Origin of the sequence: Cellulosimicrobium cellulans (assembly GCF_016921195.1) — a bacterium.
Taxonomy (GTDB): domain Bacteria; phylum Actinomycetota; class Actinomycetes; order Actinomycetales; family Cellulomonadaceae; genus Cellulosimicrobium; species Cellulosimicrobium cellulans_F.
On the sequence record NZ_JAFGYF010000002.1, the window covers coordinates 114,179 to 170,509 of the forward strand.

Sequence of the window (56,331 nt, forward strand, 5' to 3'; positions counted from 1 at the left end):
ACGGCCTCTCCGGGCGACACCTGACGTTCGTGCTCGACCAGCGCTTCCCGCGCGTCCTCGCCGCCCTGCTCGCCGGCGCCGCGCTCGCGCTCGCCGGGACGATCGTGCAGGCCGTGTGCCGCAACCCGCTCGCGGAACCCAGCCTGCTCGGCGTGACGTCGGGTGCCGGGCTCGGGGCCGTGACGATGATCCTCCTCGTCCCCGGCGTCGGGATCTGGCCCATGTCCGCCGCGGCGGCGCTCGGGGCGTTCGCCGTCTTCGGCCTCGTCTACGGTCTCTCCTACCGCGGCGGGCTCAGCTCGGACCGGCTCGTGCTCATCGGCATCGGCGCCCAGGCCGGCGTGATGGCGCTCATCACGCTCCTCGTGGTCGTCGTCGCGCCGTGGGACGTGAACCTCGCGCTCACGTGGCTCTCCGGCTCCACGTACGGGCGCACGCTCGAGCAGCTCGTCCCCGTCGCGCTCGCGCTGCTCGTGCTCACACCCTTCACCGCCGTCCACCGCCGCGACCTCGACGTGCTGGCGCTCGACGACGACACCCCGCGCGTCCTCGGCGTCGCGCTCGACCGCACGCGCCTGCTGCTGCTCGCGGCCGCCGCGCTGCTCACGGCCGCCGCCGTGTGCGCCATCGGGGCGCTCGCGTTCGTGGGGCTCGTGGCGCCGCACGCCGCGCGGGCGCTGGTCGGTGCGCGGCACGGCCGGGTCGTCCCCGTCGCGATGCTGCTCGGCGCGCTCCTGGTGTCCGTCGCGGACACGTTCGGCCGCGTCGTCATCGCGCCGGAGCAGATCCCCGCGGGTCTCGGCACGGCCCTCCTGGGCGCGCCGTACTTCGTCTACCTGCTGTGGCGCAGCCGCGGCCGGGGAGCGTGACGCGTCTCACGGTGCCGGAGCCGGGTCCGCGTCCTGGACGGGTTGACCCCGGCGAGGGTGCGTAGGTTAGCCTCACCTGTGTGAGCCAGACCGTCGTCGCACCCCGCACCCGAGCCCGTCGCCCCGTCGCCCGGGCGACCGCGCCGTGGCGCTTCTTCGACGTCGAGGTGGCGCGCGTCGAGCAGGTCTCGCCGAGCTTCCGCCGGTTCACGTTCACCGGCCCCGAGCTCGACCTCTTCGGGGACCCGGGCCTCGACGTGCGGATCAAGTTCGTGCTCCCCGCGCCCGACGGCGGCTACGAGCACCTCGTGCGCGACGCCGACGCCTGGTACGCCGCGTGGCGCGACCAGCCCGAGGAGCGCCGGAACCCGCTGCGCACCTACACGACCGTCGCGGTGCGCCCCGAGGCGCGCGAGGTCGACGTGGACGTCGTGCTGCACGGCGACGCCGGTCCCGCCTCGCGCTGGGCGCTCGCCGCCGAGGTCGGCACGCCGCTCGTCCTGCTCGGCCCGGACGCGACGTTCGACGGCGCCGCCGGCGGCATCGAGTTCCGTCCGCCGACCCGCCCGCACGCGCTCCTGCTCGCGGGCGACGAGACGGCGCTGCCTGCGATCGCCGCGATCTGCGAGGACCTGCCCGCCGACGCGTGGGGCGAGGTCTACGTCGAGGTGCCGCACGTGGGCGACGCGCGCGACCTCGTCACGCCGCCCGGGGTGCGCGTGACCTTCCTGGCCCGCGACGACGTCCCCGGCGGGGCGCACGACGCCCACGGCGCGCGTCTGGTGCCCGCCGTCAAGGAGGCGGCCGAGCGCATCCTCGGAGCGGGTGTCCTCGGGACCGACCCGCCCGCCCAGTGCCGCACCGCCGAGGACCTCGAGGACATCGACGTCGACGCGTCGATCCTCTGGGAGGTCCCCGGGCTGCTCGAGGAGGACACCGTCCTCTACGCGTGGCTCGCGGGCGAGGCGAGCGCGATCAAGACGCTGCGCCGCCACCTCGTCGCCGACCTCGGCGTCGACCGCCGCGCCGTCGCGTTCATGGGCTACTGGCGCGAGGGTCGCGCCGAGAGCTGACGCGTCCACGCGATTCCGCCGAGACGCGAGAAGCGGCCCCGCACCGTCCTCGGTGCGGGGCCTGCTCTTCTGCCGGTGCGAAGGGAAAAGGGAGGCCGACGGCCTCCCTCCCTTTCCAAGGTATAGCGCACGGGGGGTCTTGCGGCAAGGCCCCCTCCGGGGCGCAGAATCTCCGCTCGTGCGTGGGTCGTCGTGGCCCGCGCCGTCCCCGCTGGACCTCGGACCGGAGCTGATGACGTTGCCCGACGCCCCCGTGACCGCCGACCCGACCACCGACCCGACCGCTGATGCGGATCCGTGGCCCGCGCCGTTCTTCGCCCTGCCCGCCCGGCTGGCCGCGAAGGCCGACCCGGGGCTCGTCGATGCCGACGAGCGGCACTTCGCCGCCATCGCGGCGAGCCTCGAGCGCTCCGTCGCAGACCTCGCGCGGCGCCTCGACGCGGCGCGCCGGGCGCCGGGCGGGAGCGGGACCGAGGCGCTCGAGCGCGACCAGGAGATCCACCGGCTCAGCGGGCGGCTGCGGCTGCTCCAGCGCTACGGCGTCGACCTGTGCCTGGGCCGCATGACGTTCGCCGACGGGTCCGACCCCGTGTACGTCGGACGCGTGGGCCTCACGGACACGGCCGAGGAGCGGCTGCTCGTCGACTGGCGCTCGCCCGTCGCGGAGCCGTACTTCGCCGCGACCCCCGCGCACCCGCTCGGTCTCGCGGCGCGGCGCCGGTACCGGTGGACGCGCGGTCGCGTCACGGACTACTGGGACGAGGAGCTCGTGCCCGACGGCGCCGGGTCGAGCGCGGCGCTCGACGACCAGTCGGCGTTCGTCGCGAGCCTCGGCGCGAGCAGGTCCCCGCGGATGCGCGACGTGCTCGGCACGATCCAGGCCGACCAGGACGCGATCGTCCGGGCGGGCTCGCGTGGCGCGCTCGTCGTGGACGGCGGCCCCGGGACGGGCAAGACCGTCGTGGCGCTGCACCGCGCCGCCTACCTGCTCTACGCCGACCCGCACGTGGGTGGCGGGCACGGGGGAGTGCTCGTCGTCGGGCCCAGCCGTCCCTACCTCGCGTACGTGGCCGACGTGCTGCCCGGTCTCGGCGAGGAGGGCGTGCAGACGTGCACGCTGCGCGACCTCGTCCCCGAGGGCGCGACGGCGCGCGAGGAGGCCGACCCCGAGGTGGCCCGGCTCAAGGCGTCCGTCGAGCTCGTCGCCGCGATCGAACCGGCCGTGCGGTTCTCCGAGCGCCCGCCCACCGAGGGCATGGAGGTCGAGACGCCGTGGGTGGACGTCTGGCTCTCCACCGCCGACTGGGCGGAGGCGTTCGAGTCCGTGGACCCGGGCACCCCGCACAACGAGGCGCGCGACGAGGTGTGGGGCGCGCTCGTGGAGATCCTGGTGGACAAGGCGTGCGGGGGAGCCGCGGAGGACGCCGTGGACCTCGACGCCGACGACGTGCGCCGTGCCCTGCGGAGCCACCGCGCGCTCGGCGCCGCGTTCGACCGCGCGTGGCCCCTCGTCGAGCCGACCGACCTCGTGGCCGACCTGTGGTCCGTGCCCGCCTACCTGCGCCTGTGCGCGCCGTCGCTCACGCCCGAGCAGGTGCGCATGCTCCAGCGCGAGGATGCGCACGCCTGGACGACGGCGGACCTGCCGCTGCTCGACGCCGCGCGCCGTCGCCTCGGCGACCCGGAGGCGTCGCGCCGGCGCCGGCGCAACGAGGCCGCCGCGGCGTCGGAGCGAGCCCGCATGGACGACGTCGTCGACCACCTCGTCGCGACCGACGACAGCGAGCTCGGGGTCATGCAGATGCTGCGGGGGCAGGACCTGCGCGACGCGCTCGTCGACGACGGTGCGCTCGTCGTCGCGACGCCCGACCGCCTCGCGGGGCCGTTCGCGCACGTCGTCGTGGACGAGGCGCAGGAGCTCACCGACGCCGAGTGGCAGATGGTGCTGAGCCGCTGCCCCTCGCGCAGCGTCACGGTCGTCGGGGACCGGGCCCAGGCGCGTCACGGGTTCGCGGAGGGCTGGCGCGAGCGGCTCGCGCGCGTGGGCTTCGACCGGGTCGCGGAGGCGTCGCTGAGCGTCAACTACCGCACGCCGCGGGAGATCATGGCCGAGGCGGAGCCCGTCGTCCGCGCCGCGCTCCCGGACGCGAACGTCCCGACGTCGGTGCGCAGCACGGGCGTGCCCGTCGCCCGCGGGGCGGTCGCGGACCTCGACAAGATCCTCGACGCGTGGCTCGCCGAGCACGCGGACGGCACGGCGTGCGTGATCGGCGCCGCCGGGCCGTCCGAGGCGTCCGGCGGAGGACCGGACGGCGGGGTCGGCGACGAGGGCGAGAGGACCACGCGGGTGCGGTGGCTCACGCCCGAGACGGCGAAGGGCCTCGAGTTCGACCTCGTCGTGCTCGTCGAGCCGCACGCGTTCGGCGACGGCGTCCAGGGGGCCGTGGACCGCTACGTCGCGATGACGCGCGCGACGCAGCGGCTCGTCGTGCTCGAGGGCTGAGCGCAGGCCCGGTCAGGCGACGGGGACCGCGAGGTCCTCGACGACCTCGACGCCGGGCAGGCGGCCCAGCAGGTCGCCGGGGAGCAGCAGCTTCGATCGCCGCACCCCGCTGCCGATCAGCGCGAGCGCGCCGTCGGTCACGACGCGCGCGTCCACGAGCACCCGCCACGCCTCAGGCAGGCCGACGGGCGTGATGCCGCCGTACTCCATGCCGGACTCGGCCGTCGCGCGGTCGGTCGGCAGGAACGACGCCTTGCGCACGTCGAGCAGCTTGCGGACGCGCGTGTTGACGTCGGCGCGCGTGTGCGCGCGCACCACGGCGGCGGCGATCCGCTCGTCGCCGGCCCGCGCGCCGCCCACGACGACGCAGTTGGCCGACGCCTCGACGGGCAGGTCGAACGCGGCGTTGAGCGTCGCGGTGTCCGCGAGGTCGGGGTCGATCTCCGTCACGGCGACGAGCGCCGCGACGTCCGGGTCGGCCTCGGCCCAGCGGCGCAGCGCGTCGGCGGTCACGGGGGCGACGAGATCGAGGTGGTCGAGCGCCGGCTCCCAGGTGAGCGAGCCGAGCGTGGGCAGGGTCGTGCGGGCGTCCATGGGTCCTTCGGCGGTCGGTGGGTGCGGTCGGTGAGTGCGCGAGCGGCGTTCGTGTCAGTCCGCGACGCGGTACGTGACCGTGAGCGTCGCACGGGCCAGCGTACGGAACAAGGCGTTGAAGGCGACGGCGGTCGGTGTCGCGTCCGGGCCGAGGCCGGCGGCGTCGGCGAGGGAGTCGACGTCGAGCGCGTGCACGGCGAACACGTAGCGGTGCGCGCGGTCCCCGGCGGGCGGCGCGGCGCCCGTGTAGCCGGGCGCGCCGCCGTCGTGCCGGACCTGGAACGCGCCGGCGGGCAGCCCGGAGCCGTCCGCCGCCCCGGCGCCGGCCGGCAGGGACGTCACGGACGAGGGGACGTCGGCGACGGTCCAGTGCCAGAACCCCGCGGGCGTCGGGGCGTCGGGGTCGAAGCAGCTCACGACGAACGAGCGCGTGCCCTCCGGGAAGCCTGACCATGCGAGGGCCGGGGAGCGGTCCTCGCCCTCGGCGGCGAACGCTCGGGGGAGCGGCTCGCCGTCGGAGAGGTCGCTGCTCGTGAGCGTGAAGGACGGCACGGCGGGCAGGAGGGAGTAGGGGTCGGGAGCCGGAGGTCGGGAGTCGAGGTTCACGTCGGCCATGGGCCTATCGTGCCGAACCGGTCGCACCGTGGCACGTCCGCCGGTTCAGGTTCAGGTGGAGGTCGAAGGTCAGGACGAACCTTCGAGGAGAGGTCGAGGGTTCATCGGGGCATCCGGGACGAAGCCGACGGCTCTCACCTGCGGAGTTGACACCCCGCGACCGTGGTCGAACACTGGAAGTGTTCGAACGTCTGTTCGAACAGCGGTGGGTGCAGAACGACGCCCACGACAGCCGACGCGCGGCGCGCGTCCCGTCCAGCAGCATCCCCGGGAGGCGAGATGACCCTTCTCGCCGACCCCGCCGAGCGGGCGGGCGCGGCCGGCCCGGCGACGGGCGCCGCCGCCGACAAGGCCGAGCGAGCCCGCGCGGTCCTGCGCCGTGCGGAGGAGCGTACGGGCGTCCGCCGACACCGCGCGGTCGTCGCCCCTGCGGTCCCGGCAGCGCCGACCGCCGTCCCGCGCGCCGGCGCCGTCCCGCTCACCGACGTCCTCCCCACCGACGTCCCGCTCGTCGACGTCTCCTCGCCGGCGATCGCCCGGCCGACCTCTGTCGCGCCGGCCGAGCGCCCGGCGCGCGCCCGCGGCCGCCACGGCGCGGTGCGGGACACGAGCCCGGACGCGATCCCGGACGAGCGGGCGTGGCCGGTGCACGACGCGCTCGCGCCGCTCCTCCCGCTCGGTGCCCTGCAGCGCGGCACCGTGCTCGCGGTGCGCGGCTCGACGAGCCTCCTGCTCGCGCTCGTCGCGCGGCCGTCGCGGGCCGGGGCGTGGACCGCCGCCGTCGGGTTCCCCGCGGTCGGGCTGCTCGCGGCCGCCGACGTCGGCGCGGACCTCGACCGCGTCGTCCTCGTCCCGCGACCGGGACCGGACGCGGCGCTCGCGATCTCGGCGCTCGTCGACGGCCTGGACGTCGTGGTCGTGGGGCCCGACGCCGCCCTCACCGACACCGACCGCAGGCGCCTCGCCGCCCGGGCGCGCGAGCGCGGCGCCCTGCTCGTCGCCGCGGGGGAGTGGCCGGGCGCGCACGTCGCGCTCACGGTGACGGGCGGCGGCTGGTCCGGCGCGGACCGCGGGGCGGGCTGGCTGCGCCGCCGCACCCTCGCCGTCGAGCGCGCGGGCCGCGGGGGCGCCGCGCGCCCCGTGCGGGTCGAGGTCGAGCTCCCGCTCGCCCACGAGGACTGGCCGGCGTTCCTCACCGAGCCCGCGCAGGTGAGCGCGGGGGACGTGCAGTCCGTCGGCTCCCGCGACGACGAATACCCCGCGCTCGGCGAGCAGGGTGGTCCCGGGCTGAGGCTCGTCGGATGAGCACGAGCCCGACCCGCACGGCGGCCCTGTGGGTGCCGGACTGGCCGGTGCTCGCGGCGATGGCGGTGCGCGACGTCCCCGCGCACGTCCCCGCAGCGACGCACGACGGCCGCCGCGTCGTCGCCGTCTCCGCGACCGCGCGCGCCCAGGGCGTGCGCCGGGGCATGCGCCGCCGCCGGGCCCGCGAGTGCTGCCCGGAGCTCGAGCTGCTCGACGTCGACGACGCGCGCGACGCCCGCGAGTTCGAGCCCGTCGCGCTCGCGGCCGAGACCGTCGTCGCGGGGCTGGAGATCACCCGGCCTGGCCTGCTGCTCCTGCCCGCCACCGGGGCGAGCCGGTACCACGGGTCCGACGCCGCGCTCGCGGAGGCGCTCGTCGCGCGCGTCGCCGAGCGCACCGGCCACGAGAGCCAGGTGGGTGTCGCCGACGGCATCCTCGCCGCCGTGCTCGCCGCGCGGGACGCCGCCGTCGTCCCGCCCGGCCGCTCCGCCGCGTTCCTCGCGCCCCGGCCGGCGCGCGACCTCGTGCACGTCACCGCCCGCCCGGACGCCGCCGTCGCGGTCGACGAGCTCGTGGACCTCCTGGGCCGGCTCGGCGTGCGCACCCTCGGGGCGCTCGCGGCCCTGCCGCCCGCGACCGTCGAGGGACGCTTCGGCGACCTCGGCGCGTGGGCGCACCGGCTCGCGCGCGGCGAGGACCTGCGCCCGCCCGCGCGGCGCCGCGTCGAGCCCGACGTCGCGGTGAGCGCCGAGCTCGACCCGCCCGCCGAGCGCGTCGACGTCGCGACCTTCGCCGCGCGCCGGCTCTCCGAGGACCTGCACGACCAGCTCGTCGCGCGCTCGCTCGTCGCCGGGCGCCTGCGCATCACGGCGCGGACCGTCGAGGGCGACGACCTCGAGCGCACCTGGCGGCTCGACGGGCCGGGCGCGATGAGCCCGGCGCGCCTCACGGACAAGGTCCGGTGGCAGCTCGAGGGCTGGCTCACCACGACCAGCGTCCGCGCCGCCCGCGCGGCCCGGACCGCGCGCGGTGGCAGGCGGGGTGGCGAGCGCGGCGGCTCGCCCGGCGGGGCCGACGTCGTGCCGGACGCCGCACCCCTGGCCCGCCTGTCCCTCACGGCCGAGGAGGTCGTCCCCGCGGGGGCGGAGCAGCCGCGCCTGTGGGGCGCGTCGAGCGGCGAGGACGCGCGCGCCCACCGCGCGCTCGGGCGCGTGCAGGGCATCCTCGGCGGCGACGCCGTCCTGCGCGTCGAGGTCCAGGGCGGCCGCGACGCGACCGACCGTGTGCACCTCGTGCCGTTCGGGGAGGACGTCGCGCGCCCGCGCGACCCGGCCCTGCCGTGGCCCGGCGCGCTCCCGAGCCCCGCTCCCGCGGTCGTGCCCGTCGAGCCGCAGGACGTGGTCGTGCTCGACGACGCCGGGCGGCCGGTCGTCGTCGACGCGCGCCTCGCGATGAGCGGCGAGCCCGCGACCGTGCGGTGGCCGGCCCCCGCGCCGGAGGAGGGTCCGCGCCGCGCGGCGGCACCCCGGGGCGAGGCGGCGCTGCCCGGGCCGGGGTCCGCGCGCGCCGTCGTGGACTGGGCCGGGCCGTGGCCGCTCGCCGAGCGCTGGTGGACGCCCGCGCCCCGGCGCCGCGTGCACGTCCAGGTCCTGCTCGACGACGGTCGCGGCCTGCTCCTCGCGAGCGCGAGCGGGCGGTGGACCGTGGAGGGCCTGTATGACTGACCGGACCACCGGCCCGCGCTACGCCGAGCTGCACGCGCACTCCGCGTTCAGCTTCCTCGACGGCGCGTCCCACCCCGAGGAGCTCGCCGCCGAGGGCGCGCGGCTCGGGCTGTCGGCGCTCGCGATCACCGACCACGACGGCCTGTACGGCGTCGTGCGCTTCGCCGAGGCCGCGCGCAAGGTCGGGCTCCCCACGGTCTTCGGTGCCGAGCTGCACCTGCCCGCGCCGACCGGGACCGGCGCGCCCGTGCTCGACCCGCCCACCGGCGTGCCCGACCCACGCTCGACCCACCTGCTCGTGCTCGCGCGCGGCACGCAGGGCTACCGCAACCTGTCGCGCGCGATCGCGACCGCGCACCTCGCGACGGGCACCAAGGGCGCCGCCGACTACCGCCTCGAGCAGCTCGCGGCGGAGGCCGCCGGGCAGTGGCTCGTCCTCACCGGGTGCCGCAAGGGAGCGGTGCGGCGCGCGCTCGTCACGTCCGGGCGCGCCGCGGCCCGCCGCGAGCTCGACCGGCTCGTCGCCCTCTTCGGCGCCGACAACGTGGCCGTCGAGATCACCACGACCGACGACCCGCGCGACGCCGACCTGCACGCGGCGCTCGCCGACCTCGCCGCCGACGCCCGGCTGCCGCTCGTCGCGACGACCGCCGCGCACTACGCGCACCCGCGCGACGCCGACCTCGCGGGGGCGCTCGCGGCCGTGCGCGCGCGCTCGTCGCTCGACGACCTCGACGGCTGGCTGCCCGGCGCCCCGACGGCCCACCTGCGCTCCGCGGCGGAGATGCTCGCGCGCCACCCCCGGCACCCGCAGGCCGTCGCGACCGCGGCCGCGCTGGGGGACGAGTGCGCGTTCGACCTGCACCTCGTCGCACCCGACCTGCCGCCCTACCCGGTACCGGACGGGCACACCGAGGCGACCTGGCTGCGCGAGCTCGTGCGGCGCGGCGGCGAGGACCGGTACGGGCCGCGCGGCCAGGAGAAGATCACGGGCGCGTGGGCGCAGATCGACCACGAGCTGCGCGTCATCGAGGACCTGCACTTCCCGGGGTACTTCCTCGTGGTCTACGACCTCGTCGAGTTCTGCCGGGTGAACGGCATCCTCGCGCAGGGCCGCGGGTCGGCCGCGAACTCCGCGGTCTGCTACGCGCTCGGCATCACGGCCGTCGACGCGGTGAAGCACGGCCTGCTGTTCGAGCGCTTCCTCGCGCCCGAGCGCGACGGCCCGCCGGACATCGACATCGACATCGAGTCCGCGCGGCGCGAGGAGGTCATCCAGCACGTCTACGAGAAGTTCGGCCGCACGCACGCCGCGCAGGTCGCGAACGTCATCTCCTACCGGCCCAAGTCTGCGGTGCGGGATGCGGCCCGGGCGCTCGGGTACGACGTCGGGCAGGCCGACGCGTGGAGCAAGTCCATCGAGCGGTGGGGGTCGCTGCGCGGCCCCGACCCGTCGTCGCCCGCGGCCGACCGCAAGGCCAAGGAGGTCGCCATCGCGACGAAGACCGCCGAGAAGGACGCCGAGAAGGCTCGCCTGTGGGGGTCGCGCGACGTGGGTTCGGCGGGGAGGGGGGTGGGATCGTCGCGCACCGGCACGTCCCGCGCCGCCGCCTCTCGCGACGAACGTCCGCACACCGGGCATCGTGGCGACTGGTCGCCCGACCTGAGCGGCCGGAGCGCGTGGCGACCGCGCGTCGTCGACCCGCTCGCGGTGGACGAGGGCGAGGTCCTGCGCGCGGACGACACGCACGACGTCGTGCCCGCGCACCGGCCGCCGTCGGCCGCGCAGGAGGGGGAGATCCCCGAGGCGGTGCTCGACCTCGCCGACCGGATGTTCCGGCTCCCGCGGCACCTGGGCATCCACTCGGGCGGCATGGTCATGTGCGACCGCCCCGTCATCGAGGTGTGCCCCGTCGAGTGGGCGCGCATGGAGGGCCGCACCGTCCTGCAGTGGGACAAGGAGGACTGCGCGGACGCCGGGCTCGTGAAGTTCGACCTCCTCGGCCTCGGGATGCTCACGGCGCTGCGCATCGGGTTCGACCTCGTGGAACGGCACGAGGGCGGCCCGCGCCTCGCGCTGCACACGCTGCCCGAGGACGACCCGGCGGTGTACGACCTGCTGTGCGCGGCCGACACCGTCGGCGTGTTCCAGGTCGAGTCGCGCGCCCAGATGGCGACGCTGCCCCGGCTGCAGCCGCGGAACTTCTACGACATCGTCATCGAGGTCGCGCTCATCCGTCCCGGGCCGATCCAGGGTGGTTCCGTGCACCCGTACATCAACCGCGCGCGGGGGCGGGAGGAGGTGACGTTCCTCCACCCGCTGCTCAAGAAGTCGCTCGGCAAGACGAAGGGCGTGCCGCTGTTCCAGGAGCAGCTCATGCAGATGGCGATCGACGTCGCGGGCTTCTCCCCGAAGGAGTCCGACCAGCTCCGGCGCGCGATGGGGTCCAAGCGGTCCGTCGAGCGCATGGAGGAGCTGCGCGGGCGGCTCATGGACGGGATGCGCAAGAAGGGCGTCACCGACCCGGCCGTGCGCGAGGAGATCTACGACAAGCTCAAGGCGTTCGCGGACTTCGGGTTCCCCGAGTCGCACGCGTACTCGTTCGCGTTCCTCGTCTACGCGAGCTCGTGGCTCAAGGTGCACCACCCCGCCGCGTTCTACGCGGGGCTGCTCGCGGCGCAGCCCATGGGGTTCTACTCGCCCCAGTCTCTCGTGGCGGACGCGCGCCGCCACGGCGTCACCGTGCTGCGCCCCGACGTCAACGCGTCCGACGTCGAGGCGACGGTCGAGCGGCTGCCCGCCGACCATGCGGGTACCGACCGTCCCGGCGGCCGGACGGGCGACAGCCGCATGCTCGGCGGGGAGGTGCGGATCGACACCGCGTTCGGGCCGGAGCCCGACCTCGGGCTCGCGGTGCGGCTCGGGCTCGCGAGCGTGCGCGGGCTCGGCAAGGACGCGGCCGAGCGCGTCGTCGCGGCGCGCGGGACGCCGGGGGAGGGCCGGCCCTTCAGCGACCTGCGCGACCTCGTGCGGCGCGTCGACCTCACGACGGCCCAGCTCGAGGGGCTCGCGACCGCCGGGGCGACGGACTGCCTCGGCGTGACGCGGCGCGAGGCGCTGTGGGCGGCGGGCGCGCTCGCGCAGGAGGGCCCGGGGACGCTGCCGGGCGTGAGCGTCGGCGTCGAGGCCCCGGCGCTGCCCGGCATGACCGACGTCGAGACCGCCGTCGCCGACGTGTGGGCCACGGGCGTGTCCGCCGACTCCTACCCGACGCAGTACGTGCGTGACGGCCTGACGGCGGCCGGGGTGCTCACCGTCGTCGGAGCGGTCGAGGTGTCGCGCGAGATCGAGCGGGTCGACGAGGCGGAGCGCGCGGCGGGCGAGGTGCCGGGGACGCGCCCGCACCCGTCGTCGCGCGTCGCGGTGGGCGGCGTCGTCACGCACCGCCAGCGCCCCGGGACGGCCGGGGGCGTGACGTTCCTGTCGCTCGAGGACGAGACGGGGATCCTCAACGTCGTGTGCTCGCCCGGGCTGTGGCAGCGGTTCCGGAAGGTCGCGCGCGGGTCCGCGGCGCTCGTCGTGCGCGGGCGGCTGGAGCGGGCCGACGGCGCCACGAACCTCGTCGCGGAGCACCTCGCGCCGCTCTCGCTCCAGGTCGCGACGACGTCGCGCGACTTCCACTGACGGGTTCGTCGCCGTCCGGTGGGCGCGCGTGGTAGGAACGGAGCGGTCAGGGCCCGGCGTGCGACGGCGGGTCGTCCGCACCGGCTCACCGACGAGAGGACCCGCGATGCCACCCCGCCTCACCGCCCGCACGATGTTCTGGACCGGCGTCGGCCTCACCGTGGGGAGCGCCCTCGTCCAGAACGTCGGTCTCGCGAACCTCACCTACTCCTTCGTCGGCACGTGGTTCGTGGGCCTGCTCCTCACCGTGCTGCAGGTCGCGTTCACCGGCGGCGTCGTGCTCGCCGCCGGGTCGTTCGTCGTCCGGGCGCTGCAGCCCGACGACGGCGCCCCGCACAAGGAGGCGGCGTCGACGCCGTGGGAGGACCGCGACAACCGGCTGTCCTGACCCCCGCCCCGGACGCGCCCGAGCAGTCCCGTGCCAGCAGCCCCGCGCCGGCAGGTCGACGGCGTGGGGCTACGGAGCGATGGGCGCGACGACGCAGACCTCGAACGTGTCGCGCGCGCGGCGCAGCAGGTACCGGACCTCCTGCGCCTCCTGCTCGTTCGCGTACTCGTCGCGGTAGCTCCAGCGCACGCGCGCCCACACGAGCGCGTCGCCGACCTCCTCGACGTCCTCGAGGTGGGCGACGACACCGACGAGGCCACGTTCGCGGAACCCGCGTGCGGTCTCGATGGTCGACTCGCGCACGTCCTCCGGGTCGGCGAGGAGCACCGACCCGGTCGACCCGACCACGAGCGCCGGGAACGCGTAGCTCTCGCCGATCGTGTCGAGGTCGCCCGTGGAGAGGGCGACCCCGTAGGTCGTGAGGAACGTCTGGACGTCGTCGGCGTCGAAGGACGCGGTGGAGGGATCCATGGTCCCGTTCTACCGCGTCGGTCCGGCGTCGGCGCGGCCGGGCGCCTCGGCCGCGCGCGTCAGGCGGGCAGGGCCGCGGTGACCTGCTCGAGGAGCGCGAGGTCGGCGAGGACCGTCGCTTGCTCGGCGTGGATCCGGTCGGCGTCGTCGGCCGCGGCCGGGCGCGCCGTCGTGCCCGCAGGGGTGCCGGACGCCGGCGTGAGGACCGCGAGCGCGTGCTCGACCACCGGGGCGAGGTAGTCGGCGCCGAGCACGACCTCGGAGCGCTCGGCGCCGCGCGGCGTGCGCACCGCGACCGTGAACCCCGCGGTCGGGTGGGCGACCGGGTCGAGGAAGCGCAGCCGGACGGGGACGTCGTCCAGCCGGGTGGTCGCCACGATCCCGTCCGTCGAGCTCGTCACGACGGGCGGCGCCCACCCCACGCCGCGAGGACCGCCCACCACGGCGCGCGCCGCCTCCACGACGTGGATGCCGAGGAAGAACAGCCCGTCGCGCTCGTCGGCCGGGTCGGCGGGTCCCGACACCTCCACGACCGGCCCGGCCGACGTCGTCGCCGCGCCGGCCGTGCCGGCGGCGAGGACGGCGCGGGCGGCCGCGACCTCGGGAGCGAACCGCAGCGCGGACGCCGTCGTCACGGCGGCGCCGTGGGCGCGGGCCACGTCGAGCGTGGCCCGCGCGTCGGCGACCGACGCCGCGAACGGCTTGTCGACGAGCACCGGGACGCCCGCGCGCAGGAGCGTGCGGGCCGCGGCGCCGTGGAGCCGGCCCGCGCGGTGGGCGACGAACGCCGCGTCGACCCGGCCGACGACGTCGGGCACGGTGACCAGATCCTCGGCGAGGGCGAGCCCGCCCGCCGCGGCGAGCTCCGCGCGCCGGGCCGGCTCGCCGTCGACGAGCGCGACGACGCGCACGCCCGGCCAGCGCCGCTCGACCTCGACGAGCCGGAGGTAGTGGTCGGCGTGGGACGAGTCGAGGCCGACGAGGGCGAGGCGCAGCACGCGGCGATCGTCCCACGCCGCGCGCTGCGTCCTCCGGTCGTCGTACCGTCACCACGCCTCGGCGAGCAGCAGCGCGAAGAGCTCGTCGGCGTCGGTCTCGAGCCCGCGTGCGGCGAACCACGCGGACATCGTGCGGCAGTCGCGCAGCAGGAGCTCGGTGCCGAACGGGTTCGCCACGAGGTCGACGACCTGCGGCAGGTCGATGATGACGAGCCGGTCGCCGTCCGCGAGGACGTTGTACGGCGACAGGTCGCCGTGCGCGTAGCCGAGCCGCGCGAGCACGGCCATGCCGTCGCGGAGCTGGTCCCACCACGACGCGAGCAGGTCCGGGTCGGGGCGGGTGCGCGCGAGGCGAGGCGCGGCCTCGTGCGCGACGCCGTCCGACGTGCCGACGAACTCCATGAGGATCTCGTTGCCGTCGATCTGCACCGGGTAGGGCACGGGAGCCCCCGCGGACCACAGCTCGCCGAGGGCGGCGAACTCCGCCGCTGCCCACTGCCCGGCCGCGACCTGGCGGCCGTAGCGGGACTTGCGGTCGAGCGCGCGCCGGTCGCGCGTGCGGCGCACGCGGCGGTCCTCGGTGTAGACCGTGTCGCGCCGGAACGCGCGGTGGTCGAGGTCCCGGTAACGCTTGGCGGCGAGCAGCGTGCGCTGGGCGGCGTCGTCGGGGACGGCGCGCTCGACGAGGAACACGTCCGCTTCCTTGCCGGTCTTGAGCACGCCGAGCTCGGTGTCGACGGCCGCGTCGGCGGTGACGACCCAGTCGGGGCGCGGCTCGGGTCCGCGCTGCCCCTTCTCGACGGCGGACCACGTGGACCAGCGCTGGTCGTCGCCGAGCGCGGCGTCGAGGACGCCCGCGGTCGGACCGGCGTCGTCGAGGTCGTCGCGGCGCCGCAGGCGGCGGGGCGGGGGAGTACGGGGGTCTCCCGCGAACGTCGGCGGGAGGTACGGGTCGGGGTACAGCAGGTCGTGCTCGGGCACGGGTGGGCTCCTTCGGGCGGGGAGCGCACGGCGCCGGCGCTGCCGCCTCGCGGGCGGCGGCGGGCGCGGACCGTCTCGGACGGTCGTCGACCGGCCTAGCGGCGGTCGGTGCTCCCGGGGGTGGTGGACACGCGAGCGTGGGTCGTCCAGCTCATGGCGTTCCTCCTTCCTCCGGTGCCCGACGGCGCGGGCGACGTCCTGCGACCGTCCCACCCGGGCGCGGGACGGGGCAAGGGAATTACCGCGCTCGTGATCGTGCTCGCGATCGCGCGCGGTGACCGCGGCCGTGGCCGCTCAGGCGACGCCCGACGCCAGCGCCTGGATCGCCGACGCGACGCGCTCGTACGTCCCCTGGGTGTCGTAGCCCATCTGGTCGAGCGCCGACCACACGAACCCGACGGTCGCGTAGAGGCCGACGGCCGTCGCGAGGATCCACTCGCGCACGGACCCGGTGTCGCCGAGCAGGGGGAGGGCGAAGCTGCCGCTGGGGCGCCACACGTCGTCGACGACGAGGGACCTTCGCACCCACCGCGGGGAGCGGAGCTTCACCGGCCACAGCAGCGGCGCGCCGTTGGTCGTGAGCACGTCGCCCAGGATGTGCACGGTCACGCCGATCCCGACGGCGACCGGGAGCCAGTTCCACTCCTCGGGCGAGAAGAGCGCGACGAGGGCCGCGACGGTCAGCGACGTGACCCAGGGCATGAGCTTGCCGCGCCGCGTGAGCTTGAGCGCCTTGAGCGCGAGGGCGACGAGCAGGACCGCGAGGAGGCCTCCGCCCACGTAGACCGTGCCGAAGCTCTCCGTCTCGACCGTGACCAGGCCCACGAGCCACGCGAGCGCCGTGAACACCGCGATGCCGAGGAACGAGTGCGTGCCCTGGCGGTGGCCGCCGGAGATCGTCTCGACCGCGTCGGACACCCACTCGCTCACGGGCGGCAGCGAGTGCGCGAACGTCCCGTTGTGGTGGTCGGCGTCGGGGAGGAGCGCGGCCCCGGCGCACACGACCGCACCCGTCATGACGCCGACCGACGACACGGGGTGCCACCCGAGCGCGAACGGGGCGGTGGACGTCACCGCGACCCAGGCGGCGGCTCCGGTCGCGGCGTGGTGGGCGCCCATCATGGCGGCGGGTCTCCTGTCGTCGGCCCGGCCGCGTGGTGCGTCGGCGTCGGGAGGTGTGTCCGGAACGTCCGGAACCCTACCGGGTGCCGCCGACAGCCCCGGTCGTTCGTCGTCCGGAGCGCCGAGGGTCGGCGCGCCAGAAAGAAAAGTGTGCCAGGCACCGCTGGCCTCCGGCCGACCCGCCGGCCGAGCCCCCACGGGCGAGAGGTGGTGGCCTGCGTCCTGTGCGAAGGCTTCGCGCGGGGGCCGGCGATCCCACCGGGCGCGGAGGGCCGAGCTCGACTCCGGGCAAGAAAGGGCCGCCGGCCGGCGGCCCTCCGGGCGGCGTGCGGGACCTCGGTCGGAGAATTTCTGACTAATGCGGGAAATAGGGTTGTGTCGATCGGGAAAGGCGCGTAGGGTCTTCCTCGGTCGACGACATTCCGGTGCGTGGGCCACCCGACGCGACCGAGAGGAGCAGTACCGTGCGCGAACCCGTCCAGCAGGACCGGCGACGTCCCGTGCTGCCCTGCGAGCAGCCGCGCGTCGTGCTGCCCGTGGCGTATCTCAGCGTGTCCTCGTTCCTCGCCGGCGACTCCGGCGGTCCTGTCGTCTGACCACAGCGTCGCACGACAGGCCGTCCCGGGACATCACCGGGGCGGCCTTTTTCTTGTGCGTGAATGCGTCCGAGCAGGGTGCATTTCTCGTGCCGCCATTCTGCTCCATAGCCGTCGGCGCGCATTTGTCGTGCGCCTGCGGTGAAAAGCACTGCCGTCGTCGTCCAACGGACACGACGCCGCTCTACGGAAGCGGAGACGGGGGTTCGACTCCCTCCGAGGGCACCTGGACGCCTCGCGTCCCGTCTGCTCGACGTTAAGGAGCACCAGCGCGCGTAGCTCAGCGGACAGAGCGCCGGCTTCCGGAGCCGGGCGTCGGGGGTTCGAGTCCTCCCGCGCGCACCTCGCCGCCCCGCCGGGGCGGCGTCATGATCGTCAGGACGACCCGAGGAGGTCAGCATCGTGAGCACCGAGGCCCACGCGTTCCCCGTCCCGCTGTCGGGCGCGAAGGCACTCACCCTCATGTGGGCGCACGAGCACGCCGTCGAGCCCGCCGCGCTGCAGCAGCTGCGCAACATCGCCGCGCTGCCGTGGGTCGAGGGCGTGCGCGTCATGCCGGACGTCCACCTGGGCAAGGGCGCGACCGTCGGCTCGGTCATCGCGATGCGCGACGCCGTGTCGCCCAACGCGGTAGGCGTGGACATCGGCTGCGGCATGATCGGCGTCCGCACGTCCCTCACCGCGGAGGACCTGCCCGACGACCTCGGGCCGGTCCGCGCGCGCATCGAGGCCGCCGTCCCCGTCGGGTTCCACGCGCACGGCGAGCCGGTCGATCCGCACCGGTTGCGCTCGATCTCCGGGCGCGGTCCGGCCGAGGTCGCTCGCGGCGCGGACGCGTTCTGGTCGCGGTTCTCCGGCCTGCACGGCCGTGTCTCGGACATCGAGGGCCGTGCGCGCCGCCAGCTAGGGACGCTTGGCTCGGGCAATCATTTTGTTGAGTTGTGTCTGGATCAGTTCGGTTCCGTCTGGCTCCAGCTGCACTCGGGGTCGCGGAACATCGGCAAGACGCTGGCCGAGCAGCACGTCGCCGTCGCGAAGCGCCTCGAGCACAACCAGGGGCTCGTCGACCGCGAGCTCGCGGTGTTCCTCGGCGGCACGCCGGAGATGGACGCGTACCTCGCCGACCTGTGGTGGGCGCAGGAGTACGCGGCGCGGTCGCGTGCGGTCATGATGACGCTCGTCGTCGACGCCGTGCGTGCGTCGTTCCCGGGTCGGGAGATCGCGTTCGACGAGGCCGTGAACGTCCACCACAACTACGTCGCGGTCGAGCACGTCGACGGCCAGGAGCTCGTCGTGACCCGCAAGGGCGCGATCCGGGCGGGGAAGGGCGATCTCGGGCTCATCCCCGGGTCGATGGGCACCGGCTCGTACATCGTGCGCGGGCTCGGGAACCCGGAGTCCTACTGGTCGGCGTCGCACGGTGCGGGGCGTCGCATGTCCCGCACCAAGGCGAAGAAGACCTTCACGCTCGACGACCTCGCCGCCCAGACGGCGGGCGTCGAGTGCCGCAAGGACGTCGGGGTGCTGGACGAGATCCCGGGCGCGTACAAGGACCTCGACGAGGTCATCCGCGCGCAGTCCGACCTCGTCGAGGTCGTCGCGCGGCTCACGACGCTCCTCTGCGTCAAGGGCTGAAGCACAGGGCGCGACCTGCTCGGCGGGGAGCCGGGGCGGGCCTCGGGCCGGGCATGGATCGTCAGGGGTGGTCGCGGGGGAGGCGGACCGTGAACGTCGTGCCCGTGGGCCCGGGTTCGTCCGCGGTCGCGGACGTCACGGTGATCGTGCCGCCGTGGGCGGTCACGATGGCGTCGGCGATGGCGAGGCCGAGGCCGGTGGAGCCGCCGGTGCGGTTGCGCGCGTCGTCGCCGCGCGTGAAGCGGCGGAAGAGCGTCGGGCGCAAGGTCGCCGGGATGCCGGGGCCGTCGTCGGCGACGGAGAGCACGACGTCGTCGCCGCCGGTCGCGAGCCGTACCTCGACGTGGGTGCCGGGCGGGGTGTGCGTGCGGGCGTTCGCGAGGAGGTTCGCGAGCACCTGCCGCAGGCTCGCCTCGTCGCCGGTGACCTCGAGGTCGACGTCGTCGTCCGGCGCGTCGTCGAACCCGTCGGGCGGGTCGGCCGCGAGGTCGAGGTCGAGGTCCTCGCCGGGCAGGTCGAGCGCCCAGTCGTGGTCGGGGCCGGCGGCGTGGGCGTCCATGACGGCATCGACGGCGAGCGCCGCGAGGTCGACGGGCGCGCGGTCGAGCGGGCGGCCCGCGTCGAGCCGGGCGAGGAGCAGGAGGTCCTCGACGAGCCCGGTCATGCGCACGGCCTCGGACTCGATGCGGTCGAGCGAGCGCGCGGTGGCGGTCGGGACGTCGTCGGGGGAGCGGCGCACGAGCTCGGCGTAGCCGCGGATGGAGGCGAGCGGGGTGCGCAGCTCGTGGCTGGCGTCGGCGACGAACCGCCGCACCTGGGTCTCGGAGTCGTGCCGCGCCTGGAGCGAGGTCTCGACGTTCTCGAGCATGCGGTTGAGCGCGGCCCCCACCTGCCCGACCTCGGTGCGCTCGTCGGTGAGGTCAGGGGGGACGCGCGGGATGGCGTCGATCTCGCCCTGTGCGAGCTCGAGCTCGGAGACGCGGCTCGCGGCGGCGGCGACTCCGTCGAGCGGTCGCAGCGAGCGCCGCACGAGCCACGTGCCGAGGAGCACGGCGGCGAGCAGGCCCGCGGCGCCGAGCCCGACCTCGATGAGCACGTACTTCTCGACGGTCGCGTCGACCGGCTCGGTGCTCGAGGCGACGACGACGGGCTGGTCGTCGTCCGTGGTCCGGTGCACGGCGCGGAAGGACCCGAGCTCCGGCAGGTCGACGTCGTGCGCCTCGCCGTCGGCGGGCACGTCCTCGAGCGCGGCGACCTGCGCGGCGTCGAGCGTGACGCGCTCCAGCGTGGGGCTGACGTACTGGGCGAGCACGATCTCCCCGCCGTCGTAGCGCAGGACGGCGCTGCCGGGGCCGGTGCCTGCGGGGAAGCGGGACGGGTCGTCGGGCGGCCCGCCGGGGTCGGGCGCGGCGCCGCTGCCGTCGGGCGGCTGCTGCGCCGGGGCGTCCGGGCCGTCCCCGAAGCCACGGGCGAGCCGCTCGCTCGCCTGCTCGAGCCCGCGGTCGACCTGCTCGACGAGCTGGGTGCGCAGCGCGAGCGCGGACGCGGCGGCGAGCCCGACGGTGACGAGCAGCACGACGCCGGCGAGCACGAGCACGAGGCGGCGGCGCAGCGCCGTCGGGCGTCGCGCGAGCGCGTCAGGCACCGGCGCCGTCCGCCCCGGCGGCGGGCTTGAGCACGTACCCGACGCCTCGCAGCGTGTGGATCATGGGCTCGTGGCCCTTGTCGATCTTGCGGCGCAGGTAGGAGATGTAGAGCTCGACGATGTTGGCCTGCCCGCCGAAGTCGTAGTTCCACACGCGGTCGAGGATCTGGGCCTTGGACAGCACGCGGCGCGGGTTGCGCATGAGGTAGCGCAGCAGCTCGAACTCCGTCGCCGTCAGACGGACCTCCTCGCCCGCGCGCCGTACCTCGTGCGCGTCCTCGTCGAGCTCGAGGTCGCCGACCACGAGCACGGCGTCCTCGCGCTGCGCGGTCGCGCCGCCGCGGCGCAGCAGGCCCCGCAGCCGCGCCACGACCTCCTCGAGGCTGAAGGGCTTGGTCACGTAGTCGTCGCCGCCGGCGGTGAGCCCGGCGACGCGGTCCTCGACGGCGTCGCGCGCGGTGAGGAAGAGCACCGGGACGTCGGTGTCGCGCTCGCGCAGGCGGCGCAGCACGGTCAGGCCGTCCATGTCGGGGAGCATGACGTCGAGCACGACGACGTCGGGCCCGGTCTCCCGCGCGGTGCGGATCGCGCTGCGTCCGTCGAGCGCGGTGGAGACGTCCCAGCCCTCGTAGCGCAGCGCGGAGGTGAGCAGCTCGGCGAGGTTGGGCTCGTCGTCGACCACGAGGACGCGCACGGGGGAGCCGTCCGGGCGCGTGAGGCGCGGCTGGTCGGGGCGGCCGACGGGGGCGGTGGCTGCGGTCATGGCTCCAGCGTCCCGCGGCTCGCGGGGGCGTGCCTGTGGTGACCCTGTGCGGGCGCTGTGTCCCGGTGGCCGCTGTGGCGCGGCCGAGGGGTCCGGGTGAGATCGCCGCGCGGATGTCATGGAATCCTTGACTTTTGAACGGTCGCCGTCAAAACTCGCAGCATCGGCAGCAGCCGACGTCCACGCACGCAGGAGTGCGCGCGCCGCCGGGATGCCGAGGGTGCCCGGGGACCGACCGGGATCCGAACGCCCGGCTCGCGCTCTCGACGACGAGGGAGAAGCACGCATGGATTTGTTCAGCGGAACGACGATCAGACGGGCGGTGGCGGCCGCGGTCGCGCTGCCGCTCGCGGGCGGGGCGACGCTCGTGGCCGCCGGCCCGGCCGCAGCCGACGAGGAGGGCTACAAGATCCTCGTGGTCGGCGAGACGCTCGGGTTCCGGCACTCGCACATCGACGACACCACGCGCGCGCTCATCGCGCTCGGTGCCGACAACGGCTTCACGGTCGACGTGTGGGACCCGCCGAACGACTCCGCGGGCTGGTGGGGGGCCGGCTCGCCGGGCCAGCCCGACCTGAGCCTGGACTCGTCGCCGTTCACGAGCGCCGAGGACCTGGCCCAGTACGCGACCATCGTCTTCGCGTCGCCGGTCGACAACACGAACTCCCTCAACCCCGCGACCCCGCGCCTGCTCGACGACGCCGAGCTCGCGGCGTTCCAGGGCTACATCCGCGGCGGCGGCGGGTTCGTCGGCCTGCACGCGGCGACGGACACGATGCACACCGTCCCCTGGTACAGCGAGCTCACCGGTGGTGGCGCGCGGTTCGTCAGCCACCCGCAGCAGCAGACGGCGACGATGCGCGTCGAGAGCCCCGCCCACCCCTCGACCGCGCACCTGCCGGCCGTCTGGGAGCGGTTCGACGAGTGGTACAACTACACGACCAACCCGCGCGAGGACGTGCACGTCCTCATCACGCTCGACGAGTCGACGTACAACCCCGGCAACAACGCCATGGGCGAGGACCACCCGATCGCGTGGTGCCAGAACTTCGAGGGCGGCCGCTCGTGGTACGAGGGCGCCGGGCACACCGACGCCTCGTGGACCGACCCGCTCTTCCTCGAGCACGTGCTCAAGGGCGTCGAGTGGACGGCGGGCGTCGTCGAGGGCGGCGGCAACTGCGTCACCTTCGGCGAGGTCGACGAGGTCGTGGCGGGCCTGAACACCTCCGCGGTGGGCGACGGCGTCATCGCGGGCGCGATCTCGTCGCTGCTCGGCAGCGCGCGCAGCGCGGCCGACGCGGACGACCCGGCGACCGCGGTCCAGGTCCTGGGCGGCGCACGGTCGCTCGTCGACCACCTGTCCGCGGCCGCGGGCGACCGTGAGCTGCTCGCGTCGAAGATCGACGACCTCGTCGTCTGGCAGAGCGCGCTCGTGGACGAGGGCCCCGCGATCGACCTCGCCGCAGAGGCCGAGCTGCGGACGATGGGCGGCAAGCAGTACGTCGCGGTGCGCGTGCTCAACGAGGACGACACCCCCGTCGACATCACCCTGGCGACTCCGTACGGCAGCAAGGAGTTCGCCGACGTGGCGCCCGGCAAGAACGCCTACCAGTCGTTCGCGACCCGGCTCGTCGAGGCTCCGTCCGGCGAGGTGACCGTCACGGCCACGACCGAGCGCGACGGCGAGACGGTGACCGAGGAGCTCGTGCTCGCCTACGCGGGCACGGACTGACCCGTCGTCCGACACCCCCGACGGCGCCCGTCGCACCCCGCGTGCGGCGGGCGCCGTCGCGCACCCGTACGGTCGCGGTGCGGCGAGCAGGCGGCGCTGCCGCCGTCAGGCGGTGAGCATCGCCACCGGGTTGTCGTGCGTGAGGCGGGCGAGCACGTCGCGCGGCACGCCGCGGGCGGCGAGCATCTCCGTGAACACCGTCGGGACGTAGGCGAACCCGTTGCCCCCGTGCTGCACCCACATCTGCTTGAGGAACACGTCGTGGCTGAGCAGCACCTGGCCCGCGTGACCGCCCTCGACGAGGCGCTGCACCGCCGTGGCGGTCGTGTGCGGGTCGGGGGACACGCCCTCCTTCGGGAAGGTGATGTCCATGCCGACCATGTCGAACTCGAGCCAGACGCCGCGCTCGGCCACGGACCGCTGGTAGTCCGGGTCGTCCGCGGACGGGTCCATGTGGCACAGCACGACCTTCTCGGGCCGCACGCCCACCTCGTCGAGCACGAGGTCGAGCACCTCGTGCGCGCGCCGCTGCCACCCGGGCAGGTGCACCTGGAGCGCGACGTGCGGGTGCTCGCGCTGCGCGAGGGCCGCCGCGCGCAGCGATGCGGCCTCGCCGGCGGTGAACGACGGCGAGACGCCGATCTCGCCGATGATGCCGGGGCGCACGCCGGTCCCGCCGATCCCGTCGGCGAGCTCCGCGACGATCGCGGACGCCTGGGCGTCCACGGCCGCGGCCGCGATGCGGTCGCCCTCGAACTTCTCCAGGTACGCGCCGCAGCCCGCGACCACGTGCAGCCCGGTGCGGCGCGCGACCTCCGCGAGGCGCTCGGGGTTGCGCCCGATCGCGGCGCTCGACGTCGCGTCGACGATCGTGCGGCCGCCCAGCGCGGCGAAGCTCTCGAGCTCCGCCGCGACCGCGGCGACCGGCTTGTCGGCGATGTTGTCCGCGCAGCAGTACGGGTCCTGGCGCAGCGCCCACGCGAGCGACGCGGACACCGGGGCCTCGACGACCGCCTCGGAGAAGCGGTAGCTCGGCGGGTCGAGCACCCCGGACAAGTCGTTGAACAGGTGCTCGTGCGGGAGCGTGAGGCCGAGGTCCGCGGCCGCGGCGCGGCCGGTGACGGTCTGGACGTGGCCGGCGGGCGTGACGCTCATCGCCGGCTCGCCTCGCCCGCCTCGCCGCCCGCGACCGCCGCGGCCACGGCGTCCTCGTGCGCGCCGTCGCCCGGCTCGTCGGGGTGGGCCGCCTTGCCCGACGGGATCATGCCGATCCCGGCGGCGACGAGCGCGATGACGGTACCGATCACGGTCGCGACGTGGACGGTGTGCCCGAGCGCCGGGATCGCGGCGTCCAGGACGAGCGAGCCGACGAGCTGGCCCGCGACGGACGCGAGGCCGAGCAGCAGCAGCCCGAGGCCGCGCACGAGGAGCGCCATGAGCGCGATGGAGAGCAGGCCGAGCGGGCCGCCCAGGTACATCCACCACTCGCTCGGGAGCTGGAAGTCGACGCCGCCCGTCGCCGCGCGCACGAGGTAGGCGACCAGCAGCGCGGTGAAGCCCACGAGGAAGTTCCACCCGATCGAGACGAGCATCGAGCCGGTGACGTCGGCGACGGCCGCGTTCCCGGCGGGCTGCCAGCCCGCGAGCAGGCCGCCCACGAACGGCATGATCGCCAGGACGATCGTGTGCGGCACGGAGAAGCTCGGCGAGATGACCACGACGGTCGCCGCGATGGCGAGCGCGGCGCCCAGGAGCCGGGTCGCGGTGAGCGGCTGCTTGACCGACGCCGTGACGCCGAGGCGGTCGCAGACGACGCCCGAGATGACGAGGCCGGAGATGAGCGAGATCTGGAACGTGGCGACGCCCAGGACGCCGACGGTGACGCCCTCGGAGAGGACGATGACGGCGCCGCACAGGCCCGCGAGGTAGTTCCACCACGGGATGGTGCGCGAGCGGATGAGGCCGGGGATCGCGAGCGCCTCGCGTCGGGTCGCGGGGCGCGCGAACACGACGACGAACATGAGGACCAGGCCGGTCCCGAACGAGATGAGCGCGGCGGCGTGGCCGTCGCCGATCGTCTTGCCGAGCTGGCCGTTGACGGCCGCCTGCATGGGGCCGAGGGCCCCCGCGAGGACGGTCGCGACGACGAGCAGGGCGGTCGCGGTGTCCTTGACCCTGCTGCGGCGGGCTGACGAGTTCAGAGCACCTCCCTGAGTGCCGGACGGGGAACCGGTGGTCGCCGGCGTGGTGTGCTTCATTGCGTGACCGTGCCTTCCTCCGACGGTACGTCGGACTTAGCTGTGGAGCGGAATCCTGGTGCCCTCGAGGGCCAGGTCGGTGGCGCGCGGCAGGGAGTCGACGGCGCCGTGGCGGGTGGTGGTGGAGGCGGCGACGCGCGCCGCCCAGCGGGCGGACTCGACGAGGTCGCCGCCGTGGAGGAGGCCGTCCGCGAGCGCCGCGCAGAACGAGTCGCCGGCGGCGGTCGTGTCGACGGCGTCGACGCGCACTGCCGGGACGGTGACCGGTGCGCGGCCCGCGGGGACGACGAGCGCGCCGTCGGCCCCGAGGGTGACGACGACGTCCCCGGGGTGGTCGAGCGCGCGCACCATGGCGAGCACGGCGTCGGTGCCGACGGGCTCGTCGTCCGCGCCGACGAGGGTCGCGAGCTCGAACCGGTTGGGCACGAGCACGCGGAACGCGGAGCGCACGTCGGCGGGCAGCGGGACGGCGGGCGCCGGGTTGAGCACGGTGGTGCCCGTCGCGGTGGCCGCGACGGCGCGCAGGGCACCGAGCGGCGTCTCGCACTGGCACAGCACGGCCGCGGCGTCGCGGACGAGGTCGGCGCGCTGGGTGACGAACGCCTCGTCCACGACGGCGTTCGCGCCGGGCTCGATGACGATGGTCGACTCGGGCTGCTCCCACAGCACGACGGCGACTCCCGTGGGGCGGTCCGCCGTCGCGAGGCCGTCGAGGACGAGGCCCTCGACGGCGAGGCGACGGCGGATCGCGCGGCCGTCGTCGTCGTCCCCGACGGCGCCGACCATGGCGACGCGCCGACCGAGCCGGGCGGCGGCGACGGCCTGGTTGGCGCCCTTGCCGCCGGGGGAGCGGACGAGGCCCGTCGCGGAGACGGTCTCGCCCGAGCGGGGCAGGCGGTCGACGGTCAGCCTGAGGTCCATGTTCAGGCTGCCGACGACCACCACCTCGGGCGTCATCAGCCCGCGAGCCAGGTGACGGCCTGGCCGAACAGCGGGCCGTAGCCGGCCCAGTCCATGAACTCGCGCGGGGCCCAGTGGGGGGAGATGTCGGAGGCGAACGCGAGCGTGCGCCCCCGGCCCTCGGTGCGGACGGCGACGAGCGGGCGGCCCTCGATGGTGGCGAGGACGGTCGCGTCGGCCTTGGCGGTGAGGCGCTGGTAGCCGAGGAGGATCGGCCACTCGCGGTCGAGACCCGCGGTGACGGGGTGCTCGACGTCGGTCAGGGTGCCGCCGATGCCCTCGGGGGTCTCCTCGCGGTCGTCGTACGGGAGGATGTCGACGGGCAGGACGGCCTCGACGGCGGTGCCGTGGTAGTTCGCCTTGGCCTGGAAGCCCTGGAAGCTGAGGTAGCCGCCGGCCATCATCAGGCCGCCGCCGCGGCGGACCCACTCGGCGAGGAGCTTGAGCCGGTTCGGGAACGGGCGCCCCTGGGAGAACACGACCGGCGGCAGCAGGAGCGAGTTGGCGCCGATGTCCGACAGGATCACGACGTCGTAGGCGTCGAGCTCGTCGAGCGTCGAGGGGAAGTCCTCGGCGACGAGGTGCGAGGGCAGGTGCGTGACCTCGTGGCCCTCGGCGGCCAGCGCCTCGAGCAGGCGCGCGCACCCGATCTCGAGCTGGGCGTGGGGGAACGCGTCGTACCCCTTGTAGTCGGTGGTCGCGTTGATCCACGACTCCCCGGCGAGCAGAACCCGGCTCATCCCGGCCTCCTTGCGATCAGGTCGCGCGGCGACGTCCTCGACGACGTTGCGCAACGTTGTGTAGCGTTGCGCAAGACCGTAGGGGGCGGGCGGCGCGGCTGTCAACACCGTGCACCTCCGCGCGCGGCCCGACGCTCCCGGTAGAGTGCAGGGGATCTGGGGGACCGCCCCGAGGAAGGGGAGCCATGACGCTCACGCGTGTTGCGCAACGTGCCGGCGTGTCGGCCTCGACGGCGTCGCGCTACCTGCGCGGGCAGCTCAACGTGCAGCCGGAGACGGCGGCGCGGATCGACGCCGCCGTGCGCGAGGTCGGGTACGTCGTCCCCGCCCCGGGCCCGGCCCCGCGCGAGGACGAGCGCCGCACCGGGGTGGTCGCGCTCGTCGTCCCCGACTTCGTCAACCCGTTCTTCACCGCCCTCGCCGAGGAGGTCGCGCGCCTCGCGGGCGACCGCCGGGTCCCGCTCGTCGTCGCGCTGTCGACGCGGCACGGCGACGCCGAGTCCGGCCTGGGCCAGCTCCTCGCGAGCGACGGCTCGCTCGGCGGCGTCGTCTACGTGGGCATGTCACGCACCGACGACCGCCTCGCGCGCGCTGTCGCGGACGGCCTGCCCGTCGTCGTCATCGACGAGGAGGTCGACCTCGACCTGCCCGTCGAGACGATCACCGTGGACAACTACGGCGGCGCCTACCAGGCCACGAGCTACCTCGTGCAGCAGGGGCACCGCCGCATCGCGCACGTCGCCGGGCCCGCCGAGCTCTCGACGACGCAGGACCGCCTGCGGGGCTACGTCGACGCGATGCACGACGCCGGTCTCGACGTCGACCCGGACCTGGTGCGCCACGGGCCGTACACCGAGCAGTTCGGCGCCTCGACGTTCCCCTACCTCACGCGGCCCGGGAACGCGCCGACGGCCGTGTTCGTCGGCAGCGACATCGTCGCCGTCGGGATGCTGGGCGCGGCCGAGCTGCACGGCATCTCCATCCCCGACGACCTCTCGGTGGTGGGCTGCGACGGCATCCGCGTCGGCCAGTGGCTGCGCCCCAAGCTCACGACGCTCGAGCAGCCCGTCGCGGCGCTCGCGCTCGCCGCCATGGACGCGATCGAGCGGTCCATGACCGGCGACCGCCGTGCCGGCGCGCCCGCCCGCACGGTCCTTCCCCTGCATCTCGTCGTGCGGGGCTCGGTCGCGCGGGTCGCGACGGCCTGACCCCCGGGCCGGGCGCTGCGGCCGCCGGCGGTCAGTCCTCGCGCGCGGGTCGTGCGCCGCGCGCCCGGCCCGTCCAGCGCATGACGCCGTAGAGGACCGCGCCGACCGCGAGCAGGATCCCCGCACGCAGCCACGTGACCGCGTCCTGCTGCGTGAGCAGCAGGACGCACGACGCGACGCCGAGCACCGGCACGACCGTCGCGACGCGGAAGTGCGGTGCGTCGACCGGGTCGCGCCGCAGCACGAGGACCGCGACGTTCGTCGAGGCGAACACGAGCAGCAGGAGCAGCACGACCGTCTCGGCGAGCCCCGCCACGTCCCCCGTGAAGACGAGCCCCATCGCGACCGCCGTTGTCACGACGATCGCGACCCACGGCGTGCGGCGGCGCGGGAGCACGCGCCCGAGCGTGGCCGGCAGCAGGCCCTGCTCGGCCATGCCGTACGCGAGCCGGCTCGCCATGATCATCGTGAGCAGCGCCCCGTTCGCGACGGCGATCAGCGCGACGAGGGAGAAGACCCACGCGGGCACCGACCCCTCCGCGTCGACGACCTCGAGCAGGGGACCGGTCGAGCCGGCGAGCGTCTCGGGGTCGACGACCGCGACCGCGGCGACGCCCACCGCGACGTACACGACCCCGGCCGTGACGAGCGCGCCGAAGAGCGCGCGCGGGTAGGTGCGGCGCACGTCGCGCACCTCCTCCGCGAGGTTCGCCGAGGTCTCGAACCCCACGAACGAGTAGTACGCGAGGATCGCCGCCGCGAGGACGGCGAGCGCCGGCGTCGTGCCCTCCGCGAACTGCGTGACGCGGCCCGGCGACCCCTCGCCGCGCCCCAGCACGACGGCGGCGAGCACGACGACGAGCACGAGGCCGGACAGCTCGATCGCGGTCATCGCGACGTTGGCGCGCAGCGACTCCTTGATGCCGCGCGCGTTGAGCGCCGCCACGACGGCGAGGAACAGCACGGCCACGAGCCGGTCGGGCGCGTCGACGAACGTCGCGAAGTAGTCGCCGGCGAAGGCCAGCGAGAGCCCGGCGGCGCTCGTCACGCCCGCGGCGAGCATCGAGAAGCCCACGAGGAACGACACGAGCGGGCTGCGGAACGCCCGGTCGGCGAACACCGCGGCGCCCCCGGCCCGCGGATACTTCGTCACGAGCTCGGCGTACGAGCCGGCGGTGAGGAGGGCCAGGCCGAGGGCGACGAGGAGCGGCAGCCAGACGGCGCCGCCCACCTCGCCCGCCATCTCGCCGACGAGCGCGTAGACGCCCGCGCCGAGCACGTCGCCGAGGATGAAGAGGTACAGCAGCCGTCCGCCGACCGAGCGGGACAGCTTGGTGTCCGGGTCGGCGGCCTGCTGCTGGGGTGCGGTCGGTGCGCTCATCGGGTCACCGTGCCACGGCCGGGGTTTGCTCGCGGCCCGAGCGAGGCGCCTCTCGCGGCGGCGCCGGAGCACGTGCGAGCCGCGTGGGCCCGTGTGAGCGTGAAGGTCCCGGGTCCAGCAGCGAGCCCGTCCGCACGAGCGCGACCGGCCGGGACCAGGCGTCCCGAGCCACGGTCGCGCACCGTCGCGAGGAGACGAGCCATGGGTGACAGCTCGGAGACGAGGACCACGACCGACCACGACGAGATCCGCTCGTGGGTCGAGGAGAACGGCGGGACGCCGGCGAGCGTGCGCGGCACGGAGAGCGGCGGGGACGAGGCCGGCGTGCTCCGGATCGACTTCCCCGGCGGCGCGGGCGAGGACGAGCTCGAGCACGTCTCGTGGGAGACGTGGTTCGAGAAGTTCGACGCCGAGGGCCTCGCGTTCCTCTACCAGGCGCAGCGCGCGGGAGGGGGCGGCAGCACCTTCTTCAAGGTGGTGCGCCGATGAGCGCCCCGGCGGCGCGCCGCCCGGTGCGGCGCGCGGTCGTGCTGGGCGGCGCCGGGTTCGTGGGCAGCCACGTGTGCGAGGGGCTCGTGGCCCAGGGCACCGAGGTCGTGTGCGTAGACGACCTGTCGACCGGCGACGTCCGCAACCTCGACGCCCTGAGCGACGAGCCCCGGTTCCGGTTCGTCGAGGCCGACGTCAGCGCGGGGGTCGACGTCCCGGACGCCGACCGGGTCGACCTCGTGCTGCACCTCGCGTCGCCGGCCTCGCCCGTGGACTACCTGCGGCTCCCGCTCGAGACCCTCCTCGTCGGCTCCGCGGGGACGCGCCACGCGCTCGAGCTCGCCCAGCGGGCCGGGGCCAGGTTCGTCCTCGCCTCGACGTCGGAGGTCTACGGGGACCCGGAGGTGCACCCCCAGCGCGAGGACTACTGGGGGAACGTCAACCCGATCGGGCCGCGCAGCGTCTACGACGAGTCCAAGCGGTTCGCCGAGGCGACGACGGCCGCCTACCGACGGTCCCGTGGCGTGGACGCGGGCATCGTGCGGATCTTCAACACCTACGGGCCGCGCATGCGCGGCCACGACGGGCGCATGGTCCCCACGTTCGTGCGCCAGGCGCTCGCGGGCGAGCCGCTCACCGTGGCCGGGGACGGGTCCCAGACGCGCTCGGTCTGCTACGTGGACGACCTCGTCGAGGGCATGCTCGCGTTCGCGCGCTCCGGTCACCCGGGCCCGGTGAACCTGGGTGACCCGACCGAGCTCACGGTGGCCCGCGTGGCCGAGGACGTGCTCGCCGCGACGGGGAGCGACGCGGGTGTCGTCCACGTCGACCTGCCCGAGGACGACCCCCGCCGCCGCCGCCCCGACACGACGCTCGCGGAGCGCGTCCTGGGCTGGCGCGCGCGGACACCGTGGCCCGAGGGCCTGGCCCGCACGGTCGCGTGGTTCCGCGAGGAGGCGGGGCGCGGCGCGGTGGTCCCCGCGGGAGCGGTCGGGACCCCGGCGATCGCCGGCGAGGGAGGGACGGGCGCATGAGGCTCTCGGTGCACGGGTGCGGCTACCTCGGGGCCGTGCACGCCGCGGCCATGGCGCGGCTCGGTCACGACGTCGTCGGCATCGACGTCGACCGAGCCCGGGTCGCCGCGCTCGCCGACGGTCGAGCCCCGTTCTTCGAGCCGGGGCTCGCGGCGCTCCTGGCCGACCCCGACGGCCCGGGCTCCCTCACGTTCTCGACCGACGCCGCACGCGCCGCCGACGCCGACGTGCACTTCCTGTGCGTCGGGACGCCCCAGTCGGCCGGGAGCGGGGTGGCCGATCTGCAGCAGCTCGACGCGGCGCTCGGCGCGCTGCGACCGCACCTGCGGCCGGGTGCGGTCGTGGTCGGCAAGTCGACCGTGCCCGTCGGCACGGCGGAGCGGCTCGCGCGTGACCTGCCCGCCGGCGTCGGGCTCGCGTGGAACCCGGAGTTCCTGCGCGAGGGCCACGCGGTCGCCGACACGCTGCACCCCGACCGGCTGGTCTACGGCGTGCCCGAGGACGGCGGCGCCCTCGTGGAGCGCCTCGACGCGGTCTACGCGCCGCTCCTGGACGACGGCGTGCCGCGCCTCGTGACCGACCTCGCCACGGCGGAGCTGGCCAAGGTCGCGGCGAACGCGTTCCTGGCGACGAAGATCTCGTTCGCGAACGCGGTGGCGGAGGTGTGCGAGGCCGCGGGCGGCGACGCGGTCGCGCTCGTCGGCACGATGGCGCTCGACCGCCGCATCGGCGGCGAGTACCTGGGCGTGGGGCTGGGGTTCGGGGGCGGGTGCCTGCCCAAGGACATCCGTGCGTTCGCGGCCCGGGCGCGCGAGCTCGGGGTGGGACCGGCGGTGTCGTTCCTCGACGAGGTCGACGCGATCAACGACCGTTGCCGCGACCGTGCCGTGGAGCTCGCGCGCACGGCGTGCGGGGGCTCGCTCGCGGGCCGCCGCGTCGCGGTCCTCGGCGCGGCGTTCAAGCCGGACAGCGACGACGTGCGCAGCTCGCCCGCGCTCGCGCTGGCCCGGGCGCTCGCCGCCGAGGGCGCGCAGGTCGTGGTCACGGACCCGCAGGCCCTGGCGCTCGCGCAGGCGGTCGCGCCCGAGCTCGGGTACGCGGCCGACGCGCGCGAGGCGGCCGCGGGCGCCGACGTCGTCGTCCTCGCCACCGAGTGGGACGAGTACCGCGCGCTCGACCCGGACGACCTCGCCGACGCGGTGCGCGCGCCCCGGCTGGTCGACGCGCGCAACGCCGTCGACGGCGACCGGTGGCGCGCGGCCGGGTGGGACGTGCGCGCGCTCGGCGTGGCCGCCGTCCGTGCGGGCCGACCTCAGTCGAGCAGCCCCACGGCGTAGCCGACGAAGAACAGGGCCACGAGGACCGCGACCGCCCCGACGACACCGACCCACAGCCACGGCACCGCGCGGTGCGGGCCGTGCTCCTCGTGGCCCTGCGGCGCGCTCACCTGGTCCTCGGCGGGCGGCGTCTCGCCGGGCTGCACGTCGCCGCTCGCCGAGAAGTCGGCGGCCGGTGAGCGGTGCGAGGCGTCCAGCGGGTCGGGGTCGGGGGAGTCGGGGCCGGTCATGGTGCGGTCCTTCCGTCGGTCGGGTCGGTGGGGTCGGCGCGCCGGGCGCGTGTCACGGGCGGCGCCAGTCGTCCGAGGTGAGGTGCGAGCCGGCCATCGGTCCCATCCGGAGCATGCCGCCGTCGACCGGCCAGGACGGGGGTCAGCAGCCCCAGGCCGCCCTTCGCGGCGCAGTACGGGGCGGCGCCGACGCGCGGCGCGTGCTCGTGCACGCTCGTGACGTTGACCACGCGACCGCCGCGTCCCCCGACGATCACGTGCCGTGCCGCGGCCTGCGTCAGGACGAACGGGCCGTCGAGGTCCGTCGTCAGCACCTCGCGCCACGTGGCCAGGTCGAGGTCGAGGAACGGCGTCGAGGTGCCCGTCCCGGCGACGTTGACGAGCGCGTCGACCCGGCCGAGCTCGGCCGCGAGGGCGTCCACCGCGGGGACGAGCGCGTCGAGGTCGGGGACCTCCACGCGACGGGTCACCGCCGTCGCGCCCGCGTCCCGGACCTGCCGCGCGGTCTCCTGCACCTCGTCCTCGTCGGCGTACCAGCACAGGCCGAGGTCGAACCCGTCGGCCGCGAGCGCGACGGCGGTGGCCCGTCCGATGCCGGACTCGGAGCCCGTGACGAGCGCCACGGGGCGCTCGTGCGCTCCCTCGGCAGCGGGGGCCGCGGGCCGGGCGGTGCGCGGGTCGAGATCGGGAGACGTCATGACCCGACCCTCCGGACCCCGCCGCCCGCACGCATCTCGGCGGCGCCCTCCGGTGCCGCGAGGAGGGACCGCGCGGCCTCGACGACCTCGTCGACCGTGATCCGGGCGAGCGCCGGGTCGAGGTCGGCGGCGTGCGGGTCGCCGCGGTGCGCACCGGGCTGGGGCTCCGTGCCGCCGTGCCAGAGCACCGCGTGGCGCTCGGGGTCCACGGCGGGCCCCCACGTCGCCGGCGGGGTCGGCCCGAACAGGACGACGGACGGGGTGCCGTACGCCGTGGCGAGGTGGGCGACGCCCGTGTCGCCGCACACCACGAGCCGCGCGGTCGCGACGACGTCGGCGAGCGCGGGCAGGTCGAGCGTGCCCGCGGTGTCGGTCAGGCTGCCGGTCCCGTCCGGCGCCCCCGCGAGGCCGCCGAGCGAGGCGTCCGCGTCCGCGACGACGCGCGCGCACAGGTCGCGCTCGTCCGCGCTTCCCGTGACGACGACGTCGTGCCCCGCGGCGGCGAGTTCGCGCGCGACGGCGGCGAACCGGTCCGCCGGCCAGCGGCGCGAGCCCGACGCCGCGCCGGGGTGCACGACGACGTGCCGCCCGCGCGACGCGGGCGGGTCGAGACGCAGGTCCTCGCGCGAGCACGCGCCGCCCGCGGCCGTCACGAGCCGGCACCAGCGGTCGACCTCGTGCTCGTCCGGGTCCCAGTCCGGCCCGGCGACGCCCGCCTCGCGCGACGCGAACGCGACGAGGTGCTCGGGCGCGGTGTCGAGGAGCACGCGGTGGCTCTCCGGCCCGCTGCCGTGCAGGTTCACGGCGACGTGCCCGGACGGCGGGGCGCCGGTCACCGTCTCGGACTCCTCGACCCACGCGAGGGGTTCGAGGCCCCGCGCGGGCACCACGCCGTCGACCAGCCCGAGGTCGCGGAGCCAGCCGCCCACCTCCTCGGGAGCGGCGAGCAGGACGCGGCGCCCGGGCCACGCGCGACGCACGCCGCGCAGGGCGGGGACCGCCGTGAGCGCGTCCCCCAGACCGAGCGCGCGCAGCACGAGGACCGTGCCCTCGTCCTGGTCGGCGAGCCCCGGCAGGTCGGGCGTCGGCTCGGTCGCGCCCGCCGTCACGGCCACGACGTCTCGCCGGACGCCATGACGAGCATCTCGCGGATCTCGCAGCCCACGGGCTGGCGCAGCGCGGTGACGACGGCGGCGGCGGTCGCGCGCGGGTCGTTGAGGTCGGCGTCGGGGCCGGGCTTGTACTGCTCCGTGCGGCCGTCGAAGAACGCTGTGCGCATCCCGCCGGGCACGAGGCACGTCACGCCGACGCGTCCGGCGAGCTCGGCGGCGAGCGCCTGGGAGAACCCCCGCACGGCGAACTTGGACGCGCAGTAGGCGGTCGCGTCCGAGACGCCCTTGAGGCCGAGCGTGGACGCGACCGTGACGACCGTGCCGCGGCGCTCCTCGAGGAAGGGCAGCGCGGCGCGCACGACGGCGACCGTGCCGAACAGGTTGACGCGCACGACGCGCTCCCACGTCTCGACGTCGATCTCGTCGAGCCGCCCGCACGCGTCGGTGCCGGCGGCGGTGACGACCGCGTCGGGCGGGCCCACCTCCAGCGCGAGGCGCTCGACGGCCGCGGCCGCGGCGGCCGAGTCGGACAGGTCGACGACGGCGTGCGGGACGGCGCCCGCGGGCGCGACCCGGTCGAGGACGACCGGCTTGCCGCCCGCCGCGGTCACGGCGTCGACGAGCGCGGCGCCGAGGCCGCTCGCGCCGCCCGTGACGTAGACGGTGCCGAGCTCGCGCGGGACCGGGGCCTGGTCGGGCTGCTGGGTGGACGAGGTGGTCGAGGTCATGCGGTGGTCTCCTCCGTCAGGGTCGGGAGCCCGGGCGCGAACCGCCCGGAGCGTTCGAGGATCGAGGTCGTGGAGCGACCGTCGACGTAGGGCAGGACGACGACCCGGCCGCCGTGGCGCCGGACCACCTCCGCCTCGGGCAAGGTCTCCTCGGTGTAGTCGCCGCCCTTCGCCCACACGTCCGGCCGCAGGCGGTCGAGCGCGGCACGGGGGTCGTCCTCGTCGAACACGACGACGGCCGACACGCAGTCGAGCGCGGCGAGGACGCGCGCGCGGTCGGCCTGCCCGACGACGGGCCGCTCGGGGCCCTTGAGCCGGCGGACCGACGCGTCGCCGTTGAGGAGGACCACGAGGTGGTCGCCGAGGCGCGCCGCGGCCTCGAGCGTCGCGACGTGACCGGCGTGGAGGATGTCGAAGCACCCGCCGGTGGCGACCACGGTGCCCCCGCGTGCGCGCAGGCGTGCCGCCACGTCCTCGGGGGTCGCGTCCGTGCCGGCGGGCGCGGCGGCCTGTCCCGGCGCCGTCCGCCGAGTCCCGGACGCGTGCCCGGTCGCCGCGTCCGCGCGTCGGCGGTAGCCCTCGGCGCCGCCGGTGGCGACCCACTCCGACGCCGACCCGACCGCGGCGACGACCGCCTCGAGGAGCTCGGCACCCCGGGCGAGCGCGACCGCCGCGGTCGAGGCGAACCGGTCGCCCGCGCCGCACGGGTCGCCGTGCGCCGCGGGCGCGGGCGCGTACGCGGGCTCGCCGTCGGCGCGCGCGACGAACGCCCCTTGCTCGCCCGCGGTGACGCACACCGCGCCCACGCCCCACGCCGCGGCGAGCGACCGGGCGAGGCCCCCCGGGTCGTCGGCGCGCACGTCGAGCCCGAGCGCCTCCGCGGCGTCGAGCGCCTCGGCGAGGTTGGGCGTCACGAGCGCGGTCCCGGGCACGGGCGGCCCGCCGCGCGGGTGCGGGTCCCACACGACCGTCCGGTCGCGGGCCGCGTGCTCGAGCGCGTCGCGCACCGGGCCGGCGTGCGTCGTCCCGGCACCGTAGTCCGAGACGAGGACCACGTCGGCGCCCGCGAGCGCCGCGCGGACGGCGCGCTCGGGCACGTCGTCCGGGCGCGCCGGACCGCCGTCGTCGACGCGCACGACGGTCTGCCCGCCCGAGCGCACGCGCGTCTTGCGCCGCGTCGTGCCCACCTGGGGCAGCGCGACGACGTCGAGGTGCGGGCGCAGCAGCGCGCGCAGCTCGCGCCCCGCGTCGTCGTCGCCGAGCGGCGCGACGAGGCGCACGGGCGCGGCGTCGGCCGCGAGGAGGGCCGTGAGCCCCGCGCCGCCCGGGCTGCGCCGGACGCCGAGCGTGTCGACCACGGGCACGGGCCCGTCGGGGGAGAATCGCGTGACCTGGCCGTCGACGTCGCGGTCGAGCAGCACGTCCCCGACGACGACGACGCGCGGCGCGTCGGGCGGCACGGGCGGCACCGGTGTCTCGGGCTCGTCGCGGAGCTCGTCGCGCGGCACCGTGCCGGGCGCGTCGGCGCGAGACGCCGCCTCCCGGTGCCGCACGTGCGCGTCGAGCGCCGCGCACAGCGCGTGCACGACGACGAGGTGGAGCTCCTGGACCGACGAGGTCGACGCCCCGTGCAGCGCCAGCACGTCGTCGCACGCCGCGGCGAGCGAGGAGTCCCGCGGTCCGGTGAGGGCCCACGTCGTGAGGCCGAGCTCGCGCGCGCGACGGGCCGCGGCGACGACGTTCTCGCTCTCGCCCGAGGTGGACAGCAGCACGAGGACGTCGCCCGGGCGCCCGTGCGCGGCGACCTGGCGCGCGTACATCTCCCCGATGCCGTAGTCGTTGACGATCGCGGTGAGGCTCGACGTCTCGGCGTGCAGGCTGATCGCCGACAGGGGCGTGCGCTCGCCGTCGAAGCGCCCCACGAGCTCGGCCGTGAGGTGCTGCGCCTCCGCGGCGCTGCCGCCGTTGCCCGCGACGAGCAGGCGCCCGCCCGCGAGCACCGTGTCGGCGAGCCGCGCGCCCCACGCGTCGAGGCGCCCGGCCTCGGCGGTGAGCAGGTCGAGCCCGTCGTGCAGGTCCGCGGCGTGGTCGCGCAGCCAGCGCCGGGCCGCGTCCTGCGGTCCGTCGGCGCGCCCGGTCCCGTGCGCGGTCACGGCGCGCTCACCGCCCGCAGCGCACGCGCGCCGACGACCGGCCGCGATCGCCCTGGCGCGACCCGCCGCGCGGCCACGACGCGCTCGTACGACTCGGCGGTGCGGGCCGCGACCGTCGACCAGCCGTACAGGTGCTCGGCCCGGACACGCGCGGCCGAGCCGAGGCGCTCCGCGAACGCCGGGTCGTCGGCGAGCCGCCGCAGTGCCGTCGCGAGCGCGCCCGGGTCGCGTGGCGGGACGAGGATGCCGGTGCGGCCGTCGACGACCGAGTCGAGCAGCCCGCCCACGGCCGCGCCGACGACGGGCCTGCCGCACGCGGCCGCCTCGAGCGGCACGATGCCGAACGGCTCGTACCAGGGGTCGCACACCACGGCGTCGGCCGCGTGCATGAGCTCGCGCACGTCGTCCTGGGTGACGCTGCCCACGAACCGGACGCGGTCCGTGACGCCGCACGCGTCGGCGACGGCGCGCAGCCGGAGCACCTCCGGGTCGTCGTCCATCGCGTCCGCCGCCGGGCCGCCCGCGACCACCAGCTCGGCCCCCGGCAGCTCCGCGAGCGCCTCGATCACCGTGTCCACGCCCTTGCGCTCGACGAGGCGGCCGACCGAGAGCAGGCGCAGGCTCCCGGGTGCGCGGTGCAGGTGCTCCGTGCGGTCGGCGTCGGGCAGGAACCGGCCGAGGTCGACCCCGCACGGGACCACGTCGATGCGGTCGGGGTCCGCGCCGAGGGCCACGAGCTCGGCGACCTCGTCGGCGCACGTCGCGACGATCCGGTCGACCGCGCGGCACAGCAGGCGCTCGCGGGCGACGCGCTCGGCGGGGCTCGTGTCGTGCGCGCCCTGGTGGCGGCGCTTGACCGACCCGAGCGCGTGGAACGTCTGCACGAGCGGCACGCCGAGCGCGGGCGCGGAGAGCAGGCCCGCGATCCCGGACATCCAGAAGTGCGCGTGCACGACGTCGGGGCGCGGCCCGGGCTCGATCCACCGCCGCAGGAGGTCCGCGCCGAACGCGTCCATGTGGGGCAGGAGGTCGTCCTTGGGCACGGCCACCGGCGGGCCGGCGTCCACGTGGACGACGTCCACGCCGCGCGCGAGGGGCACGCGCTCGGGGAGGGACGCGTCGTCGCGGCGCGTGAACACCTCGACGCGGTGGCCCTGGGCGCCGAGCCGGGTGGCGAGCGACGCGACGTGCACGTTCTGCCCGCCCGCGTCGACGCCACCGAGCGCGGCGAGGGGGCTGGCGTGCTCGGAGATCATCGCGATCTTCATGAGGTCACCTCCGTCAGGACCGTGTCCCAGCGCCGCAGGAACGCGGCGTGGGAGTAGTGCTCGAGCACGTGGGCGCGCGCCGCCCGGCCGTGCTCGCGTGCGTCGTCGGGGTCGGCGAGCCAGCGCCGCGCGGTCGCGGCGAGCTCGTCGGGGCGGGAGCTGAGGAGCCCCGCGGCCGGGGGCACCGCGACGGGCGCCTCCGTCGTCGGCAGGGCGAGGACGGGCATGCCGAGCGCCATCGCCTCCAGCAGGGAGAGCCCCAGGCTGGTCCAGCGGTAGGGGTGCAGGTAGGCGCGCGACGTCGCGAGCCGTGCGTGCATCGCGGCCTGCGGGACGTCGTCGTGCAGGCCGTGCGGCAGATCGTGCGGCGCGGCGCCGGGCGCCGGGGACAGGTGCTCGGCGAGCTTGCCGACGCCCATGCCGTAGACGTCGAGCGGCACGCGGCGGCCGAGGCCCACGAGCACGTCGGTCCCGGCGACGCGCCAGCGGCGCACCGGCTCGTTCACCACGGCGCCGACGCTCGCCCGCTCGCCCGTGTACAGCGGCCCGGGGTCGGGGATGCCGTGGTCGACCACGGTCGTGCGCGCGTCGCCCGTGTCCCACATGAGCGCGTTGAAGGCCGTCACGTGGACGATCGGCACGAGGCCCTCCTCGACGACGTCGAGGTCGGCGAGCGGGTGGCGCGTCGAGGCCGCGTGGCCGGTGGGGGCGTTGTGCTCGACGTAGACGGCGGGGACGTCGCGGCCGGGCACGAGCCCGGTCCAGCGGCGCAGGAGCTCGACCTCCTCGGGGCGCTGGAGGACCACGACGTCGATCGCGCGGTCCGTCGCGAGGTCGGCGAGCTCGTCCGGCGCGACCTCGCGGGCCCCGGGCGGCCAGTCCCAGGTGCGCGCACGACCGCGGCCGTCGGGCCCGCGGTCCGGGACGACCGGGACGAGGTACTCGTGACCGCCCGCGACGAAGGCCGTCGCCCAGGATCCGTGCACGTGCCAGACGAGGATCCTCATCGCGCCACCCCCGCGACCGACGGCGTCGTGGTGCGGCTCGGGCGGGGCTCGGGAGTCCCCACGACGTGCGGGACCTCGAGCCGCGCGACGGCGGCGACGACGTCGTCGGGCTCGATCCCGCCCAGGCACGGGTGCCCGGCGACCGGGCAGACCCGGGCGCGCGTGTCGCGGCACGCGGCGTGCTGGTCGCCCAGCACGACCACGGGGACCCCCCAGGGCGCCCACCGTCCGGCCGGGACGACGGGCGCGAAGAGGGACACCACCGGCGTGCCGACCGCGGCGGCGAGGTGCGCGGGGCCGGTGTTGCCGACGACGACGCACCGCGCCCCAGCGAGCACGGCGGCCAGGCCCGCGAGGTCGGTGCGGCCCGAGAGGTCCCGGGCGCGGCCTGCCGCGACGTGGGCGCCCAGCGCGGTCTCGCCCGGGCCGCCCGTCACGACGACCTCCCGGCCCGACGCCACGAGCGCCGCGACGAGCTCCCGCGCGTGGTCGGGCGCCGGCGCCCGGGCGGGCACCGAAGCCCCCGGGTGCACGACGACGTACGGCTCGGCGGGGACGAGGTCCGCGACGTCCGGGAGCGGACGCCGCACGCGCAGCCCGTCCCCGTCGGGCGGCCCGCCGAACCCCGCGGCCCGCACGAGGTCGAGCGCCGCCTCCACCTCGTGCAGGCCGGGCGGGCGCGTGTGGCGCACGTCGAGGAGCGAGCCGGGGTAGTCCTCGCTCACCGCGGCGACGTGCCCGACCCCGGCGAGCCGCAGGAGCATCGCCGCCGGGAGCGGGCTCTGGTGGAACGAGGTGAAGACGACCGCGGCGGCGTAGCGCCGCGCGGCGAGGCTGCCGACGAGGTCGAGGACGGTCGTGCGGTCCACGGGCGGGGGCCGGTAGCCGGACCACGGCGCGTCGAACACGAGCACGTCGCGCACGTCCGGGAGCAGCCGTGCCGCGGCGTGGCCCGCGGGCGCCGCCAGCACGTCGACCCGGCCGCCGCGGGGCGCGACCGCGTGCGCCATCGCCCGGATCGCAGGACCCGTGAGCAGGACGTCGCCGTCGCTGTCGAGGCGCACGGCGAGCACGTCGGCGCTCATGCCGCCCGCTCCTCGGTGCGGGACGCGTCACCGGGGTCGGCGCCGTCCGGGCCGGCGTCGGTGGCGACGGCGGGGAGGCGGTCGCCGAGCGCGCGGACGGCGTCGGCGAGGTCGACCGCGACGCGGGGCGCGGCGGCGACCTCCTCGGGGCGCGTCACGGGCGTCGGCACGAGGACCGGCGCGGCGCCCGCAGCGAGCGCCGCGCCGACGTCGGCGCCGATGTCGCCGACCACGGCGCACCGCCACGTCTCGACGCCGAGCGCGTCCGCCGCCGCGAGCACGAGGCCCGGCCCGGGCTTGCGGCACGCGCACGCGTCGTCCGGTGCGTGCGGGCACACCTGCCACGTGTCGAACGGGCCGAGCAGCTCGTCCACGCGCGCGTTCACCGCGTCGACCTGCGCGCGGGTGACGAGCCCGCGCCCGATCCCGGACTGGTTGGACACGACGCCGAGCCGGACCCCCCGTGCCCGCAGGTCGTCGAGCACCGCGCGCGCGCCGTCGACGGGGCGCACGGCCGACGGGTCCCCGTTGTACGGGACGTCGTGCACGAGCGTGCCGTCGCGGTCGAGCAGCACCGCCGCGAGGGGAGGGGGCCACGGGTCGAGCCCGCGGCGGGAGGCGAACGCGCCCGCGACGCGGTGCCCCACGGCGGCGAACGGGATGAGGGCGCTCGTCCACGCCATGCGGCGCAGCTCGGGCCCGAACCCGTCGTCGCCCGGTCGCGGTCCGGGCGCGAGGCGGCGGCCGAGGAACTGCGCGGTGAGGGCCGTCCAGCCGAGCGCGCCGAGCGCCGCGACGCGCGGACGCCGGGCGAGCAGCCCGCCGACGCCGACGGCCGCGGCTCCGACGGTCGCGACGTGCCACGCGAGACGGCCGCGGCCCGTCTCGGCGCGCTCGCGCCAGCGCGGCCCGTGCAGCGCGCGGAACGTGGCGTCGTCGCGCGTGCCGGCCTGGACGCGCAGGCTCACCGCGTCGTCCGCCGGGCGCACGGGGTGGGTCGTCGTGCGCGTCCCGCGCACGACCGCCCAGCCCGCGTCGCGCACGCGCAGCGCCAGGTCGGCGTCCTCGCGATAGGCACGGGGGAAGCGCTCGTCGAACCCGCCGACCTCCTCGAGCGCGGCACGGCGGTAGGCCATGTCGGCGGTCGCCCACGCCGCGCGCTCGAGGCCCGCGGTCCCGCGCTCCCAGTCCGTCGGTCGTCGGTCGGCGGGCAGCGGCACGTGGAGCCCGCCCTGCACACCGCCGGTGCGCGGCGCCGCCGTCGCGAGGTCGCGCTCCAGCAGCGCGCCCCAGCCGGCCGGGAGCTCGACGTCGTCGTCGAGGAACACGACCCACGGCGCGGAGGTCGAGCGCCACCCCGCGTTGCGGGCCGCGGCCGGTCCACGACCGCCCGTGCGCACGACTCGCGCACCGAGCGCGCGCCCGGCCGCGCCGAGGTCGAGCGGGGCGGGCACCGGGTCGTCCGTGCCCGGCAGCGGCAGGCGTCGGTCGTCCGCGACGACGACCTCGGCCGGTCCGGGGGCGCCCGGCCCGTCGCCCTGGGCGACGAGCGTCTCCAGGAGGCGGTCGAGCGACGGGCGGCCGATCGTGGGCACGACGACGGCGTACGGGACCGGGGACGCGGGTCGGGCCGCGGGCGCGCTCACGCCGTCGCCCCGGACGGAGCGGCGAACACGTCGGCGCGGCGCACGAGGTGCGGGCCGAGCACGAGCGCGTCGACGGGCGCGGAGCCGAAGAGCTCGAGCGCGTCGCGCGGGTCGTCGACCATGGGGCGGCCCGCGGTGTTGAGGCTCGTGTTGACGACGACGGGCAGCCCGGTGAGCTCCTTGAACGCGCGGATCGTGGCCTGCAGGCGCGGCGTCGAGTCGTCGACGGTCTGGATGCGCGCGGTCCCGTCCACGTGCACGACGGCCGCGATGCGCTCGCGCCACGCGGGAGCGACCTCGTGCACGAACAGCATGTACGGGCTCGGGACCGGTCCGCCCGAGAAGATCTCGGGCGCGTCCTCCAGCAGCACCATGGGGGCGACCGGGCGGAACTGCTCGCGCCCCTTGACGTCGTTGAGCCGTTCCAGGTTCTCCACCGGCCCGGGGTGCGCGAGCAGCGAGCGGTGCCCGAGCGCGCGCGGGCCGAGCTCGGCGCGGCCGTCGAACCACGCGACGATCCCGTCGTCCGCGAGGATGCGCCCCACCTCGGCCGGCAGGTCGTCGGGCGTCGTGAAGGGCACCTTGGCCGTGCGCAGCCACCGCGCCAGCGCCTCGTCGCCCCACGCGCGGCCGAGCGCCGCCGAGCCCATCGGCTCCACCGTGTCGCCGGCATCCGCGGCGAGCTGGAGCGCGGCGCCCAGCGCCGTGCCGGAGTCGCCCGCCGCGGGCTGGACCCAGACCTCCTCGAACGGCGACTCGCGCCAGACGCGCGAGTTCGCGACGCAGTTCAGCGCCGTGCCGCCCGCCATGGTCAGGACGCGGTCACCGGTCTGGCCGTGCAGCCACGTGGCGAGGTCGACGAGCACCTCCTCGAGCCGGGCCTGCACGGAGGCCGCGAGGTCGGCATGCTCGGCCCGGCCGCCGTGCTCGGTGCCCCACGTGCCGTCGTCGGTGCGCGGGGGAGCCCAGCGCTCCCAGTCCGGGACCTCGGCGACGAACCCGCCGTCGCCCGTCGCGTAGACGACCTCGCGCAGGTCGTCGAGGAAGCGCGGCTCGCCGTAGGAGGCGAGCGCCATGACCTTGTACTCGTCGCTCGACCGGAGGAACCCCAGGTGCTCGGTGAGCGACTCGTACACGAGCCCGAGGGAGTGGGGGAGCTCCTGGCTCGCGAGCACCTCCAGGCGGCCGTGGTCGTAGCGGCCCGCGAGGTGCGACGAGCGCTCGCCGCGGCCGTCGAGCGACAGGACGCTCGCCACGGGGAACGGGGAGGCGAGCGCGGCCGACGCCGCGTGCGCGACCTCGTGCGGCACGAACCGCACCGTCGACGGGGACAGGCCCGGCAGCGCGGTGGCGAGGAACTGCGGCGCGCGCTCGGCGTACTGCACGCGCAGCCAGTCCCACGGGTCCGGCAGACCCATCTCCTCCGCGGGCTTGGCGAGCGCGGGGTCGAACGAGTAGGCCACGGCGTCGAGGTCCTGGGGGCGCAGCCCGCCCTCCTCGAGGCACCAGGCCATCGCCTTCTCGGGCAGCTCCCACGCCGCGAAGGGCAGCGGGCGCTTGCCGTGCTTGCGCCGTGAGAAGCGCTCCTCCTCCGCGGCGGCGACGACGCGCCCGTCGACGACGAGGGCGGCGGACGGGTCGTGGAACAGGGCGTTGACACCGAGGACGCGCATGGGGCTGCGAGCCTCCCTGGATCGGGTCAGGCTCGTGGTGCGCCCCGAGAAACGTGGGCCACCGCCTGACGCGTGCGGGTCGGCTCTGCTGCAACCCGTCTTCACCCTCACCCGGAGAAGCGCTTCTCGCACGCCCACGCCGCACCTGTACGTAGTTCTCTTCGTGTCGTTCTCCAGGAGGCCCGTATGACCATGTCGACCGCCCCGACCACCCGTCGCCTCGACTCGACCGCGCCGGCCGCGGACCGACGCCTCGAGCGGACCGACCCCTCGACAGGCCGCCCCGCCGCCCCGGTCCGGTGCGCGACGGCCGACGAGGTCGACGCCGCCGTCCGCGCCGCCGCGGCCGCCTGGCCCGCGTGGCGCGCGACGGCGCCGGCCGACCGCGCCGCCGCCCTGCGCACCGCGGCGCGGTCCGTGCGCGAGGCCGCCGACGAGCTCGGCGCGCTGCTGCGGGCGACGACGGGTCGGCTCGAGGCCGAGGCACGTGCCTCGGCCGAGGTCGCGGCGGACCTGCTCGACGAGGCCGCGGTCGCGGGCCTCGGGCGCGCGGGGCGGGTCCTCGCCGGGGACCCCGCGGCGCTGGACGTCGTGCGTCGCGAGCCCCGCGGCGTCGTCGCCGTGATCACGCCGTGGAACGACCCGTACCCCGCCGCCGCGGGGCTGCTCGCCGCGGCGCTCGTCACCGGCAACGCGGTCGTGCACAAGCCGTCCGAGCGCAGCGACGCACCCGGGGTCCGCCTGGCCCAGCTCGTGGCCACGGCCCTCCCGGCGGACGTGCTGCGGGTCGTGAGCGGGGACGGCGGGACGGGCGAGGCGCTCGTCGCGCACGACGGCGTCGCGCTCGTCGCGCACGTCGGGTCGACGGCCGCGGGACGCCGGATCGCGGCCGTCGCCGGGGCGCGCGGCGCGAAGGTGCTGCTCGAGAACGGCGGCAAGGACCCGATCGTGGTCGACGCGGGCGTGGACCCGGTCCTCGCCGCCCGCCAGATCGCGACGGGGGCGTTCACCAACGGCGGGCAGCTCTGCACCGCGGTCGAGCGCGCCTACGTCGTCGAGGAGGTCGCGGACGCCGTCGTCGCCGAGCTGGCGCGCCTCGCGGACGAGGTGGTGGTGGGCGACCCCGGCGACGACGCCACGACGATGGGGCCGCTCGTCGACGACGAGCAGCTCGCGGTCGTGGAGGAGCACGTGCGCGGGGCGCTCGCGGCGGGCGCGGAGCTCGTCACGGGCGCGCGACGGCTCGACCGGCCGGGGTCGTACTACGCGCCCACCGTGCTCGACCGCTGCCCGGACGACGTCGACCTGCTCACCGCCGAGACGTTCGGCCCCGTCGCGCCGGTCGTGCGCGTGGCGGACTTCGACGAGGGCCTGCGCCGCGCGTCCGCGTCGGCCTACGGGCTCGCGGCGACCGTGCTCACGCCGTCGCTCGCCCACGCGCTGCGCGCGGCGGACGTGCTCGACGTCGGCACGGTCAAGGTCAACGCGGTGTTCGGCGGCGCGCCGGGCGGGTCGGCCGACCCGCGCCGTGGCAGCGGCGGGGGAGCGGGGTACGGGCCGGACCTGCTCGACGAGATGACCGTCCGCAAGGCCGTCCACCTCGAAGGGCTGGGGGAGCCGTGAGCGGCCGCGCGAGCGCGACGCTCACGTTCGGCGGGACGGCGACCGCGCTCCTGCGGTTCGGGCGCTTCACCGTGCTCACCGACCCGAACTTCCTGCACCGCGGCCAGTGGGCGTACCTCGGCAAGGGCCTCGCGTCGCGGCGCCGCACGGAGCCGGCGTTCGGGCCGACCGGGCTGCCGCCGCTCGACGCGATCGTCCTGTCGCACCTGCACGGCGACCACTTCGACCGCGTCGCCCGGCGCGGCCTGACACGCCAGGTGCCGCTCCTCACCACGCCGTCCGCGGCGCGGCGCCTCGCGCGCCACCACTTCGCGACGGTGGGCATGCCGACCGGCACGATCGAGACGTTCCGGTCGGGCAAGGAGACGCTCGACGTGGAGTCGGTCCCGGCCATCCACGCGCGGGGCGCCCTGCGTGCGCTGCTGCCGGAGGTCATGGGCACCGTCTACACCCACCGCGTGGACGGGGACCGTCAGACCCAGGTGTACGTCACGGGCGACACGCTCACCGGGGACCACGTCGACGTCGTCGCGCGCGCGTTCCCGCATCTCGACTCGGTCGTCGCCCACCTCGGTGGGACGCGCATCCTCGGCCGGACGGTGACCATGGACGACGTCCAGGGGGCCGACCTCGTACGGCGCGTCGGCGTGCCGCTCGTCGTCCCGGTCCACTACGACGACTACGGCGTCTTCCGCAGCCCGCTGCGCGACTTCCTCGCCCGGTCGCCGCAGCTGCCCGGCGTCGAGATCCGCCCCGTCGCGCGGGGCGCGACGGTCGGCCTGCGGGTCGACTGACAGCCGCGCTGGTCGAGCGCGACCGGCCGTCGACCGGCCGGCGATCGCCGGGCGACCAGCACGGTCGCGCTCGGTTTTCGTGAGCAGCCCAGCCCAACTTTTCGCCGCCATAATTCGACTTCTGACTTGGCATCATCGAAAGTCCGTCCTAGGGTCGAGTGCAGCGCAGGGCCGTGACGGCCCCGCGCGGGCCCCGGTCCCTGGGGCCGTCCACCCATCCGGGTCGACCGATCAGCGGCGATCGTCGAGCAGCGGCACCGAGCACAGGTGCCGCGCTGCTGGTCGGGGACCACGGGCTCCTCGATCCACGTCAAGGAGGACGTTGTGCACAGACCAACCACGGGCCGACGCAGGCTCGCCCGAGGTGCCGCGGCGGCGCTGTCCGCCGCGTTGCTCGTCCCGCTCGCGATGAGCGGAGCGAGCGCGCACCCCGGCCACGGCGAAGACGACGGCGGGACGGCCGCCGAAGCCGCGCAGGACGACGCGGCTCTCGACTGGAACAACTACGAGAAGGTCCTGCTGAGCAAGGACACCGGCGAGCCGATCGACCTCGCCGTGCTGCCCGACTCGCGAGTCCTGCACACCGCGCGCGACGGCGTCGTCCGCCTCACGGACACCGCGACCGGCCGCACGACGCAGGTCGCGAAGCTGGACGTCTACGCGAACTCCGAGGACGGGCTGCAGGGCATCTCCCTGGACCCGAACTTCGAGGAGAACGGGTACGTCTACCTCGTGTACGCGCCCCGCGTCATGGAGGGCACCTCGCCCACCGGGGTCGAGTACCCAGAGACGACGCCGCAGGGCAGCGCGCCGAACTCGCTCCCCGCGGGCGAGGACGAGAGCTACTGGGACCGCTGGCTGGGCTACAACCAGCTCTCCCGCTTCACGTGGGACGCGGAGAGCAGCACGCTCGACCTGGACAGCGAGCGCGTGATCCTCAAGGTCGACGCGCAGCGCGGCCAGTGCTGCCACGTCGGTGCCGACATCGCGTGGGACGCCGAGGGCAACCTCTTCCTGTCCACGGGTGACAACACCCCGGCCGGCACCCCCGGGGCCGACGGCTACGCGCCGAACAACAACGCGCCCGGCATGAACCCGGGGTTCGACGCCCGCCGGGGCGCCGGCAGCACGAACGACCTGCGCGGCGCGATCCTGCGGATCAACCCGATCGAGGACATCCCGGCCGGTACCGAGGTCGGCCCCGGCTCCACGTACACGATCCCCGAGGGCAACCTCTTCGACGACCCGCAGTACGAGGGGTCCGAGGACCTGGTGCGCGAGGAGATCTACGTGATGGGGGTGCGCAACCCGTTCCGGATCGACTACGACGTCGAGTCCGGCGCGCTCGTCTGGGGCGACTACGGCCCCGACGCGGCGAACGCCAACCCCGACCGCGGCCCCATGGGCTACGTCGAGTGGCAGCTGACGACCGAGCCGATGAACGGCGGCTGGCCCTACTGCCACGGCCCCAACGCGAACTACAACGAGTGGGACTTCGCGACCGCCACCCCGGGTGAGTGGTTCGACTGCGAGGCCGGGGCGACGAACAACTCCACGTGGAACACCGGCCTGGAGGTCCTGCCGCCGGCGACCGCGCCGCAGGTCTACTACGGCGACCGCCCCGGCGACCAGCCCGAGCTGCTCGACCCGCTGGTCGAGCTCGGCGGCACGGGACAGGCGCCCATGGGCGGCCCGATCTTCCGTTCCGCGGACTACCCGGACGCGCCGGGCAAGTTCCCTGCGTACTGGGACGGCAAGCCGTTCATGGCCGAGTTCTCCCAGGACTACGTCGTCGCGTTCACCCTGGACGAGCTCTCCTCCGCCGGTGAGGTCACCGCGGTCGAGGACTTCCTGCCGAACGCCCACCTGGAGACGGTGAACCAGCCGATCTGGGACAACGTCATGGACATGGAGTTCGGGCCCGACGGGTCGATGTACGTCCTGGAGTACGGTGACGGCTTCTTCCGCCAGAACCCGGACGCCGGGCTGTACCGGATCACCTACGGTTCGGAGAACAAGACGCCGCGCGCGGCGATCACCGCGTCCCCGATCTCGGGCAGCGACGCGCCGCTCGAGGTGACCTTCGACGCCTCGGCGACCACGGACGCGGAGACCCCGAACGAGGGCCTGACCTTCGACTGGGACTTCGACGCCGACGGTGAGTACGACGCCCAGGGTGAGACGGTGACGCACACGTTCACCGAGCGCGGCCGGTTCGCGGTGCAGCTGCGCGTGACGGACCCGGAGGGCAACTTCGGTCTCGCGATCCAGCAGATCACCGTCGGCAACACCGCCCCGGAGATCACGCTGAGCCAGCCCGACGGCGCCATCTTCGACTGGGGCGACGCCGTCCCGTACACCGTCTCGGTGCACGACGCCGAGGACGGCGACGACCCGGTGTGCCGCAACATCCAGTACACCTTCGGGCTCGGCCACAACGAGCACGCCCACCCCGAGGTGAGCGGGCGAGCGGCGGACACCGAGGCCGGCTGCGGCTTCACGATCCAGACGAGCCCCGACGCCGTCGAGCACGGCGAGGGCGAGAAGATCTTCGGCACGCTCGTCGTGACCTACACGGACCAGGCCCAGGGCGACGTGCCCGCCATCACCGGCGAGGCCACGCACGTCCTCAAGCCCCAGGCGCAGCAGGCCGAGTGGTTCGACGCGGCCGAGGGCGTCGAGGTCGTCGAGGACGCGGCGGCGAGCGCCGGACGCTCCGTGACCTCGTTCGACGAGGGCGACTCGTTCACCTACCGGCCGCTCGCACTCGTCCATGCCCCGACGGGCGAGGCGGTCGACGAGGTCACCGTCCGGGGCAGCGGCGAGGGCACCGTCACGCTGAGCTGGCAGGGCGCGGGGGCCGAGCCCACCGAGCCGCTGGCCGACTTCGCCTTCACGGGCGAGGGCTGGCAGGACGTCACGCAGACGCTGAGCAGCGTGCCCGAGGGCTCCGGCGCGGTCGTCGTGACGACCACCGGCGGCGTCGACGTCGACACGGTGACGTTCGCCGTGGGCGACGGCAGCACCGAGCCGGTCGTCGTGCCGGTCGAGCAGGTGTCCATCCAGATGTTCTCGCTCATCCCGTGGGTCAACGAGGCGGGCCTGCCGGCCGTGCTCGAGCGCCTGTCGGAGATCGGCTTCACGAACATCGAGCCCTTCGGCGGCAACTTCTCCGGCTACACCGCCGAGGAGTTCCGTGCGCTGGCCGACTCCTACGGCCTCAGCGTGAAGTCGTCGCACTACAACGTCGACGAGGCCACGTTCGACGCGACCCTGGACTACGTGGGGACGCTCGGCCAGGAGTACGTCGGCTCGGGCGGCTGGCCCGCACCGGGCATCGGCACCTACGAGAACACGCTCGCGACGGCCGAGGCCATGAACCGGCTCGGGGAGCGCGCGGTCGACGCCGGCTTCACGAAGTTCTTCGGCCACAACCACGACGGCGAGTTCCGCACGACGTACGAGCACGAGGGGGAGACGCTCTCGGCCTGGGAGATCCTGGTCCGCGAGACGAACCCCGAGTACGTGACGTTCCAGCTCGACGTCGCGTGGGCCGCCCACGCGGGCGTCGACGTCCCGGCGCTCATCGAGCAGTACGGCGACCGGATCGAGCTGCTCCACGTCAAGGACGCCACCGGCCTGAACGCGGGCGGCCGCCCGTCGTTCACCAACCTGGGCGAGGGCGAGGTGCCGCTGCAGGAGATCCTCACGGCGGCCCAGGAGGCCGGCGTCGCGTACTACGTCCTCGAGTGGGACCAGGCGCCCGACGGCGAGGACTTCGCGGCCCACGGCTTCGAGTACCTCACCGGCGTCCCCGCCGGAGAGGCCGGGCCCGACGTCACGGCGACCGCGCAGGCGCGCTGCCTCGCGGGCAAGGCCTACGTCGCGGTCCGTGCCCTCAACGAGGACGACGTGCCGCTGACGGTGACGCTCGAGACGCCGTACGGCACGAAGACGGTCGAGAACGTCGCCCCGGGCGCGAACGCCTACCAGTCGTTCGCCGTCCGGTCCGGTGCGGTCGAGGCCGGCTCCGCCACGGTCACCGCCACCGACGCCGAGGGGAGGACGGCCACGGTCACGGCCGAGCACGACGCGCTGTCGTGCAGCTGACACCGGCTTGACGGCCAGGAGCGCCGGGTGAGGCGGACGTCCGACGCCGCCTCACCCGGGCTCCCGCCGGCCCCGCATGAGCGACGGCCCGGAGACGAGAGAGATCTCGTCTCCGGGCCGTCGCGTCGCGCGTCGGGGCCTCAGCCCTCCTTGACCTGGTCGCGGACGTCGGCCGCGGCCTCCTTGCCGTGCTGGCCCACGGACTGCGCCGCGTCCTTCGCGGCGTCGCGGACGGCCTCCGCGCCCTCCTTCGCGGGCTCCTTGAGGTCCTCCACGACCTCCTGCGCCGTGGACCTCACGTCCTCGACGAGCGGCGCCGCCTTCTCCTTGACCCCGACCGCGGCGCGCTGCTCGGTGCGGGTCGACGGGAGGAGCGAGGCGACGACGAGGCCGACGCCGAACGCGACGAGGCCTACCGCGAGCGGGTTGCCCTGCGTCTGGTCGCGCACCGCGCGCGGCGCGGAGCCGACGGTCTCGGCGACCGAGGACGCCGTGCTGCGCGCCGAGTCGGCGACCGACGACGCTGCCTCGCGGCCGCGCTCGGCGACCCCGTGCGACGTGTCGCGGGCCGAGCCCATGGTGTCGTGCGCCGTGCCCATGACGCGGTCCTTGACGCTCGTCACGCCCGACCGCACGCGGTCCACCTGGCGGCGCGCCACGTTGCCGGGCTTCACCTTCTCCCCGAGGGCGTCGACGTCGCGGCTCAGCTCGGTCCGCGTGCGCTCGATGTCCGCCCGGATCTCCTCCGGATCGCTGGTGCTCATGAGTTCTTCTCCTCGTGTCCTCGGACGGCGTTCGGGATCTTCTTGAGGGTGTCCGTGGTCTCGGGCATGCCCTCGACCGTGCGCAGCTCCTTGCGCCCGCGCGCCGCGAGCACCGCGGCGACGATCGCCCACAGCACCGCGACGACCACGGCCGACCAGCCACGGCCCATGACGGCGCCGAGCGCCCACCACAGCGCCACCGAGAGGAACAGCAGGACCATGTGGCCCGCCACCCCCGCGCCGGCGAGCATCCCGGCGCCCTTCCCGGCGCGCTGCGCCGACTGCTTGGCCTCGGCCTTGGCGAGCTCGACCTCCTGGCGCATGAGGGTCGACAGGTCGCGGCTCACCTCGGCGACGAGCTCGCCGAGGCTCTGCTGCTCGGCCTGCTGGTCCGCCGACGTCGGCACGGGCTGCGGCGTGGCCGCGACGCCCGGGTCGGGGCCGCTGCCCGTCGTGTGCCGCCCGGTGTTCGCCGCGGCGAACGGGTCAGGGGTGTACGACATCGGGGCCACCTCCCGGCCGGGCGCCCGAGCCGGGCGTCGTGGGCGGGTACGACGGCGGCGCCGGGTCGCCCTCCGCGGCGGTCGCCACGTCCGGGTCCTGCGCCGGACGGTCGTTCGCGAGGCCCGGGTACGCGCCCGCGGTCCCGACGTCCGGCTCGCCCCGCGTCCCCGTCCCCGTGCCGGTCGTGCCGGTCGTGCCCGTCGTCCCGCCGAGTCCCGCGGTGCCGGTCGAGCCCGTCGTCCCGCCGAGCCCCGCGGTGCCGGTCGGGCCCGAGGTCCCGACCGGGGCGGCGTGCGCGCCGCGCGTGCCCGTCGTACCTGTGCCTGACGTGTCGTCCGCGCGGTCGGAGCCCGTGTCCGGTGCGTCCTTCATGCCGCGCACGAGCCGCCCGACCAGCAGGCCCGCCCCGGCGGCGAGGAGGAGGAACGTGCCTGGACGACGCCGGGCGAAGCTCTCGACCTCGTGCAGCACGGACGAGGGCTCGCGGTCCTCGAACCACTGCGCCACCTGCCCGGTGGCGTCCCCGGCGCGCCGGACCAGGTCGGTCGCATAACCGGGGTCCTCGGTGCCGTCCGCCATCTGGCGGAGCTCGTCGCCGAGGGACCGGAGCCCGCCCGCGAGGCGCTCCTGCTGCGTGCGCGCCTGGTCGGCGAGCTCGGTGCGGGTCTGGTCCACCAGACCCCGTGCGCGGTCCTTCGCCTCGTGCGCGACGTCGCGCGCCTTCTCCTTCGCGTCCTGCGCGACGTCGCGGCCCGCGTCGCCCACCTGTGACGCGGCCTCGCTCGCGCGCTCCTTCACCCCGGTCGCGGCGCTGCCGCTCTCCCCGGTTCCCTGCGACGTCCCGACACCCGGCGAACCGGGCCCCGAGCCGTACGGCACGTTCGTCTCGCTCATGGTCGGACTCCCGTCGTCGTCGCCGCGCTGGGGCGGCGTGACTGGCGACGGAGCGCAGGCCGTGCCGGGCTCTCGCTCCGCCGGTACGGCCACCTCCTGGACCACCTCTCACGCTAGGTCAGGGTCGCGCGCACACAACTGGAGAGCACCCCCGGCCCGGGGTTGCGAGCGACCGGAGCCTTGCGACCGTGGGAGTGGTCGAGCAGCCGGCCGCCACCGTGCCGGGCGTCGCCCGGCCGCACGGCGCCCCCGGGCGCAGGAGGGTTTCGATCATGGCCACAGGAGAGACCGGGTTCGACGACGTCACGTTCGACCTCATCTCGGTGCAGTACCACTCGCTCAAGGCCGGGCACGACTACGGCCAGTACGTGCGCGACGCCCGCAACGCGGGCAAGGAGGAGATCGCGACCTTCTTCGAGAAGGTCATGGCGGAGGACTCCGAGCGGGCGCAGCAGTGCCACCGCTTCCTCGCCGAGCTCACGCAGCACGGGACGTCCGCGACGTCGCCGCAGGGCTCCGAACAGGGCTGACACGGCGGCTGGGCCGCTCGCGAGCAGGGTCTCGGCTCGCGAGCGCGGCCGACCCTGGGGAGCATGGCGGTGGCGTCGAGCACGGGCGCCGTCCGCGCGAGCGCGAGGAGCCCGCATGACCTTCACCGCCCCCGCCGAGGTCCCGGACGCCCCGGCGACCGTCCCCGCACCGGCCGGGCCCGTGCCCGGCGCCCCCGCGGCGCCCGGCACGGGTCGCCTGCCCCTGCCGCGGCCGCGCGGCCCGTTGACCGCGGCGCTGGTCGGCGCGCTCGTCGACGGGCCGCCGGGGGCCGACGCGGCCGAGCGGCTGCGGGCGGTCCGAGACGCCCTGCCCGCCGCTCTGGACGCGGCCGGCGGGCGGTTCCTCCAGGACGACGACGTGCAGCTCGCCCTCACGGTGCTCTACGAGCTGCACTACCGCGGCGTCGAGGGCGTCGACGACGCGTGGGAGTGGGAGCCCGCGCTCCTCGCCGTCCGCGCGACCCTCGAGGGGCCCTTCGAGACCGCCGTGCGCGAACGCGCGGGGCAGCCCGACGGCGCGGAGACCGATGCCGCCGGCGTCGCCCGGCGGCTCTTCGAGCTCGCCGCCGCGGACGACGGCCCGAGCCTGTCGCGCTACGTCGCCAAGCGTGCGGACGCCGACCAGGCGCGCGAGCTCCTGGCGCTCAAGTCGCTGTACCAGCTCAAGGAGGCCGACCCCCACACGTGGGCCGTGCCCCGGCTCGCCGGGACGCCCAAGGCCGCGCTCGTGGAGATCCAGGCCGACGAGTACGGGGGAGGCCGGCCCGGGCGCATGCACGCCGAGCTGTTCGCGCGCGCGATGCGCGGCGTCGGGCTCGACGACACGTACGGGCGCTACGTCGACGCGGTCCCCGCGGTGGTCCTCGCGGCGGTCAACACGATGTCGCTGTTCGGCCTTCACCGTCGGCTGCGGGGCGCGATCGTGGGGCACCTCGCCGCGTTCGAGATGACGTCGTCGGTGCCCAGCCGCCTCTACGGCAACGGGTTCCGGCGCCTGGGCCACGACGCGGACACGACCTGGTACTTCGACGAGCACGTCGAGGCGGACGCCGTCCACGAGCAGATCGCGGCGCGCGACCTGGCCGGCCGGCTCGTCGAGCAGGAGCCCGCGCTGCGCGACGACGTCCTGCTGGGCGCGGCCGCGTGCCTCGCCGTCGAGGGCGACGTCGCCGCGCACGCGCTCGAGCGCTGGCAGGCGGGGGAGTCCGCGCTGCGCGCGCCGCTCGGACCCGTCGCGGCGAGCCCGACGCCGGGCGCGGACGCCGGGGACGAGGACCGTCCGCGTGCCTGACGTGACCTACGTGCTGCCGCTGCGCCGCGACCGGTTCGACGAGCGCGCGGCGGCCGAGCTGTCCCGGTACCTGGCGCGCCTCCTGCCCCGCGCGGAGGTCGTCGTCGCCGACGGCTCGCCCGCCGAGGTCCGCGCGCGGCACGCGGCGTCGTGGCCCGACGGCACCCGGACCGTCGCCGTCCCGGCGCCGCCGCCAGGGTGCAACGGCAAGGTCGTCGGCGTGCTCGCGGCACTGGCCGCGGCCTCCACCCCGGCGGTCGTCCTCGCGGACGACGACGTGCGGTGGGACGCCGCGACGCTCGACGAGGCGCTCGCGGCGCTCGACGACGCCGACCTCGTCGTGCCGCAGAACGTGTTCGACCCGGCGCCCTGGCACGCGCGCTGGGACACCGCGCGCTCGCTCGTGAACCGGGCCCTCGGGCACGACTGGTCGGGCACGGTCGTGCTGCGACGCGACGCGCTGGGCCCTGAGGGGTACGACGCCCGGGTGCTGTTCGAGAACCTCGAGCTCGAGCGCACGGCGCTCGCCCGGGGCGGACGGGTCGTGCACCGGCCCGACCTGTTCGTGGACCGCCGGCCGCCCCGGGTGCGCACCTTCCTCGAGCAGCGCGTGCGGCAGGCGTACGACTCGTTCGCCCAGCCCGCGCGGCTCACCGCGGAGCTCGCGCTCGCCCCGGTCCTCGCCGCGTGCGTCGCCGGGGCGGCGCGCTCCGACGGCGCCTGGCGCGCGGCGTGGACGGTCGTGGTCGTGATCGTGCTCGGGAGCGCGGCCCTCGTCGCCGAGGTGGGGCGGCGCGCCGCCGGGGGAGCCGCGGCCTGGCCGCCGACGGCAGCGTTGTGGGCCCCCGCGTGGCTGCTCGAGCGCGCGGTGTGCGCGTGGGTCGCCCTCGGGTGGCGCCTGCGCGGCGGGGTGCCCTACCGCGGGACGCGGATCCGCCGCGCCGCCCACTCGCTGGAGGAGCTGCGCGCTGCGTCCGGGGAGGCACCGCGGTGACGGGGGAACCGCGTGGCCACGCGGAGGAGGTCGTCGTGACCGCCTGCCCCGACGGCCCGCTGCTCGTCCGTGGCCCCGCCCGCCTCGTCGACCGGGAGGGGAACGAGATCGAGCGGCACCGCGCGACCGTCGCGCTGTGCCGGTGCGGCGGAACGGCGATCCCGCCGTGGTGCGACGGGACGCACAAGGTCAACGGCTACCGCAGCGGGGACGACGACGGACGCTCCACGGCGCGCGAGGCAGGGACGGGCGCGTAGAACCAGCCGTGGAACGCGGCCCGGGCGGGCTGCGGCAGGACGCGCGCGACGGCCAGCATCACGCCGCCCTGGACGCCCGTGACCACCTCCGGCCGACCGTGGAGCAGCGCGTCCACCGCATGCCGCGCCGCAGCCGCGGGTCGCGGCTTGGGCAGGCGGCCCACGTGGGTGCGCTCCATCCCCGCCTCGCGGAAGAACGGCGTGCGCGTCGGGCCCGGCAGGAGGGCGGTGACCGTGACGCCCGTCCCGGCGAGCTCGCTCCGCAGGGACCACGCGAACGAGCGCAGGAACGCCTTGGAGGCGGCGTAGGTCGCGAAGTGCGGCGCGGGCATCTCCCCGGCGACGGACGACGTGACGAGGATCCGGCCGCGTCCCTGCGCCAGGAGGTCCGGCAGGACCAGGTGGGTCAGGTGGGCCACCGAGCGCACGTTGAGGTCCAGGAGACGCAGCTGGTCCTCGAGCGGGGTGCGCGCGAACGCGCCGTGCACGCCCACCCCCGCGTTGAGGACGACGGCCGAGACGCCGAGCTCGCGCGCGCGCCGGGCGGTCGCCTCGACCCCGCGGGGTGTCGCCAGGTCGACGGTGAGCCCTTCGTGCGCGCCACCGTGCGCGCAGAGGTCGCGCACGGTGGGCTCGACGTCGCGGTCCGCGACCACGAGCACGTCGTTCCCCCGGCGCGCGAGCTCCACCGCGAGCGCGCGTCCGATCCCGCTCGTCGCGCCGGTCACGAGGGCGGTGCCGCGGTCCGCCGGGGGACGCGCGGGTCGTGCGGCGGTCACGGCAGGTCCGGGACGTCGTCGTCGCCGAGCACGACCTCCGCGGGCGGCTCCCGCAGCGCCTGGG

Annotated in this window: 49 protein-coding genes and 2 tRNA genes (2 of these 51 only partly in view); 23 read left to right on the plus strand and 28 right to left on the minus strand. The window is 76.0% G+C overall.

The window, feature by feature from the left end; genetic code table 11:
- The 3 genes from JN535_RS05480 to helR form a co-directional block, all read left to right on the plus strand.
- Positions 1–869: the end of an iron ABC transporter permease gene (locus JN535_RS05480; RefSeq protein WP_374100485.1), read on the plus strand. Its footprint begins 1,204 nt before the window's first position; only the last 869 of its 2,073 coding nucleotides appear in the window; its start codon lies beyond the left edge, outside the window; the stop codon is at positions 867–869.
- Between the two features lie 80 nt (positions 870–949).
- Positions 950–1,942: a siderophore-interacting protein gene (locus JN535_RS05485; RefSeq protein WP_205203443.1), complete on the plus strand. Its 993-nt coding sequence runs from the start codon at positions 950–952 to the stop codon at positions 1,940–1,942.
- Positions 1,943–2,174: 232 nt separating this feature from the next.
- Positions 2,175–4,445, plus strand: coding sequence for an RNA polymerase recycling motor ATPase HelR (gene helR / locus JN535_RS05490; RefSeq protein WP_240200664.1), 2,271 nt, complete (start codon positions 2,175–2,177; stop codon positions 4,443–4,445).
- Positions 4,446–4,457: 12 nt separating this feature from the next.
- Here the strand turns inward: helR and JN535_RS05495 are convergent, their stop codons facing one another.
- Together JN535_RS05495 and JN535_RS05500 are read right to left on the minus strand one after the other, a co-directional pair.
- Positions 4,458–5,039, minus strand: a complete 582-nt coding sequence (locus tag JN535_RS05495) for a YbaK/EbsC family protein (RefSeq protein ID WP_205203445.1) — start codon at positions 5,037–5,039, stop codon at positions 4,458–4,460.
- A 54-nt stretch (positions 5,040–5,093) separates the two neighbouring features.
- The gene (locus JN535_RS05500; RefSeq protein WP_240200665.1) at positions 5,094–5,654 is read right to left on the minus strand and encodes a YbhB/YbcL family Raf kinase inhibitor-like protein; all 561 of its coding nucleotides are present in this window, start codon (positions 5,652–5,654) and stop codon (positions 5,094–5,096) included.
- A 279-nt stretch (positions 5,655–5,933) separates the two neighbouring features.
- Here JN535_RS05500 and JN535_RS05505 point away from each other — a divergent pair, with 279 nt between their 5' ends.
- From JN535_RS05505 to JN535_RS05520, 4 genes are all read left to right on the plus strand, one after another.
- Positions 5,934–6,959, plus strand: a complete 1,026-nt coding sequence (locus JN535_RS05505) for a hypothetical protein (protein WP_205203447.1) — start codon at positions 5,934–5,936, stop codon at positions 6,957–6,959.
- Positions 6,956–8,683: a DNA polymerase Y family protein gene (locus JN535_RS05510; protein WP_205203455.1), complete on the plus strand. Its 1,728-nt coding sequence runs from the start codon at positions 6,956–6,958 to the stop codon at positions 8,681–8,683. The genes JN535_RS05505 and JN535_RS05510 overlap by 4 nt, the downstream gene beginning before the upstream one ends.
- A complete protein-coding gene (locus JN535_RS05515) occupies positions 8,676–12,368 on the plus strand; it encodes an error-prone DNA polymerase (protein WP_205203457.1) in 3,693 nt (1,230 codons plus the stop codon). The genes JN535_RS05510 and JN535_RS05515 overlap by 8 nt, the downstream gene beginning before the upstream one ends.
- 106 nt (positions 12,369–12,474) lie before the next feature.
- A complete protein-coding gene (locus JN535_RS05520; protein ID WP_205203459.1) occupies positions 12,475–12,756 on the plus strand; it encodes a hypothetical protein in 282 nt (93 codons plus the stop codon).
- 69 nt (positions 12,757–12,825) lie between these two features.
- Here JN535_RS05520 and JN535_RS05525 read toward each other — a convergent pair whose 3' ends face one another.
- The 4 genes from JN535_RS05525 to JN535_RS05540 all read right to left on the minus strand — a co-directional run bounded on the left by JN535_RS05525 (position 12,826) and on the right by JN535_RS05540 (position 16,328).
- On the minus strand, positions 12,826–13,227 hold the full coding sequence (locus JN535_RS05525) for a hypothetical protein (protein ID WP_205203461.1): 402 nt from the start codon (positions 13,225–13,227) through the stop codon (positions 12,826–12,828).
- 59 nt (positions 13,228–13,286) lie between these two features.
- A complete protein-coding gene (locus JN535_RS05530) occupies positions 13,287–14,225 on the minus strand; it encodes a Gfo/Idh/MocA family oxidoreductase (protein ID WP_205203468.1) in 939 nt (312 codons plus the stop codon).
- Between the two features lie 48 nt (positions 14,226–14,273).
- On the minus strand, positions 14,274–15,206 hold the full coding sequence (locus tag JN535_RS05535) for a serine protein kinase RIO (protein ID WP_307868265.1): 933 nt from the start codon (positions 15,204–15,206) through the stop codon (positions 14,274–14,276).
- Between the two features lie 294 nt (positions 15,207–15,500).
- The gene (locus JN535_RS05540) at positions 15,501–16,328 is read right to left on the minus strand and encodes a metal-dependent hydrolase (protein WP_205203470.1); all 828 of its coding nucleotides are present in this window, start codon (positions 16,326–16,328) and stop codon (positions 15,501–15,503) included.
- A 464-nt stretch (positions 16,329–16,792) separates the two neighbouring features.
- Here JN535_RS05540 and JN535_RS21185 point away from each other — a divergent pair, with 464 nt between their 5' ends.
- The 4 genes from JN535_RS21185 to JN535_RS05555 all read left to right on the plus strand — a co-directional run bounded on the left by JN535_RS21185 (position 16,793) and on the right by JN535_RS05555 (position 18,559).
- Positions 16,793–16,924 (plus strand): hypothetical protein, encoded by a 132-nt coding sequence (locus JN535_RS21185; protein ID WP_255318583.1) that lies wholly within the window; start codon positions 16,793–16,795, stop codon positions 16,922–16,924.
- A gap of 153 nt (positions 16,925–17,077) precedes the next feature.
- Positions 17,078–17,149: transfer RNA gene (locus tag JN535_RS05545), tRNA-Arg, on the plus strand.
- A 44-nt stretch (positions 17,150–17,193) separates the two neighbouring features.
- A tRNA-Arg gene (locus tag JN535_RS05550) sits at positions 17,194–17,266 on the plus strand.
- A gap of 120 nt (positions 17,267–17,386) precedes the next feature.
- Positions 17,387–18,559 (plus strand): RtcB family protein, encoded by a 1,173-nt coding sequence (locus JN535_RS05555; protein ID WP_205204596.1) that lies wholly within the window; start codon positions 17,387–17,389, stop codon positions 18,557–18,559.
- 61 nt (positions 18,560–18,620) lie between these two features.
- On the opposite strand, the gene JN535_RS05560 is transcribed toward JN535_RS05555, so the two are convergent.
- Both JN535_RS05560 and JN535_RS05565 read right to left on the minus strand, forming a co-directional pair.
- A complete protein-coding gene (locus JN535_RS05560; RefSeq protein ID WP_205203472.1) occupies positions 18,621–20,204 on the minus strand; it encodes a sensor histidine kinase in 1,584 nt (527 codons plus the stop codon).
- The gene (locus tag JN535_RS05565; RefSeq protein WP_205203474.1) at positions 20,197–20,967 is read right to left on the minus strand and encodes a response regulator transcription factor; all 771 of its coding nucleotides are present in this window, start codon (positions 20,965–20,967) and stop codon (positions 20,197–20,199) included. Before JN535_RS05565 ends, JN535_RS05560 begins: the two co-directional genes overlap by 8 nt.
- A gap of 286 nt (positions 20,968–21,253) precedes the next feature.
- Here JN535_RS05565 and JN535_RS05570 point away from each other — a divergent pair, with 286 nt between their 5' ends.
- The gene (locus tag JN535_RS05570; protein WP_205203475.1) at positions 21,254–22,699 is read left to right on the plus strand and encodes a ThuA domain-containing protein; all 1,446 of its coding nucleotides are present in this window, start codon (positions 21,254–21,256) and stop codon (positions 22,697–22,699) included.
- 105 nt (positions 22,700–22,804) lie between these two features.
- On the opposite strand, the gene JN535_RS05575 is transcribed toward JN535_RS05570, so the two are convergent.
- The 4 genes from JN535_RS05575 to JN535_RS05590 are packed head-to-tail and all read right to left on the minus strand — an operon-like array spanning position 22,805 to position 26,657.
- A complete protein-coding gene (locus JN535_RS05575; RefSeq protein WP_205203477.1) occupies positions 22,805–23,854 on the minus strand; it encodes a phosphotriesterase family protein in 1,050 nt (349 codons plus the stop codon).
- Positions 23,851–24,957 carry a DMT family transporter gene (locus JN535_RS05580; protein WP_240200666.1) on the minus strand — a complete coding sequence of 369 codons (1,107 nt, stop codon included), beginning with the start codon at positions 24,955–24,957 and terminating at the stop codon, positions 23,851–23,853. Before JN535_RS05580 ends, JN535_RS05575 begins: the two co-directional genes overlap by 4 nt.
- A gap of 36 nt (positions 24,958–24,993) precedes the next feature.
- Positions 24,994–25,914, minus strand: coding sequence for a ribokinase (locus JN535_RS05585; RefSeq protein WP_205203479.1), 921 nt, complete (start codon positions 25,912–25,914; stop codon positions 24,994–24,996).
- Positions 25,914–26,657, minus strand: a complete 744-nt coding sequence (locus JN535_RS05590) for a glutamine amidotransferase (RefSeq protein WP_205203481.1) — start codon at positions 26,655–26,657, stop codon at positions 25,914–25,916. Before JN535_RS05590 ends, JN535_RS05585 begins: the two co-directional genes overlap by 1 nt.
- Positions 26,658–26,842: 185 nt before the next feature.
- Between JN535_RS05590 and JN535_RS05595 the strand changes: the two genes are divergently transcribed.
- Positions 26,843–27,865, plus strand: a complete 1,023-nt coding sequence (locus JN535_RS05595; protein ID WP_205203483.1) for a LacI family DNA-binding transcriptional regulator — start codon at positions 26,843–26,845, stop codon at positions 27,863–27,865.
- A 31-nt stretch (positions 27,866–27,896) separates the two neighbouring features.
- Here JN535_RS05595 and JN535_RS05600 read toward each other — a convergent pair whose 3' ends face one another.
- Positions 27,897–29,246: an APC family permease gene (locus JN535_RS05600; RefSeq protein ID WP_205203485.1), complete on the minus strand. Its 1,350-nt coding sequence runs from the start codon at positions 29,244–29,246 to the stop codon at positions 27,897–27,899.
- A 201-nt stretch (positions 29,247–29,447) separates the two neighbouring features.
- On the opposite strand from JN535_RS05600, the gene JN535_RS05605 reads away from it, so the two are divergent.
- The 3 genes from JN535_RS05605 to JN535_RS05615 are packed head-to-tail and all read left to right on the plus strand — an operon-like array spanning position 29,448 to position 32,106.
- On the plus strand, positions 29,448–29,735 hold the full coding sequence (locus tag JN535_RS05605) for a hypothetical protein (protein WP_205203487.1): 288 nt from the start codon (positions 29,448–29,450) through the stop codon (positions 29,733–29,735).
- Positions 29,732–30,769, plus strand: a complete 1,038-nt coding sequence (locus tag JN535_RS05610; protein ID WP_205203489.1) for an NAD-dependent epimerase/dehydratase family protein — start codon at positions 29,732–29,734, stop codon at positions 30,767–30,769. Before JN535_RS05605 ends, JN535_RS05610 begins: the two co-directional genes overlap by 4 nt.
- Positions 30,766–32,106, plus strand: a complete 1,341-nt coding sequence (locus JN535_RS05615; RefSeq protein ID WP_205203491.1) for a UDP-glucose dehydrogenase family protein — start codon at positions 30,766–30,768, stop codon at positions 32,104–32,106. Before JN535_RS05610 ends, JN535_RS05615 begins: the two co-directional genes overlap by 4 nt.
- Here JN535_RS05615 and JN535_RS05620 read toward each other — a convergent pair.
- The 10 genes from JN535_RS05620 to JN535_RS05665 are packed head-to-tail and all read right to left on the minus strand — an operon-like array spanning position 32,082 to position 43,706.
- Positions 32,082–32,336, minus strand: coding sequence for a DUF6480 family protein (locus tag JN535_RS05620; protein ID WP_205203493.1), 255 nt, complete (start codon positions 32,334–32,336; stop codon positions 32,082–32,084). The two genes, JN535_RS05615 and JN535_RS05620, sit on opposite strands and share 25 nt — an antisense overlap.
- The gene (locus JN535_RS05625) at positions 32,333–33,034 is read right to left on the minus strand and encodes an SDR family NAD(P)-dependent oxidoreductase (protein ID WP_307868267.1); all 702 of its coding nucleotides are present in this window, start codon (positions 33,032–33,034) and stop codon (positions 32,333–32,335) included. Before JN535_RS05625 ends, JN535_RS05620 begins: the two co-directional genes overlap by 4 nt.
- A complete protein-coding gene (locus tag JN535_RS05630; RefSeq protein WP_307868268.1) occupies positions 33,031–34,149 on the minus strand; it encodes a glycosyltransferase family 9 protein in 1,119 nt (372 codons plus the stop codon). Before JN535_RS05630 ends, JN535_RS05625 begins: the two co-directional genes overlap by 4 nt.
- Complete coding sequence (locus JN535_RS05635; RefSeq protein WP_205203494.1) at positions 34,140–34,874, minus strand: SDR family oxidoreductase; 735 nt, start codon at positions 34,872–34,874, stop codon at positions 34,140–34,142. Before JN535_RS05635 ends, JN535_RS05630 begins: the two co-directional genes overlap by 10 nt.
- Complete coding sequence (locus tag JN535_RS05640; protein WP_307868269.1) at positions 34,871–37,027, minus strand: PfkB family carbohydrate kinase; 2,157 nt, start codon at positions 37,025–37,027, stop codon at positions 34,871–34,873. Before JN535_RS05640 ends, JN535_RS05635 begins: the two co-directional genes overlap by 4 nt.
- A complete protein-coding gene (locus JN535_RS05645) occupies positions 37,024–38,295 on the minus strand; it encodes a glycosyltransferase (protein ID WP_205203496.1) in 1,272 nt (423 codons plus the stop codon). The genes JN535_RS05640 and JN535_RS05645 overlap by 4 nt, the downstream gene beginning before the upstream one ends.
- Complete coding sequence (locus JN535_RS05650) at positions 38,292–39,302, minus strand: glycosyltransferase family 4 protein (protein WP_205203498.1); 1,011 nt, start codon at positions 39,300–39,302, stop codon at positions 38,292–38,294. Before JN535_RS05650 ends, JN535_RS05645 begins: the two co-directional genes overlap by 4 nt.
- Complete coding sequence (locus JN535_RS05655) at positions 39,299–40,387, minus strand: glycosyltransferase family 9 protein (RefSeq protein WP_205203500.1); 1,089 nt, start codon at positions 40,385–40,387, stop codon at positions 39,299–39,301. The genes JN535_RS05650 and JN535_RS05655 overlap by 4 nt, the downstream gene beginning before the upstream one ends.
- Positions 40,384–42,033 (minus strand): HAD-IIIA family hydrolase, encoded by a 1,650-nt coding sequence (locus tag JN535_RS21480; RefSeq protein WP_205203502.1) that lies wholly within the window; start codon positions 42,031–42,033, stop codon positions 40,384–40,386. The genes JN535_RS05655 and JN535_RS21480 overlap by 4 nt, the downstream gene beginning before the upstream one ends.
- On the minus strand, positions 42,030–43,706 hold the full coding sequence (locus JN535_RS05665; protein ID WP_205203504.1) for a carbamoyltransferase family protein: 1,677 nt from the start codon (positions 43,704–43,706) through the stop codon (positions 42,030–42,032). The genes JN535_RS21480 and JN535_RS05665 overlap by 4 nt, the downstream gene beginning before the upstream one ends.
- A 186-nt stretch (positions 43,707–43,892) precedes the next feature.
- Here JN535_RS05665 and JN535_RS05670 point away from each other — a divergent pair, with 186 nt between their 5' ends.
- From JN535_RS05670 to JN535_RS05680, 3 genes are all read left to right on the plus strand, one after another.
- Positions 43,893–45,329, plus strand: coding sequence for an aldehyde dehydrogenase family protein (locus JN535_RS05670; RefSeq protein WP_240200667.1), 1,437 nt, complete (start codon positions 43,893–43,895; stop codon positions 45,327–45,329).
- The gene (locus tag JN535_RS05675) at positions 45,326–46,123 is read left to right on the plus strand and encodes an MBL fold metallo-hydrolase (RefSeq protein WP_205203506.1); all 798 of its coding nucleotides are present in this window, start codon (positions 45,326–45,328) and stop codon (positions 46,121–46,123) included. Before JN535_RS05670 ends, JN535_RS05675 begins: the two co-directional genes overlap by 4 nt.
- Before the next feature lie 324 nt (positions 46,124–46,447).
- A complete protein-coding gene (locus JN535_RS05680; protein ID WP_205203508.1) occupies positions 46,448–50,233 on the plus strand; it encodes a PQQ-dependent sugar dehydrogenase in 3,786 nt (1,261 codons plus the stop codon).
- A 140-nt stretch (positions 50,234–50,373) separates the two neighbouring features.
- Here the strand turns inward: JN535_RS05680 and JN535_RS05685 are convergent, their stop codons facing one another.
- Genes JN535_RS05685 through JN535_RS05695 form a run of 3 tightly spaced genes read right to left on the minus strand, consistent with a single transcriptional unit; the run spans position 50,374 to position 52,395 of the window.
- Complete coding sequence (locus tag JN535_RS05685) at positions 50,374–50,997, minus strand: DUF3618 domain-containing protein (RefSeq protein WP_205203510.1); 624 nt, start codon at positions 50,995–50,997, stop codon at positions 50,374–50,376.
- The gene (locus tag JN535_RS05690) at positions 50,994–51,500 is read right to left on the minus strand and encodes a phage holin family protein (protein ID WP_205203511.1); all 507 of its coding nucleotides are present in this window, start codon (positions 51,498–51,500) and stop codon (positions 50,994–50,996) included. Before JN535_RS05690 ends, JN535_RS05685 begins: the two co-directional genes overlap by 4 nt.
- Positions 51,484–52,395, minus strand: coding sequence for a hypothetical protein (locus tag JN535_RS05695; protein WP_205203512.1), 912 nt, complete (start codon positions 52,393–52,395; stop codon positions 51,484–51,486). Before JN535_RS05695 ends, JN535_RS05690 begins: the two co-directional genes overlap by 17 nt.
- A 272-nt stretch (positions 52,396–52,667) precedes the next feature.
- Between JN535_RS05695 and JN535_RS05700 the strand changes: the two genes are divergently transcribed.
- From JN535_RS05700 to JN535_RS05715, 4 genes are all read left to right on the plus strand, one after another.
- Positions 52,668–52,925, plus strand: a complete 258-nt coding sequence (locus tag JN535_RS05700) for an acyl carrier protein (protein WP_205203513.1) — start codon at positions 52,668–52,670, stop codon at positions 52,923–52,925.
- A 115-nt stretch (positions 52,926–53,040) separates the two neighbouring features.
- Positions 53,041–54,237 (plus strand): iron-containing redox enzyme family protein, encoded by a 1,197-nt coding sequence (locus tag JN535_RS05705; RefSeq protein ID WP_205203514.1) that lies wholly within the window; start codon positions 53,041–53,043, stop codon positions 54,235–54,237.
- The gene (locus JN535_RS05710; RefSeq protein ID WP_205203521.1) at positions 54,230–55,231 is read left to right on the plus strand and encodes a glycosyltransferase; all 1,002 of its coding nucleotides are present in this window, start codon (positions 54,230–54,232) and stop codon (positions 55,229–55,231) included. The genes JN535_RS05705 and JN535_RS05710 overlap by 8 nt, the downstream gene beginning before the upstream one ends.
- Before the next feature lie 35 nt (positions 55,232–55,266).
- Positions 55,267–55,488 (plus strand): CDGSH iron-sulfur domain-containing protein, encoded by a 222-nt coding sequence (locus JN535_RS05715; RefSeq protein WP_307868273.1) that lies wholly within the window; start codon positions 55,267–55,269, stop codon positions 55,486–55,488.
- Here JN535_RS05715 and JN535_RS05720 read toward each other — a convergent pair.
- Positions 55,428–56,267 (minus strand): SDR family NAD(P)-dependent oxidoreductase, encoded by an 840-nt coding sequence (locus JN535_RS05720; RefSeq protein ID WP_205203532.1) that lies wholly within the window; start codon positions 56,265–56,267, stop codon positions 55,428–55,430. The two genes, JN535_RS05715 and JN535_RS05720, sit on opposite strands and share 61 nt — an antisense overlap.
- Positions 56,264–56,331 carry the 3' portion of a DUF2231 domain-containing protein gene (locus JN535_RS05725; protein ID WP_205203534.1) on the minus strand. The gene runs 538 nt beyond the window's last position, so only the last 68 of its 606 coding nucleotides appear in the window; the start codon falls outside the window, past its right edge; it ends in the stop codon at positions 56,264–56,266. The genes JN535_RS05720 and JN535_RS05725 overlap by 4 nt, the downstream gene beginning before the upstream one ends.

Bases quoted from the DNA above. Each gene is read 5' to 3' on its own strand.
- JN535_RS05575 (WP_205203477.1), bottom strand. From the start codon at position 23,854: ATGAGCGTCACGCCCGCCGGCCACGTCCAGACCGTCACCGGCCGCGCC.
- JN535_RS05625 (WP_307868267.1), bottom strand. From the start codon at position 33,034: ATGACGTCTCCCGATCTCGACCCGCGCACCGCCCGGCCCGCGGCCCCC.
- JN535_RS05620 (WP_205203493.1), bottom strand. From the start codon at position 32,336: ATGACCGGCCCCGACTCCCCCGACCCCGACCCGCTGGACGCCTCGCAC.
- JN535_RS05500 (WP_240200665.1), bottom strand. From the start codon at position 5,654: ATGGCCGACGTGAACCTCGACTCCCGACCTCCGGCTCCCGACCCCTAC.
- JN535_RS05540 (WP_205203470.1), bottom strand. From the start codon at position 16,328: ATGATGGGCGCCCACCACGCCGCGACCGGAGCCGCCGCCTGGGTCGCG.
- JN535_RS05615 (WP_205203491.1), top strand. From the start codon at position 30,766: ATGAGGCTCTCGGTGCACGGGTGCGGCTACCTCGGGGCCGTGCACGCC.
- JN535_RS05495 (WP_205203445.1), bottom strand. From the start codon at position 5,039: ATGGACGCCCGCACGACCCTGCCCACGCTCGGCTCGCTCACCTGGGAG.
- JN535_RS05515 (WP_205203457.1), top strand. From the start codon at position 8,676: ATGACTGACCGGACCACCGGCCCGCGCTACGCCGAGCTGCACGCGCAC.
- JN535_RS05700 (WP_205203513.1), top strand. From the start codon at position 52,668: ATGGCCACAGGAGAGACCGGGTTCGACGACGTCACGTTCGACCTCATC.
- JN535_RS05705 (WP_205203514.1), top strand. From the start codon at position 53,041: ATGACCTTCACCGCCCCCGCCGAGGTCCCGGACGCCCCGGCGACCGTC.
- JN535_RS05525 (WP_205203461.1), bottom strand. From the start codon at position 13,227: ATGGATCCCTCCACCGCGTCCTTCGACGCCGACGACGTCCAGACGTTC.
- JN535_RS05655 (WP_205203500.1), bottom strand. From the start codon at position 40,387: ATGAGCGCCGACGTGCTCGCCGTGCGCCTCGACAGCGACGGCGACGTC.
- JN535_RS05580 (WP_240200666.1), bottom strand. From the start codon at position 24,957: ATGAAGCACACCACGCCGGCGACCACCGGTTCCCCGTCCGGCACTCAG.
- JN535_RS05570 (WP_205203475.1), top strand. From the start codon at position 21,254: ATGGATTTGTTCAGCGGAACGACGATCAGACGGGCGGTGGCGGCCGCG.
- JN535_RS05610 (WP_205203489.1), top strand. From the start codon at position 29,732: ATGAGCGCCCCGGCGGCGCGCCGCCCGGTGCGGCGCGCGGTCGTGCTG.
- JN535_RS05600 (WP_205203485.1), bottom strand. From the start codon at position 29,246: ATGAGCGCACCGACCGCACCCCAGCAGCAGGCCGCCGACCCGGACACC.
- JN535_RS05595 (WP_205203483.1), top strand. From the start codon at position 26,843: ATGACGCTCACGCGTGTTGCGCAACGTGCCGGCGTGTCGGCCTCGACG.
- JN535_RS05585 (WP_205203479.1), bottom strand. From the start codon at position 25,914: ATGACGCCCGAGGTGGTGGTCGTCGGCAGCCTGAACATGGACCTCAGG.
- JN535_RS05690 (WP_205203511.1), bottom strand. From the start codon at position 51,500: ATGTCGTACACCCCTGACCCGTTCGCCGCGGCGAACACCGGGCGGCAC.
- JN535_RS05695 (WP_205203512.1), bottom strand. From the start codon at position 52,395: ATGAGCGAGACGAACGTGCCGTACGGCTCGGGGCCCGGTTCGCCGGGT.
- JN535_RS05505 (WP_205203447.1), top strand. From the start codon at position 5,934: ATGACCCTTCTCGCCGACCCCGCCGAGCGGGCGGGCGCGGCCGGCCCG.
- JN535_RS05685 (WP_205203510.1), bottom strand. From the start codon at position 50,997: ATGAGCACCAGCGATCCGGAGGAGATCCGGGCGGACATCGAGCGCACG.
- JN535_RS05650 (WP_205203498.1), bottom strand. From the start codon at position 39,302: ATGAGGATCCTCGTCTGGCACGTGCACGGATCCTGGGCGACGGCCTTC.
- JN535_RS05605 (WP_205203487.1), top strand. From the start codon at position 29,448: ATGGGTGACAGCTCGGAGACGAGGACCACGACCGACCACGACGAGATC.
- JN535_RS05645 (WP_205203496.1), bottom strand. From the start codon at position 38,295: ATGAAGATCGCGATGATCTCCGAGCACGCCAGCCCCCTCGCCGCGCTC.
- JN535_RS05520 (WP_205203459.1), top strand. From the start codon at position 12,475: ATGCCACCCCGCCTCACCGCCCGCACGATGTTCTGGACCGGCGTCGGC.
- JN535_RS05670 (WP_240200667.1), top strand. From the start codon at position 43,893: ATGACCATGTCGACCGCCCCGACCACCCGTCGCCTCGACTCGACCGCG.
- JN535_RS05665 (WP_205203504.1), bottom strand. From the start codon at position 43,706: ATGCGCGTCCTCGGTGTCAACGCCCTGTTCCACGACCCGTCCGCCGCC.
- JN535_RS05510 (WP_205203455.1), top strand. From the start codon at position 6,956: ATGAGCACGAGCCCGACCCGCACGGCGGCCCTGTGGGTGCCGGACTGG.
- JN535_RS05555 (WP_205204596.1), top strand. From the start codon at position 17,387: ATGTGGGCGCACGAGCACGCCGTCGAGCCCGCCGCGCTGCAGCAGCTG.
- helR (WP_240200664.1), top strand. From the start codon at position 2,175: ATGACGTTGCCCGACGCCCCCGTGACCGCCGACCCGACCACCGACCCG.
- JN535_RS05635 (WP_205203494.1), bottom strand. From the start codon at position 34,874: ATGACCTCGACCACCTCGTCCACCCAGCAGCCCGACCAGGCCCCGGTC.
- JN535_RS05565 (WP_205203474.1), bottom strand. From the start codon at position 20,967: ATGACCGCAGCCACCGCCCCCGTCGGCCGCCCCGACCAGCCGCGCCTC.
- JN535_RS05590 (WP_205203481.1), bottom strand. From the start codon at position 26,657: ATGAGCCGGGTTCTGCTCGCCGGGGAGTCGTGGATCAACGCGACCACC.